The following is a 57671-nucleotide window of genomic DNA, read 5'->3' on the forward strand; positions in this document are numbered from 1 at the left end:
GCGACCTCGACAGGTAAAATATTGAGTAAAAGCTTTTCACTTCTATTTTTTTCTCTCTCTGAAATAATGATTAACTCTTTTAACTTTTCGTTTAACTCTATGTTAGCCGTTCCAATTCCTCTCACAGAATTAAATAGTCCAAACATCATAAAAAAGAAAACGAAAAAGGAAAATAGGTAAGTAAGAATACTTGGATTATTTCCGAAGTCCATTAAATTTACATAAGGGTATAAATGGAAATAAAGTCCGAGTAGTAATAATAAATAGAAAAGAAGGGAAGTTGTTAGTATAAAAATAGACTGAAATGTATCTGCTGAAAACAAAGTGCTAATCACTACCAAGGAAACTAAGATTGCGGAAAAAGTAGAATTACCGTTACCGGTCAAATATATAATCGTAAACGTAGATACTAAATCAGAAGTAGCTGGCAAATAGGGTAGTATTTTGTATTTCTGATAATTAAATACAAAGATAAATTCTGACAATAACCATACAGCGGCAAATACTGAATTTACCCAAAGTATGTTCTTAAAAAAATGCAGATCACTTGGAACAAAATACAATATAATTAAATATGCCGACAAGCGCGCAAGGTTTGGAGCAATTGCTTTCTTTTTATTTGCAACGGCTTGTTCTTTGTTTATTTGATCTTGGATTTCTTGCATATTCTTGTGACTGGTAAATATTTAAAGAATGGGAGATTAAATACAAGAAGAAATTTTTGGGGTGTGATTGAAAAACCTTTGGGAAAGGCGTTATTAATATTAATTGAAAGCGCAGCAGTTGCATAGTGTAGGTGACGCATATATGCGTCACCTAGATAACCATCGACTAATCCCGATTACCCCTTCTAAGGTAAGCTGGAATATCATAGTCTTCATTGTAATTGTAAGGAGCGTTCACGCGGTTTTGTGATTTGATAGAGCGTGTTGGCTCGATGTATTCATGTGGATCCGGCATGTTCACAACTTTTGGGCGAACCATTGGTTGTGGTTGTTGTTGCTGAACTTCTCGTTGGTCTTTCTGCGGCTGTGGTTGTTGTTGCTGATTGTTCACAGGATTTTGTTCACGTTTGAGAGACGTTAGTGTATGAGGAAGTCTTGCTCTAAAGCCAGTTGCAATTACAGTCACGCGAATTTTTTCGTTGAGTCCTTCTTCTTCGTTTAGACCGATGATGATATTTGCGTTCGTGTCTACTTGACCTGTGATGACTTGAGAAACTTCATTCCAATCATTGATTGTTAAATCATTTCCACCGGTTACGTTGATTAATAGAGAACTTGCACCTGCAATAGAAGTTTCTTCGAGTAACACGTTGTTAATCGCATGTTCGACTGCATCGGCTACTCTGTTTTCGCCTACACCTTCTCCCACTCCCATGATTGCATCGCCTGTATCTTTCATGATTGTCTTCACATCTGCAAAGTCAACGTTGATAATTCCAGGGTGATTGATAATGTCGCTTAATCCTTTAACTGCATTCAAGAGGATATCATCGATTACGCGGAAAGCAAAATCAATCGGTGCTTTTTTATCTACTACTTTGAAGATAGAGTCGTTCTTGATTGTGATGAGGGTATCCACGTTTTGGCGTAACAGGTTAAGACCGTTTTTAGCTAGGTCATTTCTACGTCGTCCTTCAAATCCGAATGGAAGAGTAACAACACCTACAACTAAACATTTTAGTTCTTTTGCAATCTCTGCAATTACAGGAGCTGCGCCTGTTCCTGTTCCTCCGCCCATTCCAGCGGTTACGAATACCATATCCGCACCTTTCAGAACTGAGGCTATTCGATCTTTGTCTTCTTGAGCCGCTTTATTTCCAACTTCAGGGTCACCACCTGCGCCCATTCCACGCGTAACTTTATTACCAAGTTGAACGCGGTTTTCAACGCTGGATTTGCTAAGAACCTGTTCATCCGTATTCATTACGATAAATTCAACTCCGCGGAAATTTGCATTCACCATGCGGCTAACAGCGTTCATACCACCGCCGCCAACTCCAACAACTTTAATTACTACGGGACTTGTTCTTTGTTCATCCATATACAGCATATTTTGCTCCATTTTTATTTTATAAATTAGTTTCCATCCAACGCCAAACTCTTTTCAAGGGACTTTCTTTGTCTCCCGTTGATGAGCTGCTCCATTTTTCGTTGGGTGCCTTACTTTCAATATCAATGCTTCTTACAACATATTTTATGAGGCCTACTGCGGTCGAATACTCAGGAGAAGCCACTCGTTCAGAGAGTCCTCCTAGACCTGCTGGTCTTGCGACGATTACGGATAATCCGAATATTTCTTCGGCAAGTAAATCAATTCCGGGAAGTAAACTTGTTCCACCGGTAAGAATTACTCCACCGGATAAGAATGATTTTTTCCCTGACTTATCTAACTCGTGATTGATGTGCTCTAAAATTTCTCGTGTTCTTGCTTCTACAATTCGAACTAAGTCTTGTCTTAAGACTTGTCTAGAAGGTCTTCCACTTACAGCAGGAACTTCAATTTTTTCAGTTGGCTCAACTGCTTCGTGTAGACAATGTCCGAATTTTTTCTTAATTACTTCTGCTGGTTCGAGTGGAGTTTTTAATCCAATGGAAATATCGCTAGTGATATTGTTTCCACCAAATGGAATTACTCCCGAATAGCAAACACCACCGTCTTGGAAGATTACAATGTCTGTTATCCCAGCACCTATATCAATGACCGCTGTGCCTAAATCTTTTTCTCCGCTTGTTAATACTGCTTCGGAGGAAGCAAAACTGGAAAGCACTTTGTCAATTTGACCAAGACCTGCACCTTCAATGCATTTGTCCAAGTTGTGAACTGTTGTTATACCAGCAGTAACCACATGAACTTCTGCTTCGAGTCTAACGCCTGTCATCCCCAAAGGCTCTTTGATATTAGTTTGATCGTCTACAGAAAATTCTTTGGATAATACATGTAATACCATTTGGTCGCTAGGAACTCTTGGTTGCGCTGCTTCAATCACGCGCCTAACGTCATCTTCGGTAACAATTCGTTCTCTGTTAGTGATTGCGACTACCGCTTTCGAATTATCAGCCTTGATTGTTTTACCGGTTATGTTTACGATTACTTGTGAAATTTCTTGTCCGGCCATAAGTTCGGCGAGGCTAATGGCTTCGTTGATTGATTTAGTTGTAGTCTCTATATTTATAATTGCGCCGTTTTTTATTCCTGAACACAGGGCGGTTCCTGTGCCAATGATTTCAATTTCATTTTCACTGATTGCTCTTCCTACTACAACTTTAATAAGAGAAGAACCCAGGTCTATTGCGGCTATACTGTTGTCTAATTCCTGCATATGATTCTAATGATAAACTGCGTCATCTCCCCTTAAATCTAATAATCTAACATTTGAAGCCTGATTCTCAAAGAAAGCTAGGCTTGCATATAACTTTCGTATTTGTATACTTTCGAGTTTATTTCCCATATTCACACGTATGCGTTGCGGATACTGCGTGTATATCGTAATCTCTCCGTCCTCATCCAATCGCACTTCTGCAATTCGATCTTTGAGTTGAGGATATGCCTCAAACAAATTCTCGACAGACTCGCAAAACTCTTTCAGCTTTTTGTTCACTTGTTGATTGTGTCCGAGATTAAATTCTCCACTTAAAACAACTAAGTTCGCATCTCTAATATCATCTATAGAAACAAGTCGATAATCATCGTCTATTTCGTATAGATTGTCATTCGAGTTCACGATAAATCTCGCTCCCCTTTCCACAATCGAAACCAAAAGTTGTTCTTTTGATCTCCGAGTAACGCTAGCCTTTTTAATTCTCGGGTGCTTCTCTAGCTTTTCTTCCAAGACTTTAAGACTGTAGTCCTCAAATGGAACCCCTGCCTGCACACCTAAAATCGCAACAATTTCTTCCTTGCTCAATTTTTGATGTCCAGTAATCACAAGCTTATTTACCGAAGAAGAAAGACCAGACTTACGATTAAACCCAAAATCGTATACAATCACTAGAAGAGAGGCTATGATAATAAATATTGCCCCTAACTTCATACGATTGTTTTTTATCTTCCATTGTCTCTCGTAATGCTCTTCATTCATAAAAAAAGCCTAAAACTACTCAAAAAAGTATATTTGTATACTAAATTATCGGATAGACATAATATTCTAGCACATTTTTATTTATGTCTACATGAATTTCGATGCTATATTACTGATTATTTTGGTGGTTTTCGGGTAATTTAGAGGAGAAATGGGAATATTTGAGATTTTACTTCTTTGCTAATGAGACTTTAATTATGAAAAATCAACTAAGATGATGCCTCAAAGTCGCAACTGATCAATATCCCAACCATCGCTGAATGCTGTCAGGTTAAGAACTAATTGTCGTGCAACGAATAATAGAATCATAGTTCAGACAGCAATTTTCTGTTTGTGTTTAGGCAACTGTTCAACTAGAGAATCGTCCGAATTCATTTGTTCTAGATGGCGATTTTTACGACCCGCAAAATAATCACTCAGTCTTTCTTCTACTTGCTGTGGTTGCCATACGGCAAATCGTTCTAATCCGCTACATTCTTTTTTGGTCGATTGTTTCACTGTGCCATCAGAATAAATAATCTTGAACTTATCAGGAGATAGTAAATCTTGCGTATAGCGGGGAGGTAGAACTTCAAACTCCTTTTCCAATGGAAGCTTACCAATCTTAGCCCAACGTCCATCCGTTACTGCATAATTACTCACAGAAATAATAAATAAAACTGGACTTGAAACAATTTTTGCTAAATCAATTTGCCCCTCTTTAGAACGAATATCATAAAACGCAAACGAAGTCCCTTGTAAGATTCTCCCATAACCGTAGAATCCTTTTTCAAGAGGAACTTTTATAATCGCTCCAATCGTTCTTTGTTGTTTGCTTGTTTTCATAGTCGCCTCTTAACGTTTTACAAGATGCAATAAAAAAAGTAAAATAGAAATTGTCCCAAAAAGCTTAATTGCGGCGGAGATATACAAATTTTTTTTCTTATTTCTAGGACTAATTCCGTTGATCTGATTCCCAGAAGAGCCGCCCTCTGATTTTGCATACCCATAATGCTCAATTAACATCTGCTCTCTTCCTCGAATTGCGTCCTTATCATCCGAAAATTCATCTAAGATAGCAGGTCCGAAATTATCCTCGTTCTTATGATGACTACTATCTCTTCTTTCTAAGACTTTACCCAAACCTTCAGAAGAACCATCCCAATTGCCGCTTGCCATTCCGCTATAAACTTCATCGACCTCATTATTTTTTTTGATATAAGTTAGATATATTTTCTTGAGCATGATATTTATTTCGGAAATTTCAATACTTCTCAAATGCTTACTATTTATCAAGTAGAAAATGTGTGTGCATCAATGTCTGAACTGTGATTTTTGGGATTTATGTGATTATTATGATTTCGATATTGGAAAATTTTTCTGAATACAAATGATAACTTAGACAGCAATCTTCTGTTTATGTTTCGGCAAATGCTCAATGTGAAAATCATCCGATCATTTCGCTAATTTCTTTAAAGTCTTAGAATGCTTATTGTTTATTTTCTTCAAAGACTCTTTCACTCGCTTTGCGGATTTCTCTAAACCAATAGGGGCTATTATTAATTTGCTCCCATCTGTCGTAATTTCTAAAGCTGTCTCAAAGTTTATCTTTAATAATTCCAAGATAGGCTTATCAATAATCAACGCCGCACTATTTCCATGCTGGACTAATTTTTTTGTCATAGTAGATACATTGTATATACGGTGGAATTTTTTGGCAAGTAGGAATCTATTGTCTGGATCAGGATTAACGGATTTTAGGATTAGCAGGATTTCGATATTGGAGAAATTTTTCTGAATGCAAATCATAGTCCATCATGAAAATCATATGAATCATTGTTCAGACAGTGTGATGGGAAGCAGTTCTTGTTTATCTAAAAGTCGGTCACTGAACTTGTCGAATGTGCCGCTTATTCAAAAATATTTTTCTGCTCTATACCCAACAAATAAATAAAGACTCACTTAAATTATTTCAATGCGTTTCCATTATGCTCTTTAGATATTTAGGATTAGTCCGTTCGGATACTCCCATTATACCTGCAACAATCAAATTCAACAAGGTTTCATATTCATGAATCATTTTTTTCTTTTTAGAAAGTAATATCTTTTCTGTGATTTCAGGAGAGACCCAGTCGCATACTAGCTGTAATCCGTCTCTTAAAAATTCATCTGGTATTTTATCGAGATGATCTTCTACATTAATAATGCCTTTTCTCCAAACCATTTCCGAGCACTGATATAGAAACTCGATAAATGCTTTCTTGTCTACAGCTAAACTAGAAAGCTTTTTCGAAGCTTCTATGATTTCTTTGGAATTATCTTTTCTTGCGTTAAATTCTTTTACCATCTTATTAAAAATTCGTTCTCGCTCTTTTTTGTTTTAAGATAAATATCCGGTGTTTTTTCTTTAGCTCATTTAACTTTGGAAGAGAAAGAGTTTTATCCAATTGAATGTCGCCCGCTTTACTGAGTAGATTTAAAATCTTATTTACTCTTGCGATGCTCTCTCTGTAATATTTCTTTCCATAATCAGAGGGGAAATAACGCGTGTTAATTGTTAATTTAGAAAGAAAGGAATTCATTTCCGATTTCGGGATATTTTGTAAAATCCTACTCTTTTCAAACGGATTCCATAATAGAATATGAAATTGTAATGTTTCCTTCTCAATCAACGGCAAACAATCTGTAATCTCTAAATTGCTAAGCGTCCCAGGAAATAAAAGACCGGAATGCGGAATGTCTTTATAAAACTCAAATTTTTCTAACGCATAATTTACAGTTGCCCTTACTGATTCATCTTCATGGTCTATGAATTTCAATATTTCTTTTAGGGGTAATTTCCCTTTCAGTTGAGTTAAGTCACGAATAATTTTTTTGATTTTTTCTGTATCCCCTTTTTCAACTATGCGCAAATCGCGCATTAGCTTCTCTTTTGTCATCTCAACTTGTTTTAGTTTCATTCTTGGATTCCTTTTTTGTGGGATAGGATGATTTATCTTCTCGCAACTTCTTTGAATGTATGGGTTTTCTTTTATTTGTAAAGTAGAAAATGGTCGCTTCGATACACGGCTTATTTGTTTACGAGAGCTTTTGCCGTATACACGCACTCAGCGACCGAACTTTTTAGTAATCTAGTTACAGAAAGATCGGTCACTGAGTGATTGCGAATTCTCGCGAAGATTTCTTTGTTGTCATTTAAAGCCCGCAATCGTATCGAACGTGACACTATAGGCAAAAGCTCTCTTACCTTTTTTCGATAGACTCATTTTGAATGCAAAGCAAAACTAGAACGCCGTACTTTTACTTTCAATGATTTCTTCTGCAATGAAACGAAGTAAAAGGGTTTCCTTTATCAGTCTTGTATTTGAGTAATACGGTACATAAATATCGCCAGGGTCAGGAATTGCATGTGGATTTTCTTCATTGAAATGACTTATTGCACAGCGTGTAAAATAAATTCTTAACGTAAGGGCTTCAAAAATTTTCACAGGATCGGGAAACGAAAAATCTATTCCCACTCCCTTAACTCCTGATTTATCAAATTCTAACTCTTTTAAATAATAATCCTTTAGGTCTATGCGACATTTATCCAATTTATCTTTTAGTCTTTGTATAAAAGATACAGAAATATTAGATAATACTTTAAATAAATATTTTTGTCACCACCAACGGGATTTCCACTACTTATTGGATGGAATAGAAATGCATAATTAGAAGAATTGCGGAAAGTCGTAAAACAATATTCAATAATTTTATAGTAAGACATATAACGTGCGACCTCGTCATCTGAGTCCATCGCATAAAGGTAATAATGTATTAGTTTGGTGGGTTTACAAATTTTAGTAGGAAGCGTAGTATTTTCAAAAGAGATTTTATTTCGGTTTACTCCTAACCATTTTTCCTGAAATCCATCATCAACTAAGAATTCTTCTAAATTTCTATAAATTCTAGTTACATGATTATTTTGAAAATAATATTTAGAATAAAGGAAAGCATTAGCTATAGATTCAAGCTCATCCCTATCTCTATTTTTGGTATTACTCTCAATTCTAATAACACTGAAATCTTTTAACAATTTCCTTAATAGTTTTAAAAAATTCTTTTCACTGTAAAAATCGCTCTTGCTAAAAGTAGCTAAAAGATTTTTTAGTTGGTCTTCATATAATGCAAAGTTTTTTTCAAGTTGACTAATCAGATGAATCATAAATTCATCTGATGGCAATCCTAAAATATAATTTATTTCATTAATAGAATCAGGTATTTTTATAGGATTTGCAGAAATTTTTAGAGATTCAGATTCGTCAGAAATACCCACGATTGCTTCGTAATATTTTCCGTTATATAATTCACACTCTTCTACTGTAATGTATCGATTTCTATTGAACTGATCTAAACTTTGCTGAATTATTTCATTTTTAATTTTACAAAACTCCCTAGTTTCGTTGTCCATAGTAAAGGAAATGATTGCTTCATTCAGGATAGTATTTTCATCAATAGTAAAATTAAATATCTTTTTAAAGAACTATAAAACTCGTTATATGTAGTCATTGACATTCTTCTTCTCCAAACTCATTTTATTACATTCGTCCAATAAGACAAAAATCTTTTTACTTCGCCGATGGCAGATTCAGCCATTTCTTGCGTGAATAAGGTTCCCGGATGACAGCTCTTATTCCTCTTATCAGCGATAACTTCTAATCTTTTTAAAAATGAATCCTCATTGTAAATCAAGCTAGAGTTATAAGTTGAATCTAGGAAATTTTTAAAATCCGTTAAGCTAGGATTACTATTTGCGGCTAATCTTAATTGGTCTTTTATTCTACCTAAAGTTTGAAGCTTATCTGAAAGTGGGGCTTGATTACCAGTGGTGGTTTCATAAAGAGTAAAGAATTTTTCCCTCAATTCATTTTCTATTGCTCTGGAGAATTGGACAAGCGCCGGCGCATAATCATATTTATCTGTTTGCTTATTCAAAGTCTCCAATAAAAATGTTCCGGAGACAAGATAATCATTGCTGATAGAGTGAAGTTTACCAGAATCAAAGAGCCAACTTTTACTTGACCTTCGTAGAATTTCTTATCTGGAACGACTATTTTATCATTAGCCTCACTAATCTTCTGAATCCTCTCGTCGTCTGATAGATTCTTATCAGTTTTAAGATTCAGGATTGTTTTGATTAAAGATTCAAGATCAATAGAAGAAATGCCGGTTATTTTACTTCCAATACTTGCCGAGTCGTTCATTATCAAATTTCCACTAACGTTAACATTTACTCCGCCCTTATTTTTATCTTCCATGCTTTGCACTCCATTCATTAATTTATTTAAGTCTATTACGATTCCACTGCTTTGGCATTGCAAGGAAGATTTTCCATCTTTCTTTAATTTTTCAATCAATCTTTGATTGAAATAATAAGGTTTATCCTCTACCAGATTGAATTTTTTTGAACATTCATCGCAATTACACGCAATTTCATGATAAAAGAAATTCTTTGAATCAGATTTTAAAATTTCCTTAATTATATCCCTAAACTTTTGATTGATAGAATTATAAAAGTTTTCATCGTGCGAACTCATTCTCACATAAATAGTTCCAGACTCCTGCTCTTGTTCGATTAAGACGAAAGTATTATTCTCCTTGATAAGTAAACCGAATCGCCATACGATATCCTTATAAATTTTAGAATGCATTTGAACGATAAATTTATGAATGATTCTAGTAAGAGCAAAATCGAAATTATATCTACAAATAAATTTCGTATCAGGCAAATAGGCCTCCCTCAATTTTTCGTTAGGTAATAGATGTGGTGTAACGTAATTATGCGTATTTTGTATTTTATAGAATAAATCGAAATTGGGATGTTCTACTAGGCTGATAAAATCAATGGTTATAGATTTATCTTTTCCAAGAATTTCAAAGATTTCTTCTCTAGAGATTTTACCCTTATTTTTATTAATCATTTCACTAGAAAATACAAGATTAATTTTTTCTGTAATCCAATTCAAATCTAGTAGAATAACACTGCCTAGCCCATCATCAATATGATATACTATTCCTGATTCATGGAAATAGTTAAGAAGCGAAAGAATAGATTCACTATCAGTAATTCCCGAATCAATGCAAATGGAATCAAACTCTTTCTTATCCATTGTTTTTTCTTTCTTGGAAAGTAGTTTTGATTTTACCTTTTGCCAATGCTTAGGTAAAATCTTTTGCATTCTTTCAAATAAAGTTGAATCTTTTTGCACAATAGAAATTATTCTTTGCTTTAATTCTTCTATATTCGTTCCTTTCAATGCGCTGACATGGATAGATGAATTAATTTGTTTGTATTTTTCTTGGAGTGCCTTGATGGGAATATTTTTAGTATCTACGTCTGATTTATTGACTACAAGCAGTATTGGAGAATTAGGAGCTAAGGAGTTAATCATAGGTAACCAATAATTGACATCGTCAAATCTATCCTGGCTTACCGTGTCTGTCACTAGAAGATATATTGTATTAGGCGTAAAGAAAAGTTGATGGTTGTATACATATTTTTCTTGACCTCCAAAATCCCAGAGATTTATTTTAAGATCATCTTCAAACCTATACACACTTCCTCGATTTAATATTTCTTTTTTCAATATCCAAGAATGTATATCTACTACTGTTCGTTCTGGATGTTCTTCTTTGCCATTCGAAGTTTCTTTATTTAATAGCACATTGGCTAATACTGTTTTACCGACTAATCCATGACCTACTAAAATTAATTTTAATTCATATAGCTTTTGTTCCTTCTCTCGCCTATCGCTATAGTATTTCAAAACAGCGCTTTTAAGTTTAGTCGAATTGCGTTTAGCTTCATGAATCATTTTTTTGAAGACAGAATTGAAAGGGTTGTTACTAATATCAATAAATCTTTTTCTACCACTGACCCTATAAAAATCCAAGTCTAGTTTTGCTAGACTTTCAGGAATGATTTGGAACTTGCAGGATGATAACCGCAACCATGTTAGTTCTTGCAGTTCTGTAATCGAATCAGGTAAGTCGTAAATATTTGTGTCATCAAAATATATCCTAATTAGCTTTGATAATTTCGCTATATTATTGTTTATTCGAGATAGGGAAGTATTAGAAAAATCTAATACTTCCAATTTCCGCAATCTATATATACAATCAGGTAAATCGCCTTCTAAATTCCTATTTCCGCTAAAATCTAACTCTTCTAAATTTTCGAGTTTACTGATAGAATCAGGCAGTATATTAATTTGTGTGTTCCTTACACTGAGCTTTGTTAATTGCTTAAAATTATTAAATGAATTTGGCAATGCAATAAGGTTGCTTCCTGATAATTCTAAAGTATAGAGTTTTTTCAAATTTCCTAATTGTTCTGATAACTTTATTAATTTTTGACAACTGATTGTAAGGTCAGTAATTTTATAAAGATTCCATAAGGAGTCCGGAAAACTTTCTAAGCTGTCAGAAGAAATAGAAAGTTCGGTAAGATTCTTTAGATTTCCAAAACTATCTGGTAGCGTTTTTATTTCATTACTGCTAAACTTGAATTCTTTTAAGTTTTTTTAAGTTTAGCAAAGGAGTCAGGTAATGCCTGTAAACTGCTAACAGAAAGATCAAGTTCCGTAATATCTTTTAAATTCCCAATATTATCTGGTAATTCTTTTATCTCATCACTATTTAGTCTGAATTCCTTTAGACTTTTAAGATTATCAAATGATTTAGGTAACGCTTGTAAACTACTAAGAGAAAGATCAAGTTCCGTAATGCCTTTCAGATTTCCAATGTTATCTGGGAGTTTTTTTATTTTATCACTATCCAATCTGAATTTCTGTAAGTTTTTAAGTTTAACAAATGTTCCGGGTAATGATTGTAAACTGCTAAGAGAAAGATCAAGCTCAGTGATCTCTTTTAAATTTCCAATGCTATTAGGTAGTTCATCCATTTTATCACTATTTAGCTTGAATTTCTTTAGCTTTTTAAGTTCACCAAATGAATCAGGTAATTTGTGTAAACTGTTAAGTGATAGATCAAGCTCAACAAGGTTTTTTTGATTGCCAATACTTTCTGGCAAAACTTTTATTTTATCGCTATTTAGTCTTAAGCTTTGTAATTTATTAAGTTTACCAAAGGTGTCGGGTAATTTCTGTAATCCACTAATATAAAGATCAAGCTCCACAAGGTTCTTTAGATTACCAATACTTTTGGGAATAAATTTTATTACATCAATTGAAATGGATTCTTTAGCAATCCAAAACGAGTCAAGGTTAATTTCAAGCTTTTTAAGATTTTCCAGATTCCCTATTTCGGTCGGAATAAATTTTATTTCCTCTGAACCTTTTACTATTAGAATTTTTAGTTTACTTAATGTAAAGATTGATAAAGGTAAAATTTTAATACTATCAAATGTTAATTCAAGATATTCTAAACTCTTGAAATTATTGAAGCCGTCAGGTATTTCAATAACCTTGTTCATATTTAAACACAATCGCTCTAGATGCTTTAATTTAAAAATTATAGGAGATACAGATTTCTTGAAATTAAGTTTTAACTCAATTACATTTTTAGAGGCATTTAAATAATAGGAAGATATATTTGGGTCAAGCAAATCGTTTGTAAATTGTTTATCCGTTTCGACGACTTTTCCATCCCCAGATTTGTTGAGTTCATTGATTATTTCTAAATCAGTCATATGCTATAAATTGCTTAACACATTAATCATTATGTCTATAGGTTTTGAAGGCTAATCAAAATAAACGAACGTGATCTACTATGGGTAGCTTTCATACAAGGGTTCTTCTTCCGTTAAACAAATTAGAAGTTTGTATATTGTTATATGAGGAGATTTGATATCTTCCGTATTAAATTTAGTAATATCATCTAGGAATTTTTTAATACTTTCACTTGTGTGATATTCTGGCTTTAAATTTCGCACAAAGCAAGTAGAGTCTGGAATTTCATTATTTTTTTTAGGATAGACAACATTTTCTTCTTTGCTTAAATCTTTAAGCTTGTTGTAAAAATATTGATAATCTTTGGGATCAGTTTCTGTAAAAGTAAAAGCAATCACTGCATTCTCTTTAATATTCATAGTAAGTCTGATTTAATAGACAATTAAGAAATTGCAAGTTTTTTTATCTTCGCTCCATTTTTGTTTGAAATAATTCTCAATGAATAGAAATCATTAATAGTATATATGTAACCCCCATTACCCCACAACGAAATTAAAATTCACAAACGTAAATCCATCTGACTTCTTAACAGTTACTCCATTGTCATTTTGATAGAAAGGCGATGCGATTATTTTTTGTTCTAACTCTTCCGGGCTAATATGCGTTATGTCCTCGTCTGCGAAGATGAGACTTTCAGCTGTTACTCCTTCCCAATACCACCCTTCATGTAAGGCATCGATATTTTCGAACTTGGTTACACTTCGAAATTTAATAGTAGTATCTTCCTCTACTGGAACATTCTTAAATTTATCTATCATGGTTACACCTTATTATCCTTCGTGGACTTCGCGCACTTTGTGGTAAGAAAAATTATTTAACGACTTTTTTCTTTGCAGTAGCTCGTTTTTGTTTTCGGAAGTCAGTCGCTTCTTTATGAATCTCTTTTACGGTTTTATCTTTCCAATGATTTTGTTTCCATTCAGTATAATCGAATGGCTCTCTTTGAATAAGAGCAACAAACCGCTCTGCTTCTACTATGCCCAGATTTTTTACCAAGAGTTTCATTCCCTGAGATTTAATTTCTGTATCGGTTATCATATCTTATCCTCCAAAATTCGAATATAATCCACAGGATTCATTACATGAATCTGATTTAAAGTAACTGCCTTTTTTATTAGTTTATAATCCGTTGTAATAAAGTAATCACACTTTGCTGAAATTGCACAAGCAATATGCAAAGCATCGTCAGCTTTTATGCCTTTTTTTTCTAATGCCTCCGCTTGCTTTAAGATAGATTCAGAAGGTTCAACATCAATGAATGCAAGGTCTATCCAACTTTCTATTGTCTCACGTCTCTCTTTATAGGGATTGTCTTCATTTTCGAATTCCAATATATACGACCAAGCCAATTTCAATCGACCTTCTTTTACCTCATGCTGAATAAAAAGCTTTGCCTCTGCTTCCAGTTTAATTTTTATATAAGTTTGGTCATCATAAGGGCGATTAAAAGAACACATATCAAGATATATTTTCATTGGTCTTATTCCTCGCAGCTTATTAAAACTTACTAAACACTACAATTGTAATAAACCTAAAGATAATTAAAAGCTTTTTTACTTAGACAGTCGGTTGCAACCGACTGCGCAGTGCGTAGCTACGCACTGTCTCCCCCAATCCTTCCTACTCAAACTTCATCGTTAGTTGCACTCGCTTTCTCTCTTTATCAATCGAGACAACTTTTACTTTCACTTGCTGATTTAATTGTAAAACGTCAGAAGGACTTTTTATAAATTGATTGGAGATTTGGGAAATATGAAGTAAGCCTGATTCTTTGATTCCGATATTTACGAAGGCGCCGAAGTTTGTGAGATTGTTTACGATTCCTGGAAGAACCAATCCTTCTTTGAGATCGTCGATCGTTTTGATTGAGTCATCGAACGAAAAAGATTTTGCTTTTTGTCTTGGATCGAGTCCTGGCTTTGCTAATTCTTTTACAATGTCTTGCAATGTAGGAAGACCAATTTCATCTGTGAGATATTTTTTTACTTCAATCTTTTTTTGAAGACTCTCATCTTTTAGTAGAGTTGGGATATCTGTCTTCAAATCCTTTGCCATTTTTTCTACGATTGTGTAGGCTTCTGGATGAACGGCACTGTTGTCTAATGGATTTTCTGAATTGGGAATTCGTAAGAAACCAGCGCATTGTTCAAATGCTTTTTCTCCTAGGCGTGGAACTTTAAGTAGTTGTTTACGGGATTTGAATTGTCCATGTTCTTTTCGGAAACTAACAATGCTTTCGGCTAACGCAGGACCCACACCCGAAACGTAGGCTAATAAGTGTTTGCTTGCCGTATTGAGGTTAACACCGACTAGATTCACACAGCTTTCAACTACTTGGTCTAAGCGAGAGTGTAATAGCGATTGGTCTACATCGTGTTGGTATTGCCCGACTCCGATGGATTTTGGTTCGATCTTTACTAGTTCAGCCAGTGGATCAAGAAGTCTTCTTCCAATAGACACTGCTCCTCTTACTGTAACGTCTTGGTCGGGAAATTCGTCTCGAGCTATCTTTGACGCTGAATAAATGGAAGCGCCTGCTTCATTCACCATAAAAATTTCTACAGCCGAAGGAAAGTTAATTCCTTTAAAGAAACTTTCTGTCTCTCTAGAAGCAGTTCCATTTCCGATTGCGATTGCTTCTGTTTTAAATTTCTTTGCTAAATCTAAAATCATTGCGCGTGATTTTTCTATTTCATTTTGTGGTGGATGTGGGTAAATTGTTGAATTGAATAGAAAATTTCCTTCGCTATCTAAACATACTATTTTACATCCCGTTCTAAATCCGGGGTCAACTGCCATTATCCTCTTTTGTCCTAATGGAGATGATAATAGAAGTTGTCTGAGATTGAGCGAAAACACATGAATAGCCTCTAAGTCCGCGTTTTCTTTTGTCATCTGGCGAAATTCTGTTTCTATGGAAGGTTGCAAAAGTCGTTTGTAAGAATCTTTAATTGCTATATCTAATTGCTCTCTCGACTCTCTAGTAGCATTTTTCTTGATAACTGAATTTTCCATTGCCTGAATGGTTGTATCATGGTCAGGTGCGATAGAAAGTTTTAGAATCTCTTCATTCACTCCGCGCATAATAGCTAGAAACCGGTGTGACGGACATTTCTGTAAAGGCTCTTCGTATTCAAAATAATCTTTGTATTTACTTCCCTCTTCGTCTTTGCCTTTAACCACGGAGGATTTTACAATAGCTTGTCTCTGGAACTGGGAACGTATAAGACTTCTTACTTCTTTTGTTTCACTAATCATCTCAGCCACAATATCTCTCGCTCCCTGCAAAGCCTCTTCGATGGAACTAACGTCTTTTTCTTTAGAGACAAAGGATTTCGCAAGCTCTGATAAATTATTTTTTGATTGCTCCATTATATGTAAGGCTAATGGCTCTAAGCCTTTCTCTCTTGCAACTGACGCTTTTGTTTTTCGTTTTGGTTTGTATGGTAAATAGAGGTCTTCTAATTCAATTGGATCATACGTAGATGTAATTTTTTTTCTAAGTTCTGCTGTGAGCTTTCCTTGCTCTTCGATTGTATGTAATACAGTTTCTCTTCTTTTTTCTAACTCGACTAATTGATTGATTCGAGTAGAGATATTTGCAATCTGAACTTCGTCTAGGCTTCCCGTGATTTCTTTTCTATAGCGGCTAATAAAGGGAATCGTCGCTCCCTCTTCTAAAAGTTGAATCGTGCCTGCAATTTGCTTTTCTGAAATTTGAAGTTCTTTGGAAAGAATGGATACATGTGCTTTGTTCATAATATCCATTTTTTAAAATATATTATACTCGTCTTTTCTTTCCCGTTTGATCAACTATAAATTTGATCAAGGGCAGGGGAAAGTCTAAAGCTAGACAAACCCCTTTTAAAAAATAGTCATCCTAAAAAAAGAATTTAATATTCTAAAGACTTCTTTTGAAATTGCACATTCGTTTTTGTTCGATTGTTTGTAGATAAATCATTTAAATCATAAATCTTTCCTAAAAGTCTATCAAATACAACTAAACTCTTTAAATATGATTTTTGTTTAAAAGTGAATCGAATCGGCTCCGGGTCGGTATTATCAAATGTATCTAACCCAAATTTACCAATTCCAATTTTTCCTTCTAGCGGTATATTTTTGTTTGCCGGAAAATCTTGTATTTGCCTGATTACAAATATTTTATCATCGTGACTTGGTTTTCCAAGTGGATCAGTATCAATTATTTCTAAATTAGTTTTTTCTTTTAATGCAAAATTATCCATCAAAATTTTAGTTTTGATCTTTGTTAGCTTAGCTTCTACCGGTTTATCGCTATTCGCAAGCGTATTGGAAGGAATATCGAAGAATAAAATAATCTGTTTACTCTTTGAGCCATGACTATTTTTGATTTCAATATCTATAGCATCAAACTGTTCTACTTTTAAACAGTTTCCTGTCTCAGCTTGATTCGGATTTTCAATGCATTCATCTCCTTTTGTGATTCCCCTCGATACAATTGTTCTGCCCGGTATAGTATCTAACCGCATAAAAAGAATTTTGTAATATCCTTTCAATGCAGTATTAACCTCAGAAATTTTTTGGTCCAGTAGATCTTCTGACTTGAGAATGTTTTCAATAGAAGACCCATCATTCTCAGACTTTTGAACCTTAAGCGGCTCTACCTTTTCCTGAGCAAGAATGCTGAGACTTATAAATAAAAATGGAATTATAGTAAATTTCATAGATTATCCTCTTTGTTTCTTTCTAATGAAAGAAATTTGAACGAAGCGTTCAGAGAACAACATGTCAAGGCATATTAATACAATTTCAGTTTAATTATGATGATATATTTTTCTTACTAACGACTTAAGACTAAATGGTCTCTCACCTCTTTTTGTTCGACTCACAGCCTATATTTGCAATTATGACATACAATCGGGCAATTTGCCCCTACAATTGGAATAGAGGACAATCATGAGCACAAAAACATTGAGCGATAAACTAAAAAACACCCGTAATATCGGGATCTCAGCTCACATCGATTCAGGGAAAACAACACTTACAGAACGTATTCTTTTTTATACGAATAGAATTCACGCTATCCATGACGTTCGCGGTAAAGACGGCGTCGGGGCAAAGATGGACAGTATGGAATTGGAAAGAGAGCGCGGAATCACCATTCAATCTGCTGCTACCTATTGCACTTGGAAAAATACTTCTATAAATATCATTGATACTCCCGGTCACGTTGACTTTACAATTGAAGTTGAGCGCTCTTTGCGAGTTCTTGATGGTGCTATCTTAGTTCTTTGTGGTGTATCGGGTGTTCAATCTCAGTCCATCACTGTGGATAGACAAATGAGACGTTACTCTGTTCCGCGCGTTGCCTTTATTAACAAACTTGATAGAACTGGTGCAAATCCATTCCGCGTGATTGATCAACTAAGAGAAAAGCTAAAGCATAACGCTGTAGCAGTTCAACTTCCTATTGGTCTTGAAGGAAATTTCAATGGAATCATCGACTTAGTATCCATGAAAGCCGTTTATTTTGAAGGTGCAAATGGAATGGACGTTGTAGAAAAAGAAATTCCTGCTGAGCACCAAGAACTTGCTAACAAAAAAAGAGAAGAACTTCTAGATGCAGTTTCTTTATTCAGTGATGAACTAACCGAAGCAATGCTGGAAGGAACTCCTACTGAAGATCAAATCAAACGTGCGATTCGTCAAGGCGTTCTCGAATTAAAACTAACTCCTGTATTTATGGGCTCTGCTTATAAAAACAAAGGAGTTCAAAAACTTCTCGATGGAGTAGCGGATTATCTTGCTAATCCGACAGAAGTCGTAAACAAAGGTCTCGATCTAAATAAAGATGAAGAAGAAATCATTCTCGAATCAGATCCTACTAAACCTCTCGCATGTCTTGCATTCAAATTGGAAGACGGACGTTATGGTCAGTTGACTTATGTTCGTGTATACCAAGGAAAACTTTCTAAGGGTATGACGATTTTCAATTCTTCTAACAATAAAAAACACAGTGTGGGGCGACTCGTTCGTATGCACTCTGACGAGATGGAAGAAATCACATCCGCAGAAGCAGGAGATATCGTTGCGTTATTCGGTATTGATTGTGCGTCAGGCGATACATTTACTGATGGAACTTGGAAAATTACAATGGAGTCTATGTTTGTTCCTGCTCCTGTGATTTCTCTTACAATCGAATGTAAAGAATCTAAACAACTTCCTAACCTTGCTAAAGCGTTAAACCGTTTTACAAAAGAAGATCCAACTTTCAAAACAGAAATTGATAAAGAGTCTGGACAAACTATCATCAAAGGGATGGGTGAATTACACCTTGAAGTTTATGTAGAGCGTATGAGGAGAGAATACGGTGTTGATTTAGTAACCGGCGCTCCTCAAGTTGCTTACCGTGAGACTATCACCAAGAAAGCTGAATTTGATTACACTCATAAAAAGCAAACGGGTGGTCAGGGTCAATTCTCTCGCGTTGCCGGTTACCTTGAGCCTATCGCTCTCGAAGAAGGAAAGAACTACGAGTTCGTTGACAAAGTTGTTGGTGGATCTATTCCTCGTGAGTATATCAGTTCTTGTGATAAAGGATTTAAAAGCTGTCTCGAAAGAGGAGCTCTTATTGGATTCCCAATCGTTGGTGTGCGTGCTGTTATCAATGACGGTGCTTACCATGATGTGGATTCTTCTGATATGGCATTCCAAATTGGTGCTCGTTACGGATTCCGTCAAGGGTTCGCAAAGGCTGCTCCGATTATCCTCGAGCCTATCATGAAAGTAGAAGTTGATGGTCCGGTCGAATTCCAGGGAGCAATCCTCGGCGGTATTAACCAGAGACGTGGTATGATTCTAGCGACAACAGAACAAGATGCTTATTGTAAAATTGAAGCAGAAGTTCCTTTAGCGGATATGTTTGGTTATTCGACAGTCCTACGTTCTTCTACTCAAGGTAAAGCTGAGTTCTCAATGGAATTTTCTCGTTACGCTCCTGTTCCTAGAAACGTCGCGGACGAGTTAACCAAGAAATACAAAGTTAAACAAGACGAAGATTAGACTAATCTTGGGCTGTAGACATTATCGTAAGGACTTGATTAATCAAGTCCTTACGATAAAGGATGTGTCCCTACGATACTGTTATGCTTACAAAAAAAGCCAAGCTGCAAAGCTTGGCTTTTTTATTTTTAGGGGTTATTCTATATTATCTACTTAGAAGAAGTGTCTCTCCTGAAATCTCCACTCAGCTTTGTCGAAGGTTTCCTACCTTCTTGCTTTAATCATACAACCACCAAACAATTTTGAAGTTATCAAGAAGGAGAGTTTCCCGAATGAAAATTTCGAAAATGACGAATGAAAAGTTGACTATAACGCATATGTTAAAACAAGCTATCACAATGAAATCAGCTATCATTACAGGAACTAGTTCAGGAATTGGATTTGCTATTGCAGAAAAAGTATTGGGGCTAGGTTATAAAGTATATGGATTATCTAGAACCAAGCCAGAGAGGCTAATGGACAATGAAAGCTTTCAATTTGTAGAATGTGATTTACGTGATGCAAAAATTATCAGGCGCAAAGTTGATGAAATTCAAAGTAATGATAAAGCCATATATCTATTGATTCATAATGCTGGCTTTGGTTTAATCGGACTTCATGAGGAATTAGATTATAAGAAATTAGAGGAGATAATTCAAGTAAACCTCACTGCTCCGATTTTAATTACAAGATTACTCCTAAGACAAATTAAAGCAAACCAGGGAACTATTATTCATATTTCCTCTGTCACTGCTAAGAAGTCTTCTCCTCTTGCTTCTGCCTACTCTGCGGCTAAGGCTGGTTTAACTCAATTTGGAGAATCTCTTTTTGAGGAAGTCAGAAAGACAGGCGTAAAGATTTGTAATATTCATCCCGATGTCACTAGAACAAATTTTTATAATGAACTAAGTATTAAAGAAAATCCTGATCCTGATTCTTATCTTGATCCAGAAACAATAGCAGATGCAGTCGAAATGATTCTAAACCAAAAAAGTTCTCTAGCGGTTACTGACATTACTCTGCAACCGCAGAAGCATAAGATAGAGAGACGGGCTAAAAATTCACTTACTTAACCGTCACCTAGAACATACTTAGTCGAATGGTTAAGGAACAGCAAGAATAATTTGTGAGAGGTCTATCATTCTTAGAACTAATTGTAATTTGCCAGATAGATTTCTCACGGCGCAAGTTTGGATGAAGCTAGTTCGAAATGACAGTATAATCCTTTTGCGAAAAATATTATAACATTCTACAATTTCTCTAATATCAATTTCTTAATTACCTTTGCATCTGCTTTTGCGAAGTTATCAATTTTGATGTCAGTGTTTCTAGTCTTGGGTTTGATTTTAATTGTAGAAAGCATAATTCCTTCTACGATTTCGACTCCAGACACATCACTATATAACACGAATGTTTCAGTGTTTCCGAAAAAGTTTTTTACGTTAAATGTAATTCCTTTCTTATCAAAAATTACTTCGTCAGGTGTAAGTGGATCTCCAAAGATGCTTGCTTTGAATACTTTTTTAACTGTGATTTCTTTTGGTGGCTCTCCACCTCCACCCATTGCCATACCGGGCTCTGTAAGAGTAGGCTTTGCTACTTCTTCTGCTGTGAAATAATAAGGTATGAAGTTAAATAGAAAGTATCCGCCAACAATTCCCACAAAAAGGTAAAGGTAATCATTCATTACCGTTCCCTTTAGATTTGTTAAGAAATATCCAAGCGATAATCCTGATAAAAAAACAAAAACTTTCCCAAAATTCATTTCACAACCTTTTGGTAAAATGCATCTATGACTTCTAAGAAGCTCGGCGGCAGAACGCTTTTTACCTTATCTACTATATCGGCAGGAATCGCTTTGTAATAAGCCTCGGAAATAACCCCGAAAGATTTTACCACCGATGAACACCGATAAAAAAACGATGGTCTTTGAGTTGATTTTAGATTCGCACTGGCTTTCCATGACTTCAAAAACCTCACTTCCACTTACATATTAATATGCTATCGTATCTTTTCTCGGTGTTAATCGGTGTCCATCGATGGTAATCCGTTTTAATGACTGTGCAATTTAAACCAATCTTATTCTGACATAAAAGCTACATAGAAGCCACATAGAAGCCGAAATTGGCTTCTATGTGGCTTCTATGTCCGTTCTAGGTTGCCTAAATGTAAAACGGATTCCTCATTGGATGCAAAAAGCAACTCCTTTCTTTCGAATCAAAAAACACTTGTATAATTTGACTTTTATTCAATTTATGAATTTATGAGAAAGTCCAGTAGAAGAAAAAAAGGTCAAAGCACTAGCTTTGAACAAGAGCACGTAGAAGAAGAAGTAGCAGCAATTCCGCAAGAACAAGATAGACAAGTTCCGCCAATCCCAACCTCATCTTTTAGTATAAATTGGGATTCTTTGAACACCCGTCGTAAGATAACATCCGATTTACGGGATGAAATTTGTGATTTTTATTATTCCGTTCAAAAAAGTCCAAAGGCACAAATAGCTAAATTAAATGAAATGATCGAAGAATACTCTGATATTCAAATTTTTTATAATTTCTTAGAAATGGCTTACCGCGAAGAAGAGGAATTTGACAAAGCAAATGAAATCGCACGCACCACGGCAAAGAAATTTCCTGATTTCATTTTTGGAAAAGTGAGTCAAATAGAGCTTTACCTCAATTCAAAGGAATTGGATAAAATTCCTGAATTACTAAGAGACAAATATGACTTTCGACTTTTGTATCCAGAGAAAGCAACATTTCATATCCAAGAAGTAATTGCTTTTAATTTTGCGGTTGGAAAATTCTTTGCTTTAAGAGCTGAGTCCGACAAAGCAAATCAATATGTGGAAAATATCAAAGGAATTGACGAAGACCATGTTTATGTAAAACAATTACAAAAGTTTATTAGCAAGAATTCAGGTTTAAAATTCTACCAAAAGGTTTTAAACAAGCTAAAATAGTGCGATTTCAAAGGAGTTTTTCATGCGACAATTTTTAATTCTAGGATTTTTTTTTATTTCCTTTGGTCTTTTGCTAAGTCAATCCAAGCATATTTTGACCGAAGCAGATAAAATCAAATTCCTGCTGAATGAACTCGACAAGCCAGAGGCTAATTTGCGTTTCATCCGAAATGGCGAAGAATTCTCTGGCAAAGAAGCTAGGGTGCATATGCAAAAGAAGCTGGATTATGCAGGATCTAAGATAAAAACCGTAAACGACTTCATTGATCAAATCGCTACAAAATCCTATTTAACAGGAAATACCTACTATGTTAAGCTTCCCAACGGAACCAAGATCGAGTCCGCAAAATGGCTCCGAGAGACACTAAAAAAGCTTAACTAGTTAAGAATTTTTTAGTAAAATTGGCTAATGCCAAAAGAATAGGCAGAATGTACACTGACTTCTCAATGGAAAATAGTTAAAGAGTTTCGCCTTGAAAAGCTATTGCATTTGCGTAAGGTGAAGCGGTTTTGCGTATCGCTATATGGCTAACAAAAAACCAAAGCATGAATTAATATTTTTTTTAAATAAACCGACCTAGTTTAGGCATACTTTTTGCATTCCTTTATACAAAAATATTTAAGATGTATGATTTACACTTTCCAAAAACTCTTTTAGAAATTTGAGTGGAAGTGTATTTCTAAAAGCAATAGGGGGCACTTTGATGTTAAAAATAAGCAAATTCAAATATCTAGTCCTGTTTATCATGGCGATTGTAATACCTTCCCTGTTAAACGGCCAAGATGCAACTACACCGGCACCAGCTCCGGCTGCACCGACACTTGACAAAGCTGATACGGTTTGGTTAATCGTGTCTTCTGCGTTCGTTTTTTTCATGATTCCTGGCTTGGCTTTGTTCTACGGTGGTATCGTTAAGTCCAAGAACGTTCTTTCTACTATGATGCATAGTTTTATAGCTATCATTGTATTGACTCTTCAATGGACGATTTTTGGATATAGCTTTGCATTTTCTGGAGCAAATCCTTTTTACGGGGATTTTAACTTAGCGTTTTTAAATGGGATTGATCTTGATACTTTAGAAGGAACAATTCCTAAATACGTTCATTTCTTGTTTCAAGGAATGTTTGCATTGATTACACCTGCTTTGATTTCTGGTGCAATTGCGGAGAGAATTAAACTTTCTGGTTACGTAACTTTTATCTTACTTTGGGCAACATTGGTCTATGACCCGGTCGCGCATTGGGTTTGGGCTGCTGATGGATGGCTATTTAAAGATGGGGCACTTGACTTTGCTGGTGGAACTGTAGTGCATTTGATTTCTGGTATTGCAGGTCTTGCGGCTGCTCTTGTAATTGGTAAACGCAAAGGGGATGTAGCAAATCTTACTCATCCAAATAATATGACTTATACACTACTTGGATCTGGACTATTATGGTTTGGATGGTTTGGTTTTAACGCAGGTTCTGGCCTCAAAGTAGACGGTCTTGCTGCTCGTGCCTTTGTTGTAACTCTTATTGCCCCAGCAGCAGCGGGTGCAGCTTGGTTAGCAATTGAATGGATTCATACTAAAAAAGCAACTGCTCTAGGTGCTGCCTCTGGTATTGTTGCCGGCTTAGTTGTGATTACACCCGCTGCTGGGTTTGTAAGTCCTGTTAGTGCAATCATTATGGGTCTTTTAGTTTCTCCTGTTTGTTATGGAGCAATTCTACTAAAAGGAAAGCTCGGATATGATGATACATTGGATGCGTTTGGTATTCATGGTGTAGGTGGAGCATTTGGTGCCATCCTTACAGGTGTGTTTGCAATGAGTTTAGCAGAAGGAATTACACGTGGTCATCAAATTCAAGTTCAAGTAATAAGCGTTGTTGCGACTGGTGCTTATTCTTTTATCGTATCTTACATTCTTGCATTCCTAATTGAAAAATCAATTGGATTCAGAATTGAAGAAGATAAAGAGATAAACGGTCTTGACCAAGAGATTCATGGTGAAAATGGATATGGAATATAAGGAGATAATATAAATGAAACTAATTGTAGCAATTATTCAACCGCATAAGCTAGAAGAAGTAAAGGCAGAGCTGACAAAGAATGAAATCTATCGACTCACTGTCAGTGACGTCCAAGGCTACGGTCAACAAAAAGGAAAGACAGAGGTCTTCAGAGGTCACGAATACCAAGTAAACTTATTACGCAAGGTTCGACTCGAAATTGCTGTCAATGACGAATTTGTAAAACCTACAGTAGATGCTATTCTGAAATCGGCAAAGAATGGCGAAGGCAAAATCGGTGATGGAAAAATATTCATTATGCCTATTGAAGAGGTAATTCGAATCAGAAATGGAGAGAGAGGTGCAAGCGCTATCTAAGCAGTGCTTGCAAATTTCTAAGCCCTGCCTTCGGTGGGGCTTTTTTTTTACTTATCAGTTATATTTTTCTTGAAATATGACTGACCTATAACTTACTTATACCAAATGCCTTCCAGTGCAAGGTGAAATGCTTTGTGATTAGGGATAACCCTTTTCGGGTATCATTTTTTGATAATCGAAATGGTTTTTACAGCTAGTAAAAGTAATTGATAAATTTAGTAGTTGCCATAAGATATTGAAAAATGATATTTTAGCATAAGCGGCTCCGAAAGAACAAGAAGTTAGTCTTACTAAAAAAGAATGAGTCACTTTACAAGAGGAAGTTTTAATCGGTAATTCTATGGAAATGATTGAAAGAGAAAATAATTCTATCCAAATAATTGATGTAATCGGCGAAGTCGATTTATACAACACTAAAGAAATAAAAGATATGATAGATGAAAAAATCAAAGCAGGGAAATACCAGATTATCCTTAATCTATTAAAGGTTCCCTTTATGGATTCGTCTGGAATAGGAACTCTCGTCACCGGAATGTATCGCCTCAAAAAATACCAAGGCAGTTTAAAAATCATAAACATTGTAGGTTCAGTTGCAAAAGTTTTTAAGATGACAGGTATGGATACACACTTAGAAATTTTTGATAGTGAAGAAGAAGCGGTAAAATCATTTAAATGATTTTAATAACAAAGAAATGAAACTTTCAAAAAAAATTATCTTATTTATCTTTTTAGGCATATTTAGTATTTCCTGTAACAACACTTCCCAGAGCGACAAAAATAAGAAAGCACTTCAAAATTATTTTCTTCAATATTTCTTTTCCATAAAGGCTACGGATAACGGCGAACTTGCCGCAAAGATTTTTTATATCAATCCTCTTATCAAATCCAGTTCAAACTTAAATTTAGATTATGTAGCGGAAGCGACTTCTACAAACGTAACGCTAGGCAAGAAAAAACTTTTATTAATCCATGGTTGGGATTTTACAGATAGAGACACATTAAGCCTCTCTACCTCACAACAAAAAACTAGAATTATCACCGATAGTTGGGCAGATTTTATTAAGACTTCTACTTTTGATTTAATCGTTGCCTCAAAGACTTACGATATCTACGGATTTGATTACCTTACTTCCAATAGCATTGATACAAACGGTAAAAGACTACGAGCAAAAATGGATGCCTTATTTGGTAAAGAGACTGGAACAGTGGTGATTCTTGGTCACTCTATGGGTGGGCTCATTGCTCGCTTTGCTGTTTATGAAGGAACAAGACCTACTTATCTAAGTAGAGTCATATCAACGGGCGCACCTTATCATGGTTCACCTTGGGCAAGTTCTCAATTCCAAGCAGACAAAGGAACGTTAGGCAACTTAGCAAGCTTTCTTACTAGCACAAATGGCGGAAAAGATTTAGCCTGGGATAACTTTGATAATAAAATATCAGGTGCGGCAAATGCTAAGTTAACCGCTTTAAATCAGAAAGTAGATAGAGATGATTTGTTTTATGCCTATTACGGTTCTGTTTTATCTACTCAGGCTACGGGTGGATCAGGAGCTTCAAGCCCTGGCTTATACTTATCTTGTTCGGTGCTTGGTAGTAGCTTTTCTCCTTCTGATTGCGTTGTTCCTGTATCTAGCGCGAGTCTTAGTGGTAATACATTGGCAAAGACTTTTAGCTTAGGTCAATACGATCATTTTGATATAAAGCTTAGCACTCAGACTATGCGAGATACCTTTTATGCCGATTTGCCTTGAGAAAATTTAGCCATATCTATATTGAAGAGGAAGCACTTCATTATCCGCTAACATCTTTCCTATTAGATAAGAATCCTAACGCAGTTAAAATCGAAGTTAAAAATTATAAGCATATTTTCAATCGTCCAAGTCAAAGCTTTCTAGAACAAAAAGAATCTATGAAGCTGATTCTCGCAGTAAAGAAGGATAATTACTATTATCCCGCCACTAAGGTCGTTAATAATTACGGATATGAAAATTTTTATTACAATACATTGATTTTAAACTGTGTTTATAATTGTGAATACTGTTATTTGCAAGGTATGTTTAATTCGGCAAACATTGTGATCTTTGTTAATATAGAAGATTTTTTTCGTGAAACGGAAAAGCTTTTAGCGGATAATTCCATTTATCTCTGCCTATCGTATGAAACAGATTTACTTGCATTTGAAGACTTAATTCCTTATACGAATCTTTGGATTGAATTTGCAAGAAAGCATCCCAATTTAGTGATTGAAGTTCGAACGAAGAGCAATCAATATAAAAAAATCCAAGAATTAAAACCAATTCCAAATGTAATCCTGGCATGGACAATATCTCCGGATGAAATTATCAAGAAATACGAAAACAAAACTCCGACTTTAAACAGAAGGCTAGAAGATATTACTTCTGCACTTAAGGATGGTTGGAATGTTCGAATCTGTCTTGATCCAATCTTACATGTTAAAAACTGGAAACAGATTTACTCAGAGTTTATTGAGAAAGCTTTTTCAACAATTCCAATTGAGAATATTTGGGACATCAGTATTGGTAGTTTTAGAATCAATGCAGACTATTTAAAAAAAATGAAAAAGATGAAAACAACTTCAGATATTCTTCATTATCCTTTTGATAGATTTGGAAGTCTGAATATGTATCCAGAAAAGAAATCAGCAGAAATTATTTCATTCATAATGGATAAAGTTGCAAAATATATCTCACCGAGTAAGTTATTTCCGAGTCAGTAGGAGATATTCTTGGATAAAAAAAAGTTTACAAAATCTCATCATTTCAAGGTATACTGAACTACATTCCATGATTCATTACAGTAAAGAGGAGATATTTGCTGCCAAGAGGCAAGTAGTTAAAGCGCAGGTTCATCGCTTTAATGTTACTTATCATAATTATTTTGAAAGACCCGAAACAATACAGATGGTAAATTATTTCTTCGACAAGATTTATAATTTAGATGCAAAAGCAGAATGGGTCGATCTAGCTATTAGTTCCTTCGATAAGATTAAAAGTATGATCAAAGAACAAACAAGAGAGAGCATGGAGAGATTGATCGACTTGAATAATCTGACTGATAAACTAGATACACAAATGGCTTATTTGATTTTGGAAAAGAAATGGGAAGAGGGAAACGATTTAACACCTGAATTATATAATCAGTATTTTATCGAACTCGGTCATGCAGAAGAACGTTTCAAACAAGTTGAAATAGTTCTATTAAATCTCAGACAATTCTATGAGTTAGCGCATAGACCAATCAATGCTGTCATAATGAAGCCAGCAAGATTTATGGCTAAGATCCTTGGCATACATCCATTATTCGCTACAATTGAAGAGGGGTATCATGCATGCCTTCCAGTTAATCACGATTTGTTTGAATCATTCTTCAAAGAAGTCGATAGAAAAGAGCATGAATTTCTAAGAGAATGCTTCCCTAACTTTGGAAACTAAAATGATACGCAATGAATCAACAATAAAAGCAAAAAGAAGAAAAGCAAATAAACATCCAGAAGAAAAAGATCTTAGTGATCGCTGGCTACTAACGTATGCAGATATGATTACATTGTTGTTGGGATTGTTTATTGTCATGTATTCAATCTCTACTGTTGATGCAGGAAAATTAAAGGCTGTCTCATCTGTTATTCGCGGTGGCTTTGGTCTTGATGAAGGCGGTGATTCTCTTGTCATGGATGGTTCATCTGGAATCATAAAAGACAAAGACTTAGTTCCTAAATCACAGATTTATCGACTATGGGAAAGATTTCAAAGTAGTGTAAAACGGTTATTAATCTCTGATAAAGTAATTATAGATTTACAGAATAATGAAGAGTTGACTCTTACTCTTCCAGCTTCCTCACTAGGAGAGGGTAATATTAAGTTATCCAAAGAATCCGATGAGTTATTCTTAAAGCTCGCAGAAGTGACGCAAGACTTAAACATCGAAATAGTTCTCCGCGTTCAAATTCCCTATTTGGAAACGATTGAAAACAAAAAAGATTTGAATAACTGGGCGTATAATTCTTATAGAGCATCTGTTATGGCAAAATTTTTAAGTGAGAAATATGGAATTCCTGAATCTAGAATCGCAGTCCAAGGTCTTTCTGGTTTTAGAAAAAATGCAACGGCAGAAACTCCTGAGGAAGCAGCCAACCAAGAACGAATTGAAATCATGATAAGGAAACGTTAGTAGGAATCTAAATGAAAAAAATTTCCCTTTTATTTATCATTTCTCTTTTTGTATTAAGCAATTGCAAGAAAGGAAAGGAGCCAGAGTTCAATGATCCTGAGTGGAGAAAAGAATCTCTAGAAATTTCTTATAATATTTGCCAAAAGCTTGAATCCTGTATGCAAGATGATTTTACAAAGATAAAGAAGAGTTTGCAGAATTACGCAAAATCAGAAGTAAAGCCAGAAAAGTGCAGCGAGAAAAATAAAAAGAGCAGAGTATTTTTACTAAAAGGAAATGATCCTACGTTGATCAAGCAAGTTGTTAGAGAGTGTTACTCCCAGATTCAGAAATTCTCCTGTGAAGAAATCAAATCTGGAAGCATTAAAGCAGATTCGACTTGCGAAAAGATGAGAAAATTTCAGCAAGGCGAATAGCTAAGAGATTATTTAGTTAAAGAAGCCAATTCTTCTCGTAAAAGTTTTTCACTCTTCATCGAGTAGGCAACAATTTTAGTTTTGTTACCCTTTTGATTTTTTATTTCAAAGATTTCTCTTACCATTTTAAATTTTCTTCTGATATGGTTAATAGCTGGTAAAGAAGTTTTGAACTTTTTAGCTAAGTCTCTATCTACAAGTTTCTTATCTAAATCAAAAATTTCTTCAATTTCTTTAATAGACCATGTTTTCTTCGGAGTTGATCCAGGCTTTTTAAAATTAAAATCATTTATACGTTTTAAGTTTCTCTGCTTACTACCAAGAGATTTTTTCTTTCTCCAATATGGATCTCTATTTCTTGCATAAGAAATATCTTCATACGTAAAATTGGTCTTAGCCAACCATTCAGAAGTAATGGTCGCTTTTTTTCCTGGAGGCAATTTACTGTTAATCGAAATAGCGATGTATTGCTCTGGAGTCTTAGCAGAAAGTAACTTAGTTCTTTCAGAACTGATTTTTGCTAGCGAAAGTTTCATTCTTTAATTCACCTTATTTAAAAAAATATATGCTGCTGATACTTTGACCAACTATGTTCTCTATTTCGACAATAAAATTCATCAACTTGAGATTTTTTAGCATATGTAAAAATTTGATTCCATAGTATCACGAAGTGAATAGGTGTGAATCAATATTTTAAAAATAAGTTATTACAGTTCTGTTTTTTCGCACAGCATAGTATTGTAAACCCGTAGAATTTCGGGCACCATCTTCGTGGGCAAACCCTTGTTATTTATTAAACAACCTTCGGAGCGGCAACTCGCGTGTATGATTCCATCTTTGTTTTGAATTTCTTGCCAGTAAGTGATTCTCAGTGGCGTTGTTTTGACTAACCATGTTTTAATAAATAATTCTTCAAAAAGAAAAGAAGGCTTTAAAAATTGAATTTCCGTTTTGTATAACACAAATGTTAGATTTAACTTTTTAAAAAACAATAAATCAGGAAATAGACTTCGTCTAAAATTCCAACGTCCAATTTCAAAGTAGTTTGCATAGACTGCATTATTTACATGTTGAAAAGAATCTAGTTCGTAAGGACGAACTTCTACTTTAATTTGATTTAGCGGATAGCATTCATTAGTCGTAAAATTTTTTTCAGAGTGTAAGGCGGGAATATTTTCATGTAAGCCTTGTCCAAACTTTTTGGCAAACTCCAGAGTTGCGTCTAATGAGGATTTGTCTTTCGCATGGTATGCCCAATAAGCATCTGCTTCAAAACAAAGAGATTCATCTTCTCTATATATTTCTTGTCTTAGAATACCGCGTATTTTCTTCGTTTGAATTTGTTTACTTCTGACGGTCAACTTCTCTGGATAAAGCACCTGTTGTTTATAATGACAGACATATTTATAAAGTATCATTTCTACGTTGGCAGTGTGAACTTCATTTATTGGGAAATTTTGATTTTCCATCATATGGACACGCGCTTCTTCGAGATAGCGCAGATAATTGGCGTTATTCACATGAAGACTAGAATCTAATTCTGAATGGCGTGTGGTAAGTTTATATTCGTAGATTTGCATTTTACATATTTCTTCGGTATTGTCCACCTACTTCATATAAGGCACGGGTCATTTGTCCTAATGAGAGATACCTACTAACGTCCATAAGAGTAGAGAATAGATTTTCATTTTTGATAGCAGAAAGTTTTAGATGTTTAATTTTTTCTTCTGATATACTGGAATGAATTTTGTGAAGGTTTTGAATATTACTAATTTGCAAATCCTTTTCTTCGCGAGTAGATCGGATAATTTCTTCTGGGATAATAGTAGGAGAGCCTTTGCTATTTAAAAAAGTATTTACTCCAATGATTGGAAACTCTCCAGAGTGTTTTAGATGCTCGTAATAGAGAGACTCATCTTGGATTTTGTTTCGTTGATACATTGTTTCCATTGCACCTAAAACTCCACCGCGCTCCGAAATACGAACAAATTCTTGCATGACTCTTTCTTCCACTAAATCAGTCAGCTCTTCAATGATAAAACTTCCCTGCAATGGATTTTCATTTTTTGCTAAACCCATTTCTCTATTGATGATGAGTTGAATTGCCATTGCCCGTCGAACAGATTCTTCTGTTGGAGTAGTGATTGCTTCGTCGAATGCATTTGTATGAAGTGAATTACAATTATCATAAAGTGCGGTTAATGCTTGTAAGGTCGTGCGAATATCATTGAATTCAATTTCTTGTGCGTGTAAAGATCTGCCTGATGTTTGAATATGATATTTTAATAACTGACTTCTTACTTGCCCTTTGTATTTATTCTTAATTGCTTTCGCCCAAATTCTTCTAGCAACTCTACCTAATACACTATACTCAGGATCCATTCCATTGGAAAAAAAGAAAGATAAGTTCGGAGCAAAATCATCTATCTTCATTCCGCGAGAAAGATAATATTCTACATAAGTAAAACCATTTGAGAGTGTGAGTGCAAGTTGCGTAATAGGATTAGCTCCTGCTTCCGCAATATGATAACCCGAAATCGAAACAGAATAAAAATTTCTAACCTTATTCTGGATAAAGTATTCTTGAATGTCTCCCATCAGTTTGAGAGCAAATTCAGTGGAGAAAATACAAGTGTTTTGTGCTTGATCTTCCTTCAGTATATCAGCTTGAACAGTTCCTCTGATTTTAGAAATTGCATCCGCTTTAATTTTTTCGTATACTTCTTGCGGCAAAACCATATCACCCGTAACACCGAGTAAAAGTAAGCCTAATCCATTATGATGACTTGGTAAATCACCCGCATATTTTGGTTTAACCGCAGAACTTCCCTCATAAATCTTTGCGATCTTTGATTCTACTTCTGACTTTATGCCCTGTTCGCGAATATATATTTCACATTGTTGGTCAATGACTGCATTTAGAAAAAAAGCAAGAAGCATTGGAGCAGGTCCATTGATAGTCATTGAGACTGACGCAGTTGGCTTGCACAAATCAAAACCAGAATACAGTTTTTTAATATCATCAAGCGAAGCTATGGAAACACCTGAATTTCCAATCTTACCATAAATATCCATGCGCTTATCTGGATTTTCTCCATATAGAGTCACGGAATCAAATGCCGTAGAGAGGCGAATAATATTTTGCCCCTTTGTTATGTAATGAAAGCGTTTGTTGGTTCTTTCCGGTCCACCTTCTCCTGCAAACATTCTAGTAGGATCTTCTTCTGCCCGTTTAAACGGATAGACACCAGCGGTAAATGGAAATTCACCGGGAACGTTTTCTTGCAAGCTCCAATGAAGTATATCACCCCAATCTTTAAATCTTGGAAGTGAAATTTTTGGAATGTCTAATTCGGAAAGTGATTTTGTATAATTGGAAACTCTAATTTCTTTGTCTCTGACTTTGTAGATAAAGTTTTCAGATTTATAATTTGAAATTTTGCCTTCCCATGATTCCAAAATTGCTTTGCATTCAGGATGAAGTTGTGATTCTAGAGATTGATAGTATTTTAATAATTCTGTAACACCGAAAGAGGTAAATTGATTTGCGTTTAAAGAAAGATGTTTATGAAAAGACAAATCTACTGGAGAAGTTTTGGATTTTATATCTGGATCAAGAATCTCAATTGCACCTTTGAGTTGATACATCTTGCTTGCAATCTCAGACTGCTCATGGGTAAACTTCTTGTAATCCTCATTTCCATTTGCAATTTCTGAAAGATAACGTGTTCTATTTTGTGGAACAATACTGAGTGAAAAATTTTTAGTATCTGATTTTGACTTAAGATCAATAAACGTTTTGGATTGTAATGGTATTTGTGTCTTTTGTTCTATTATTTCGAGTAATGCGCAGAAAAATCGATTCATCCCTGCATCATTGAACTGAGAAGCGATAGTTCCATAGATAGGCATCGATTCAATTTTTGTTTCAAAGAGTTGATGATTTCTTTGATATTGCTTGGCAACAGAGCGAAGTGCGTCTTCAGCACCAAAGCGATCAAATTTATTTATCACAACTAAATCAGCAAAATCAAGCATATCAATTTTTTCTAATTGAGTAGCAGCACCAAATTCAGGAGTCATCGCATAAATACTAATATCCGCTATCTCAGTAATCATAGAGTCAGACTGTCCAATCCCCGCTGTCTCTATAAAGATAATGTCAAAGTAAGCTGCTCTAAATAGTTTTACAATTTCAGAAATATGTTTATTTACGGAAAGATTTGCTTCTCTAGTAGCTAGGGAGCGCATGAATACATTTGGATGATCGATCGAATTCATGCGAATTCTATCACCTAGAAGCGCTCCGCCTGTTTTCTTTTTACTGGGGTCAATGGAGATAATTCCTATTTGCCTGTCAGGGAAATCCGTCAAGAAGCGACGAATTAATTCATCGGTGATTGATGATTTTCCAGCTCCACCTGTTCCTGTTAAACCAATGATTGGTGTATTGGAATTTTCTTTTAGTTGGAGATTATTTTTCAACTCGGAAGGAATTTCTTCTGAGTTATCTAGAATGGAAATTGCTTTTGCTAAAAGTATTTCCCTGTGTTGTGAATAATCTTCGTTAGTCGTATATCGTCCATTGGGAAAATCAGATTTTATAAGTAAATCATTGATCATTCCTTGTAGACCCATTGCTCTACCATCATCAGGAGAATAAATCCTGCAAATCCCGTAGTCATGCAATTCTTTCATTTCGGAAGGAAGAATGGTTCCTCCTCCTCCTCCAAAAATACGAATATGAGTTGAATTTCTTTCTTTTAATAAATCAAATATGTATTTAAAAAATTCAATATGCCCACCTTGGTAGGAGGTAATAGCGATTGCCTGCACATCTTCTTGGATAGCGCAATCTACTATTTCTTTTGCTGATCTATTATGACCTAAGTGAATGACTTCTACTCCACTGGATTGTAGAATACGACGCATAACATTGATACTGGCATCGTGCCCGTCAAACAAGGATGTAGAAGTTACAATTCGTATTTTATGTTTTGTTTGATAAGGCGAAGTAGAATCCATTAGCTTTTGAAAAGATCTTTGACAGCGTCTTTTGCTGTAGCGTGCACATAGTCTTCTTTTTCGATCAAAGTAAGATTCAGATTCATTTCTTGGATTCTTCCGAGAATTTTTTTAACGTCATCCATACCCTTCAGGTTGGTGGTGACATATTTGAAGACGGTTTTACATCCTGGACATTCTTTATCTTTTAGATAATTTAAGCCAAGTTGCTTACAATTGGCACAGGAACCGTATAAATCATCGATTAATAATAGATGCTTCTTTACATCGATCGGATCAAAGGCTGTCCAAACACGAACAAATGTTTTCTTGTCTGCCATAAATCTTAGAATGAAAAAATATTTTACCAGTGTCAATATAAAATACTATTATTTGAATTATTTTTTGAAGAAGGAATTCTTCGTATTAAAAAAGACTTCTTATAATCAGCAATAAACATACTAATTCAATTCTCCCAGATTTCAGAAGAGCCCAAATCATTAATATATACAAGAAAACATCTAACAATTAATTGGAAAAAATCTAGAGAGGATTGTAGGAATCTTTAATTAAATTTTTTTATTTTTCCAAAAAAAAATTAAAGATTCAATTTAGTAAAATCATTCGTTTTTTGTTACATTAGAATATTCTAATGTACTAATGTATTTACAAACCATATTAATAAAGAATAATTTTACTTTTCTAAACTGTACCATTAAAAAAAAAAAATAAAAATTTTTCATTAGAAACCTATGGTCATCATTCGTCCTATTTTTATTTTCCGAGTACACTTTTTTCTTAAAAATTAGATTTTACTGTTTATGAATTTCGATACATTGAATATGTTGTTTTTCAGTCATGCGTGTTTTAACAGGAGGGAATTTGGAATCAATCTGGCCTAAGATTTTAGATGAAGTTTCAAAACAAATTCCTGCTATGTATTTTGAACCTTTCATCTCTCCGCTATCATTTGTAGAGTTCAAAGATGATAGTTTGATAATCAAAGCACCTTCTTCCCTAATAAAAAATCATGTAGAAAAGAAATATCAAACTGTAATTGCCGATGCTGCCGAGAAAGTTGGTGGATCAAAATTTAAAATACAAATTCATGTTGACTCTAATGATACTCCAATTGCAAGCTTCATTGATACAAAGTTTAAAGAAGATTCATTTCCTTTCAATCCAGATTATATTCTAGAAAAATTTATACTGAGTGACTCCAATCGCATGGCCTATATGGCTTGCAAAGATGCAATTGAGAATCCTGGAAAACAAAATCCTATCTATATTCATGGAAAAGTGAGTGTGGGTAAGACATATTTGCTTCACGCAATAGGAAATTCTTTAACACAGAATCATCCTGATAAGCCAATCAAATACATTTCCATTTCTGATTTCCTTTCTGAATTTGTATTTAATGTTCAGAACAGACAAGCTATGGATGCATTCAAATTAAAGTATCAATCTTATCACACTTTAATCATTGATGATATTCAAAACCTCAATAGCACTGCTGAAAAGACACAAGAAGAATTCTTTGCCATATTTAATTACCTGTTTGATCGCAAAAGACAGATTATCCTCGCAGCGGATAGACCAATTTCTGAGTTGCCAATCAGCGAAAGACTTCGTTCTAGATTTATTACCGGTTGTCAGGTGGAAATTCAAGCACCTGATGAAACAGTTCGAATTGGTATTTTAAAACAAAAGTCAAAGGAAGCGAATCTGCAATTAAGCGATACAGCTATTCAATTTATTTCTGATAATTTCCAGACAGACACAAGAGCCTTGCTTGGATGTTTAAATGATTTACAGCTATATAAGAAAACCTTTTCTTTGTTGTTTGTGAGTGATGAGAAGGTAAAAGAATTACTTGAAAATCGCCTTCATAAGAGCAAAGATTTGGATATAAATCATGAAAAGATTATTGATTTGGTATGTGAACGTTACACGCAATCAAAGAAAGACATTTTAAGTAAAAGTAGAAAGGCGGAATATATAATTCCTCGCCATATTTGTATGTATTTGCTTTTTGAAGTATGTAATATGAACAAGACTTTAATCGGACGAGTATTTAATACCAAGCATACAACAGTAATCAGTGCAATCAATCGAATCAAAGAAATGATGAAGGATGATTTAAGTTTTAGAAAGACAGTGAACTCCTTTAAATCCCAATTCGAATACAAATAGTTTTCAATCTCAATGCAATTTTAAACTTCATCTCATAATTCCTCTACCGCAAAAAAAATAGTTGGCTTTGTAAAATTACAAAGAAGGTGAATCCTTTTTTGAGTCAAAACTATTGTGAGTAGGTTGAAAATGAAATTTGGAATAGTCATTGTTTCTTTATTATTGATTTTTCTTTCATGCAAGTCGGACCAAAAAAAGAATACTGAAATTAAAAAAATAATTAGAGTTTCTGTGATTCCATTCCAGAATAAATCAAACCTGCAGGAGAAGGATTTCTCTCCCATTTTAACCTCTGCTATCATTTCTTCTATTAGTTTCTCTGATAAATGCCGTTATGTCGATGAAGAATTTGAAAAATACTATATTTATAACTCTATGCAAATTGCGCAGAGTATTGGAGATCAAGAATTTGAAAATTTTTTGAAAGATATAATTGTAATTCATGGAAAGGAAAATCCTGAAATTGATACATATATCACCGGATATTACATCGAAAAAGGAAGTAAGGTAACTATACATGTAAAAATAATTGAGGTTAATGGCAAACAAACTGAATTTCAAATTGATGCAGATAAAGACTCTATTGATTCGATGAAAAATCTTTCTGAGAAAATTCTAACTTCTTTAGAGCCTGAAAACTTGCAAGGCGTAGAGAATTTAAACTTAGGATTTACTTTAACAAAAAACTATGCAGCATATAAATTCTATTTGGAAGGAAGAGAAGAAAAGCGAAAGAAAACAATTTATGGGTATATGAACGCTATCCGCAAATTCCAAGCTTCTCTAGGAGAAGATGGACTTTACTTGCTTGCTCTAAATGAAATTATTCATACTTTGAGTCAGATATCTACTGATTTGATTGAATTAATTAAACAAGAGTCAATCATTAACAATTCTAAAATCATCGCAGATACAAATGCACAATTAAAGAGAAACGGGGAAATTTTACAGAATGCTATCAGAATTTATAATTTAGCCAAAAGAGATAGGCCTGAAGAATATGAACAATTAATCGCTACCTTTGAAAAGTCTCCCTTCAAGAAACAGTATGAAGTAAAGGCAAGTCTATTTAAAAATCAAATGGAGTTATTGCTTCTTCGATGGGAGGAAGAAAAATTCGGAAGGGAGAGCATTGTAAAAGGACAGATAAAAAGAATCAATAGCGGCTATGCGCCATTACTCGTTACAGACTTTTTTCAAACTCTAACCAATTCTAGAATCAATGTAAATGATATTCTAAGAGCACTTCTAACGTATGCAAAAGAACACCCAGAAAATCGCTATTATATTCATTATTTTAAGAATTTCTCGAGGCTGATGAAAACTTTAAATGAATTCGATTATATGCAACTCAATCCAGAAACAAATTTTTCTTATCACCAGCTTCATCAGGAGTATATTTTTTATATCCGGGAGTATTTAAACGTTATGCGAGATGGATTAAAGTAGCATTAGGAGTATATTGTAATTTAAACAATTCACAATCAATGCTTTAATAATTTCTTTGCCTGTTCTTTATAACGCGCATTTTCTTCCGCGAATTTTCTTGTGGGGTTAGCTTCTATTATCCACTCAAGATGGTGTCGATATTTTGCCATATTTCCAAGTGACTTATGCACAAACGCAATGTAAAGATGGTTCAGATAAAATTCAGGTCCATACACAAGTGCCTTTTCTAAGTAGGAGAGTGCTTTCTTGTTATCACCTTTCGAGATAGGCCAGCTTGGTATTTTGTGAAAGAAGAATCCAAGAGAACGCAGAGGTGCTCCATAGAAATAAGATTCGTCCAACTTTAAAGCATGATTAAAGCAAGTTTCAATTGGGTCGAGTAAAAAGAAGCTACTCATGATTCCGCGCTCTTCCCCTAAAAATCCATAACATACACCCAGCCAGAAAGTGGATTCGATATTGTCCTTATCGAGTGCGGTGCCTTTTTTCCCAAAATCAATTCCTTTTTCATAGATAGAAATTTTATCATCTTTGGAAGCAACTTCGCCTCTCCAATATTGGATTTCGGCTAATAAGCCGTATGCGCGGGAGGTAGGGCTTGACTGTATTGATTCTAAAAGAATTTGTTCAGCTTGGTTTAAATTTCCAGGAACCAATTCTCTTTCTTTGATTAATGTGTGAGCTAATTCTAAAGACATATTGAGGTCAGAGTAAAATAGGAAGAGGAATTGTAAAATACAAAAAAGGCCGGATTCATAAGAGAGACCTAGGGGGATGCTGTTTCGCAATAGCGAGTTGTCTTCTTAAGAATCCGGCTGACCTAAAACCTATTTGGGGACGCTGCTAACGCCTAGAAAGCTGGATTAACTTTCCGTATACTACACAAGAAAATAGTATATTAATAGGTATATTTATTCTTTCTTTTTTGTCAAATGGAAAATTAAAAAAATTGGCAATGTGTTTATATTTTTTAATTTAATTTAGGACTTGGATTTAACCTACTGTCCCGAAATACTCAATCTCTCGCTCAAGTAAAACGCCAGAAATTGTATGAACTTTCTCTTGAATGGTTTTTACGAGATAATGCACATCTGCCGCCGTAGCACCGCCGATGTTTACTATAAAATTACAATGCTCTGGTGAAATCTGTGCTCCTCCTTGGATAATGCCTCTTAGCCCCGCTTCGTCAATTAGCTTCCAGCTTTTTACTGGATTGCCATGTTCGTCTTTTAAATTTGGATTCTTAAAAACAGAGCCAGCACTCTTTTTGTTTTCAGGTTGAGAGGAATTTCTTTTGTCCCGTTTCTCCTTGAGAGATGCTTCAATCTCTTCCAAATTACCCGGCTCAACTTTTATTTGAATTCCTGTGATGATAGAATCTTTGTTGCGGAGAAACTCTGTAAACCGGTAGCCATGTTCAATTTCATTTGTGGGTTTGATATGAAGCTTTCCTTCTTTTATAAATTCTACAAATTCTATTTTGTTAAATAATTCACCGCCATAACAACCAGCATTTTGAATGACTGCTCCTCCAACCCAACCTGGAATTGTGCTCAAAAACTCAACTCCTGTATATCCCATTTGTGAAATTTTCTTGAAGGTAGGAGTTGTGTTAGCCGCAGCTCCGATGTAAAATGTTCCCTCTTCTACTTGATTGAATTCTTTGAACTCTCCGGAAAGACGAAGAGTGATAAAATCATCGGGAGTATCTGAGATTAATAAATTAGATCCTCCGCCTAACACTCGGTATGTTGTATCGAATCGATTTAAACACTCGAGAGCTTGCACTAAACTTTCTCTGGTCTCTGGTTCAATAACAAGTGGACTTATTCCTCCTATCTTAAATGAGGATAATACTGACAAGCCCACATCGGTTCTGTATCCGATTTTTTTCTTTTTGAGTTCGTCGATAATTTCGAGTGTTTGCGTTTTAGAAAGAGTTTTCATTTCTTCGATATTGAATTTTAAAATGAATACAGGTCAATTCTTTTTGAAATTCAATCCAAGAACTATTTACCAAAGTAAAAAACTAACGCTGATAAGATTCAAACGCTGCATCTACATTAGGGTAGATTTCAAAAACTTTATTAAGCATTGTTAGATCAAAGAGTTCTAGCAAGTCATCGTCTGTAATTACGAGACGAATATCTCCTGACAATGCCTTCAATTTATTTTTGAGAAATACAATCTGTCCAAGAACTGAGGATGAGATATGATTGGCATCGGTTAGATCAATAACCACATTCTTAGAGTCAGATGAAAAAATCTGGCTGAAGTATCGGTCAAGTCGCCCGCTATCGGATTGAAGGACAGAGCCTTCCATTTTGATCAACTGAATTCCTTCTATTAATTTGTATTCCATATTTCTCCGCTTTCTGATTAAGTTAAATTCTAGGAATGAAATTAGCAAGAATAATTTTTGAAAAATGAATTCCAAGATTTAGAGGAAGGGTATTTTTAGGTAATAATGGCTGTCTTGCGAATCCTATATTATTCATTTTTAAATTTACTCTCTTTTTTAAACTCAATTAAGTGGAAAATCTTCCGTGCAGTGGGTTTTGTTATTAGTATTTCTGTCTTTATTCTAGGTTTGAGTGCTTATGTCGTTTGGATCAAAGAAAAGCCAAATGTGAAAGCCAATCTAGACAAATATCGCTCAGAGGTATCCAACTATTACGATTCTGTTAAGACAAAGCCGATTCGGATTTATGATAAAAATTCCAAACTCATTGGTGAATTTAATCGACGCAATTTCAAGCCAATTCGAACGGATAATCTAAAAGAGCATGGAAATATAGTCTGGGCTCTTCTTTCATCCGAAGATCGCGATTTTTTTAAGCATGGTGGAATTAATTATGCCGCTATTGGTCGTGCGATAGTTGTGAACCTAACAAAGTTTAGACTCTTGCAAGGTGGTAGCACAATCACCCAGCAGCTATCCAAGCTTACCCTCAACTTAGGGGAGCGAAATATTTACAATAAAATCACGGAAGCCTTCTGCACATATTATATTGAAAACCAATATGATAAAGAAACGATTCTCGCGATGTATATGAATCAGATTTTTTTGGGAGAAGGAAATACGGGACTAGAAGAAGCAAGTCGTTATTATTTTAATAAGACTGCAACAAAATTAACTCCAGCGGAGTCAGCGCTTCTTGTTGGTATTATCCCCGCTCCCTCTGTCTATAATCCTATTCGCAATTTAACCATCGCACTCGATCGCCAAAAAAGAATTCTAAATGATATGGCAAAGAATCCACAACTGCATTCAGATGAAAAACTAATTGAAAAGAATTTTGGGAAGAAGATTGATGAAAATATTCGTCAGTTTAAAAATTCATATAAGATTGTTGAATTGAAAGTAGCGGATAAAGTCAAATATACAAGTGAAATCGGTAAATTTGGATTTGACCGTGATTTTAAAGTGAATCTTGCGCCTGACTTTAATGAGAGTATTCGTCGTTATATTCTAGAAAAATTCTCCAATGATGAATTGGAAAAAACTTCTCTCAATATTTATACTACCCTTGATTATGAAAAGCAAAGTGTAATAGAGACATCTTTGCGCGAAGGTATTGAAGATGTTCGCAAAGCTTTAGATAAAGAAAAACAAGCTTATATCAAAAAGGGAAACGAGGAAGAAGCAAAGAGAGAAGCAGAAATTATCGAAAGCATGAATGGCAGTGCAGTCTCACTCAATCCATACAATGGAAATGTGGAAGCTCTCGTAGGTGCTTATAAAATTTCATCAGTATATAGGCTGAATCGTGCGGAGGAATCTAAAAGGCAACCGGGCTCTTCCATCAAAGGAATTGTTTTTGCTCTTGCGTTGGAGAAACGTATCATTAACCCCTCGTCTATTGTAAAGGATGAAAAGATAGACATTAGTGGCTATACTCCTAAAAATTGGTATGGCTCTTACAAGGGTTTTATTACAGCGAGACAGGCATTGGCTCAATCGGTAAATACAATCGCCGTAAAGCTTTTACAAGAAGTAGGTGTTCGTTACTTTCTGGAGAAAATGTCTCTTATCCTCTCAATCCCAGTTCCCGAACTCAAAGAGAGATTTGGGAATAATCTATCTTTGGCGCTAGGATCAGGTGAACTCAGTCCAATGGAATTGGCGATAGTATATAGCACAATCGCAAACGGCGGAATGAAAGTTCGACCTAGGAAGATTTTAAAAATCACTGACGATGATGATATAGACAGAACTCCTCCCGAACTCTATACAGAAGAAGCCGGTGAACAAATCCTTGATCCTATTGCTTGTGCAATGACAATGAATCTTTTAGAATCTGTGCTTAGCGGCGAAGGCACGTTACCCATTCGTGTTAAAGAAAAGGATAAAATTCCTGTCGCAGGTAAAACAGGAACAGTTCAAACTCCAAAGAAAGCAGCGGCAAAATGGGGTAACCGCAAAGGAATTCGCGATTCATGGTTTGCTGGAATTTTTCCAAGCAATGTTACTACCGTATGGGTTGGTAATGATCAAAGTGCTCCGTTTCCAGGATCAGGTGCGGGAATCAGTGGACAGGTGTGGTTGCGGTATATGAACTTTATGCGTTCTAGAATTAGTTCGGATGAAAAATTAATCAAACCATTTGAGGGAGATTTTGTGCAGGTAGATATTTGTGGAGAGTTAGGCATTCTCTTACAAGACGCTCCTGATTGTAAATTTCCCATTTACTCTCAGTATTATTTTAAAGGATCCGAGCCGGGGGCTAATACGCCTCCTCCAGCAGAAGTAAAAATCGAAACTCAAAAAATTAACCCTGCAATAGAGGAAGGAACTAGTTTTGATGATGAGCCCGATGATAATTCCGATCAGTCATCAGAAATTGTTCCAGAGCCTGAAACACCAAGAGAAAAGCTTCCTGAAATAGAGCCAAGTGTTCCGGAGAATATGCCTACTCCTGAATTGAAAAAGCCACAAGGGGAATAGAAAATTTGGTTATTTTAAAAGCTATTTTTCAAAACACAGGAAGGGCATTTCGCTTTTCTCTTTTTCTCTATTTGCTTTGTTTGTTTTTAAATACTTCCTTTCGCGTAATGGGCTTTGATTTAAGTAGTGAAATTCATTCAATCCTGAATGGAGATTTTGTTTATCTAATTTTATTAGTGAATTTGAAAATCTTTTTGATTTACTATTTATTCTATGGAGTCTTACAAATCACAATTGATTTTTTGTTCGATGCGATATTTCCAGAAAGTAAATTAACACCTAAGTCAAAAAAGAGACGTTATACAACATATACAATATTTCTTCTGTTTACGTTAGCCCTTTTCTTTCATTCCGTTATCCATTATCCACAAATGTATGGAGAATTCTTTTATATTCGACATACTTATTTGCAATGGTTATTGTATTTTCTCACCGATCATGTTAATCCAAAGTATTTTGAATTTTTCTTTCTTGGATACATCGCCTCCTATCTTTCCTTTTTATTAGCAGGATTTTTATACAAAGCAAATGTTCGCTATCTTCTGTTGTTTTCCTTTTTAGTATTGATTTTATTTTTTCATATCATTAGTTTTATCTATGGGATAATCCCAATTTTCCTCGCGTATCAAATTATTCGTCAAATGGACTCTAAGGTAAATCGTTTTACTCTGCTTCCTGTTTTGTTTTCTTTATTTGGTATTGTTGGATTTTTTTATTTTTACAAATTCTTTTTCCATATTCCAACGACTGAGCATTCTAAAGACTATAATTTACTCATAGTATCAGCTGATAGCTTGCGAGCAGATAGAATCGGAGCCAAAGTAAATGGGGAAAGCATTACTCCTAATATTGACAAGTTCAAAGAGGAAGCTTTTGTTTTTGAAGATCATCATGTAACTGTTCCTAGAACCTTTCCTAGTTGGGCTGATTTACTTTCTGGTGAATATAGTATGTCACACAAAATTCGGGATATGTTTCCAGCTCCAGAAGAAAAGAAAAATCTAGGTAGTGCAGAGTTTCCGACTATTGGGCATTATCTGCAAAAGAAAAAATACAAGACGGCGGTATATTCTAATTTTGCGGGAGATATATTTACTCGCGCTGATTTTGGATTTGAAGAAGTGCATACTCCCAATTTTAATGCAAAGATCCTAGTGACCCAAAAGAGTTTGGAATTTCAAGTTTTCATACTTCCCATTCTTACTGGTTCTTTTTTGCGAGGCGGTGAATACTTTGAAGAAGTAAATGGATTTTCAAATCTAGGTGACGGCGACAGGCTATTACCCGACATTTACTCTTTTATTCGAAAAGAGAAATCAAATCCTTTTTTTCTAAATGTATTTCTATCAGTAACGCATTTTCCTTATTCCCCTCCGTATCCTGAATATAAAAAATTTACCGATCCAAACTATTATGGAAAATACAAATACTTTAAATTCGTTGATCCAACTTCTGATTCAAAGCCAGATGAAAAAGACATTGAGCAAATCAAAGCTGTATTTGATTCATCTATTTATTCATTCGATGAGAGCTTTGGGAAAATCGTGCGTTACCTCAAGAAGAATTCACTATATGAAAAAACTTTAATCATTATCACTGGTGATCATGGGGAATCTCTTTATGAAGACATCCACGGTCATGGACATGGAGAGCATTTGCGAGGACCATTCATTACACAGGTTCCGCTCATCATTAAGTTCCCGCATACTTTTTTCAAAGAGCGAGAAAGTCATGTATTTAAAGGGGTTACTAGCTCTATAGATATTGTTCCAACTCTTTTAGAATTTTACCAAATTGAGGCTAATAAGAATTTTCCCGGCAAATCTTTAATTCCAATTTTAGGAAAGGAAAACTGGGTTGATGAGAGATCGGTTTATTCGGAAACAGGAATTTGGTTTTCTGATATCGGAGAGCATTTTTTTCAATCCCAACGTATCATGTATCCGAGTATTTTAAAGATGCATCAAATCGTTCCAGAAGAAGATTATCAGATAATGATTACCGATCCTCATTATAGGGAGACTATCGCATTTGCCAAGCACAGGTCAATGGTGAATAGCCGCTACAAATTTATCTACATTCCTACTCGGGATGGCGTTCTGTATGAACTCTACGATAGAATTTCCGATCCACTCAATAAAGTCAATATCGCTGATTCAAATCCCTATATTGTTGAGCAAATGAAAGCAGAGCTTTATAAACTAGCCGAAGAGAAAGAAGGTGCAAACATTATCGGTGATTATATTATTCCTCCGGCGGTTAATAAGGAGTAATTACATAAAAAAGAGTAACGGAAATTCACTTTACTTTATTATTGAAACTTTTGATCAGGTAGTTATTTCCTTTCATTCACTTTCTTAGAAATATATTCAAAAATATCAGAAGCTTTTTGAATATACTCTGTCATGACATTTTCCAATTCTTTTTTTAATTTAATAATATCTGCGCGGTATTCCTTTTCTTGAAAACAGGGTTTGTAAAAAATATCGTGTTCAATTTCTGACCATGCATGATATAGTGCAGAAGTTAATTGAATCTCGCATTTTAATCCTTTGAATTTTTTATATTCTCCAAGAATTAGCCTTTTTTGCCCAAGCGCGGCAATTACATGTGTTGAGCGATAACCTTTTTCTATATGACGCTCTTTTAATTTCAATTTTTTAGGAGTAAGCTCCCTATATAAATCAGATACAAATTTATTTTTATCACTTTCTAAGTAGAATACAATCCTAACTCCTGCCAAATCATTAATATCCTCAAGTTGGTTTATCTCTATTCCTTCTTTGCTTTTCTTTCGAATTTTCTTTTCCAGACTATCTATTGATTTTACTCGATGAGAAATCTGGTATTTGTATCCGTTATTATTTAAAAGATGAACCAATAAATTCTTCATTGCATTGCAGTATTCTTCATATACTCCTTGCTTCTCTTTGTAAAAAGTAATAATTCGATTCAAGATTTGTTCTTCCATATATACATATCACAGGATGTCTGATGGACTTCAAAACATTATTTATTTTCTATTTGCGGCAAAAATCCTTTTTTGTTTTTATAATTTTATTTATTGACAGAACAAAAAAATAAAATTATATTAGGTCGAAATAAAGAGTCATAAAAAATGTGAATAAAAATAATATGAAGAGTCGATTAAAAATTCCTTATAAATGGGCAATATTTATATGTTTACTCATTATTCCATATTATATTCATGCTGCTAGAATAGATAGAATTCTAAATAATTATACACAAAAATCGAATGCTATATTTATAATTTTACAAGAACAAGTTTCAAAAAAATTAAATACTTTAGAGAAATATGAATTATTTCTGGACCCAATATTAAATATTTGTCACACAGATAATATTCTATACATTATAACTTTCGAAGTTTTCATTATCTTTAGCCAAATTAAAAAACTATTTATATATTCAGACCTTCCTCCTCCCTCCATCTGCTAATTTGCAATGGAATTATAATCTAAAACTCAATCTCATTTTATGACATATATAATTGAAAAATCATATTCAATTATTGCACTGGAGAATTACAATGAATACTTATTATACAAGAATATACTTATTTTTTATCCAAAAAAAAATACAAATTAAAACATTCACAAATTTGAATCTAATGACATTTTGCTTCAAATTAAGATTAACAATGATTTACCGTAAGGTGATCATTATCTTATTTTTAGGACTTCTCCAATTTTGCGGAACTACTAAGCAAATTGATATTTACAATCCATTTCCAAATAAAGAAGTCATCATAGAACAAAAAGATGTATCTTGTGCGGATACTTATGAAATTAAACTTTGGTATGGGTTTTATGGATCCTATCCAATAAACAATGTGAATGTTCGAGAATTATTTCCATCACCGGATTACACGTATTCGATAGAGCAAAATGCTACCGTTGGGGATAAAATTTTGTCTTTTTTTACAGGTCTTTTTTTTTCCATAAGTCGAAAAACTTTATTAATAAAAACCTGCCGACCAATTGCAAGAGAAACTGAATCTCCAGATTCTAGATTTTCTGAAGAAAAATCAGACTTAATGGATACAGAATTTAGTTCAAAAATTGAAGAACTTGAAAAAGAAATTTCTTTTTTAAAAGGTAAAATTTCTGGAATTGAGACTACGGTTGGTTGGATGAATCCACCATCTCAAGATATTGCACAAAGAGGCGAGAGTAAAATTCCTTCTTTTGAGGCTAATATCGGTAATTCAATTCTGAAAAATTCTGAGCAAACTTCAACGGAAGTGACGCATCATTTTCTTTTATTTAAAACTGGATCTGCTTTAGTTACTAAAAATGAACTGGGTAAACTTCAAAAATTAAAAACAGTATTTAACAAACCTTGGTCAAAAATTCTAATAATCGGATCTGCTGATACCTCAGGAAATTTTAAATCAAATCTAAACCTATCATGGAAACGTGCGCTTGAAGTTAAAAATTTATTAGTAGCAGAGGGAATTAGCCCTCAAAGAATTCTAATCTCAGGAGCAGGAGAAAGAAAACAAACAGAAGAATCCAAAGTAGTAGAAGTAACTAGACGCGTTGATATCTACTTTGTGAATGGAGGAGTAAAATGAAATTACAATCAATTATCCTTTTCTTGTCTTTTAGCTTATCCTTGATTCATTGTGGCAGTATAGCTGGTCTTACAGGAACTAGTACCGACAATAATGAAAAAACTAGCCAGGCATTATTGCTAAGTTTGCTGGCAGCGAATTCCATAACGAACCAAGATACATATACTTCGGTGTCTCAGCCTGATTTAGATTTTAGAATTGAATTTAATACGCCTTCGAATTCACAATCGAGTGTTAGCACCGATCCGAAAATCTATGTAAAATTTTCATCGGAAGTAGATACTATTACCGTAAACACCTCATCCGTTAGTCTATTTGAGTCAACAAATCAAATAAGCTTCAAAATTGAATTTGATTCAGCAAATTCATTTTCTATAAAGCCAAATGAACCTTTAAAAACAAAGACAGCTTATACAGTAAAAATAAATAAATCTGTTACCGGAAAAAATGGAACATCACTTTCTGATGATTTTAGTTGGAGTTTCACTACATTAGAATCGGAATTAGTTTTTAAAATTGAATCTAATACGCCTTCGAATTCACAATCAAATATTAGCACTGATCCAAGAATCTATGTAAAATTTTCATCAGAAGTAGATACTGCTACTGTAAGCAGTTCCTCTGTTAGCCTATATGAGTCAACAAATCAATTAACCTTCAAGATTGAATATGATTCAGTGGATTCCTTTTTTATAATACCTTATGGGCTTTTAAAAATAAATAAAACCTATACTGTAAAAATTAGTAAATCTGTTACAGGAAAAAATGGAAAATCACTTTCTGATGATTATAGTTGGAGTTTCACTACATTCAATTCGGAGCCAGATTCAGGGAGTGTAATAACGCTTGCAGGCAGTGGTTCATCGGGTAATACGGATGCTACTGGAGCTAGTGCAAGTTTTAGTAGCCCTCAACATTTAGTAATGAATGTTGCCGAAACTTTTTTATATATTACGGATACAGGGAATCATCGGATAAGAACCGTTAGTCTCTCATCTGGGACAGTTTCAACTGCGGCAGGATCAACGTTAGGTTACACAGCTGCTACTGGAGTTGCGGCCAGATTTAATTCTCCAAAGGGAATCTTTAGAATCGCAGGAGATACTTTTTTTATTTCTGATAGCGGCAACAATAGTATAAGAAGAATGACTGTTGGCAATGCTGTTACTAATAATTTTGGAACTAATACCAATGCTGCTGGTTTTGTTATTTCAACAAGCACAACAGCACAGAGATATAGAAATCCAGAAGGCTTTGCAGTAGATTTTCTTTCTGGAAATCAATATGTCGTAGATACGGGTAATCATTGTATCCGAAGATCGACTAACGCTTCCACTGGAAGTTCTAATTCTGTTCCGAATACATCCTGCTTTGCTGGCGCATCACCCTCAGGAGGATTGGGAACTTCTGGATTTGTCAATGGATTAACTACTGCAGCTAGATTTAACAATCCAAAGGGAATTGCTATTGATTATGTTGGAAATATTTTTGTTGCAGATTCTGGAAATCATAGCATTAGAATGATTACATCTGCTGGAGTAGTTACTACCATCGCAGGCAGTGGTTCGGCAGGCTATACAAATGGAAAAGGTTCAGAGGCAACTTTCAATAATCCGTCAGATATTGCTATTGATGGGTTGAATGCAATTTATGTAGCGGATACAGGTAACTGTTCAATTCGAAAACTAGTATTAGATAGCTCAAAAACGAGTGCCTATGTTACAACATTTTCGGGAGCTACTACTGATGTTACTTCTGGCAATTGTGGATTTGTAAATGGCACAAGATTGTCGGCAAGGTTTAATAGCCCACGAGGTTTATGGGTTGCGACTAATGGAAAAGTTTATGTAACTGATACGGGAAATCATTCCATTCGAATAATTTCAGAGTGATATGCAAAAAGGGGATTAATAAAAAAGAATTAACATTTAACCGGCTAATGTCGGTTAAATGTTAAGTTTGATTTATACCAAACGCCAAAAAGAAAAGTCTCATTTCAAAATTAAGAAGGTGTGTTTGGTCTATACCAAATGCTACTCAAATAAAATCCTTGTAGGAAATTATTTTTGTCATTTGGTATATTTGAATAACCAAAAGTAATATCCAGTTATTGATAGGTTGACCGCCTTTGGTTGTCGAAATTTTTCCTTGGGTGGATAATAGTAGTATTAATAATGGTTTGGTAAATAGGAAGTTAACTTATGAAAATTTTATTATTATTCTTTCTAAATCTCGGAATATACTTTACACTATACTCGCAGCAAAATATAAAAATGAATGATATGGATGCACAGAGGAGTGGGTATCAAGGTTTCATGAATTGGCGTGAAGCCAAAGAAAAATGTAATTGCATTCGAATGAGATTGCGCAAAGAATTGAAATAATAGCTGCGCATAATGCTAGTTTAACCAGAGTATGGGAAAAAGAAGGAGTCGTCTATTGGCTTGGCGAAAACTATACTGAGTTTATCGCTTATGAATTTCTTATTAGTAATGGAACGATCTCGAATAATATGAAAAATAAATATTGAAGAGTGCGTTGCATTAAATAATATCCATATTTAACTACTTTGATTCTTAAATTTCTTCATATTCAATTCCATTTTTTCCGTTCATCTTTGCCCTATACATGAGCGCATCTCCTTTTTTTATTAAGTCTTCTAAGTTACTTTCTTTGTCTGTGTTTAATATTCCAATGCTTAAGGTAGTTGGCCATTTAGCCTCAATGCAAGAATCATGAAATCTTCTTATGATTCGCTCAGATATTATTTGGGTTCCATTCTTATCAACATTTGACAATAAGATGCAAAATTCGTCGCCGCCAAATCTGGCAGCTATATCACCCTTACGAAGGATATTTCGAAAAACGTTACCCACTTCTTTAAGAACTTTATCTCCTTCTCCATGTCCCATTGTATCATTGATTTTTTTGAAATTATCGATGTCTATGAATAGAAGTGAAATAGATTCCTTTCTTCGTTTTATACTATTTAATTCATAATCTGCAAAAATATTAAAACCCCTTCGGTTTCTGAGTCCTGTTAATTCATCTACAAAAGAGAGGGACTCTACTTCTTGATATTTTTTTTTGAGGAAGACTATTAGAATGTATTGAAGAAAGATGAAAATGGATTTTATAATTGCGTTGAAATAAAGAATGTAAGATAAATTTTTAAGAAAATTTGAGGAAGATGCTATCCAGAAAAAAATAGCAATCCAAGCAAAAATAAATCCTGTTTTATTTCCTACATAAAATGTGACTACAGAAACTAATAGTACGTAAGGTAAAAGTAAGGTTATTTCATTTGGTAAAAATTTAATATCAATATAAAAAATTCCAAGCATAACAAATAAGCATAGCATAAAGAGTAATATTTTTAAAAAAGAAGGAATACCTCTATTCGAATATTTCATTTAAAGAATTTGCCATCTATATTTAGATTCATTCGAATTCAGGTTTTGTAATAGCCTTATAACGTCGGCAGGACTTTGAAGATTCATTTTGGCATGAGTTAAGCCATATCCAACTTTGAACGAAAAAGCGTCAGGCGGTAGAGAGTTAAACATATCTTCATCAGTAATATCATCTCCGATAGAAATAATAAAATCAAAATCATTGGATGAGATCATCCTTTTGCAAGCGCTACCTTTATCACACCCATTTTGTTTAATTTCAATAACCTTTTTACCATCCAGAACATGTATATTCATTTCAGGGGTAATTCTATTTTTCAAGGAGTCTAATAATTCACGCATAACGGCAAATCCATAATCTAAGTCTACGTTTCGATAATGCCAGGCAAGAGAAGAAACTTTTTCTTCTAAAAAAGATCCGTTTGCTTTTTCTACATAGACTTCTAATATCGGTTGAATTTCTTTTTTCCAAGTTTGGTCATCATTGAAGAAGGACATCCATTCTTTTGATTTGGGCTCCTTAAAAAAAGATCCATGTTCTGCATAAATAGAGACGTCCATATCGCCAAACCATCTTGAAATATACTCCTGCTCCCGTCCAGTTATAATGACAATAGTATTGTTCTTATCCTCCGCTAATTTTTTGATTATATTTAATGCTTCAATACTCGGAATAACTTTTGACGGATTATCTTGAATATCCACTAATGTGCCATCATAGTCTAAGAGTATGAGTCTTTTTTTTGCATTATTATATTTTTCAAGAATATTTGCTAAGTGTTTTTTTGTTAACATATTAGTATTCACTTTTTTCTGTATTTCCTTAACTTCCCTTAATTGATCTAAAAATTCGTCTGCCCATCGAAAAACATTGTATGTTTTAACTCTATATTGCATTAATTTCATTCGGTCATATTGTTCTGACACTGGCATTTCAATCGCCTGAAGAATTGCTTTTGCAGTTGCCACTTTATCGAACGCATTAATAAGCAAGGCTCCATTTAGTTCTGTAGCTGCTCCAGCTTTTTCGCTTAATATTAAGACGCCCTTATTATCTTTTCTGCTAGCTACAAATTCCTTTGCCACTAAATTCATTCCATCGCGAATTGGAGTAATCAATGCAATATCCGCTGCCGTATAACATGCTATTAGCTCCGTGAAGCTTAGGGAACGATATAAATAAATTATCGGGCGCCAGTTAAAGTCTCCGTATTTTCCATTTATCCGACCAATGGTTTCTTCCAATTCATGTTTTAAAGCTTGGTATTGAAGAATAGAATCTCTAGAAGGAACAACTACCATGTAAAAAATGATTTTTCCTTCCCATTCAGGATGATCGAGTAGAAATTGTTCGAACCCATTTAGTCGATGCACTAATCCTTTCGAATAATCAAGTCTATCCACAGAAAATAGAATTTTCTTGCCATTAGATTCATTTAATAAAGTAGTTCTTTTTTGCATTACGGAAGAATTATCATACATATCGTGAAACCTATCATAATCAATTCCAATCGGAAAGTTTTCTGCCTTCACTAGTCTATTTCCTGCAAATATCTGTAAGTTTTTAGTTTTATATCCTAACTCACGTTCGACACATTGAAGAAAATAATTCGTATAATCACTTGTATGAAACCCAATCAAATCAGCTCCCAAGAGTCCATTGAGAATTTCATTTTTCCAATCTTTAGGAAGGATTCGAAATACCTCATATGTAGGAAAAGGTATATGTAGAAAAAAACCAATAGAAATATCGGGAAAATCATTGCGGATAAGAGTGGGTAACTTCATAAGCTGATAATCATGTACCCAGACTAAGTCCCCTGGTTGAATCACTTTTTTTAATTGCTCATAGAATAATTCATTCGCCTGTAAATAAGCCTCGTAGTAATGATTTTCGAATTTTGTAAGGTAAGGGTAATAGTGAAATAAAGGCCAGATCGTACTATTACAAAACCCGCCATAATAGGGATCATTTATATCGGGATTAATTTGTACAGGATATACTTCAAAGGAATCGTCAGATAAATTCTCTGAGCTATTATCCTCAAAAAAAGTATCCGAGTAACCAAACCAAAGTATTTTATTATCCTTCTTCATTATCCCTGTTTCTTTCATTTTGCTTGAAAGAGAAAGGATCGCGGATACAAGTCCGCCAGAATTTTGTATTAACCTCGTCTCTCCATTCGTAGTTTCTATCTTAAATGGAATGCGATAGGCGGCAATGATTAGTCTTTTATAGCTTTCACTCATTACAATTTCCTTTTATAATATTTGTATTTATTATTCATATAATTCTCTACTTTTAGAGTAATTGAATACGATTCTCTTTATTTTTTTCAAATTTAATACGTTTCCTCTTCTCTCTTTCTTCTGCTTTGTTGAGAAGATACTCCATGGTAATTGGAAGCAGTATAGATGATAGAATAGTTGCCACCATTACTCCTCCAATGACGACTGTTGCAAGAGGTCTCTGAACTTCAGCTCCAGCCATATTTGAAATCGCCATTGGAATAAACCCAATTGCAGCAATTAATTCGGTTGTTAATATCGGTCGAAGGGATTCTAAAGCAGCAATGCGTACCGCTTTCGACAATTCAATTCCTTCTTTTAATTTACTTTGCAAAGTTGAAGCATAGACCACACCGTTTAATACTGATATGCCGCTAACTGCAATGAATCCAACTCCTGCAGGTATACTAAATGGGAGACCTCGCATTATTAAACTTAAAATTCCACCGGATGCAGCGAGGGGCACTACCATAAAAACACCTACTGCATAAAAAATATTTCCAAAAGCTAAAATTAGCATTCCAAAAATAATGGCAAGTGCTATGGGGACAACGAGTATTAACCGATTCTTTGCTCTTGTAAAATTTTCAAACTGACCTCCCCATTTTACTTCATAGCCTGCTGGCAAATTTTTTATTAGATTCTTTGTCTTATCTTGAGCTTCTTTAATATATCCAACGAGATCGCGTCCTCGAATATTTACTTCGACAAACAATCGTCTTTTTAATCCTTCCCTTTGAATGGATGCTGCGGACTCTATCATCTCAATATCCGCAACCTGACCGAGTGGTATTGTTTTTCCAGATGCTGTCATGATAGGAATATTATTTATTTCGCGAATATCATTTACTACTGCCAAATCCAAACGAAGAACAAGATCAAATCGTTTCATTCCTTCAAAAATTTTTCCTGCATTCGTGCCGACCCGAAGCATTTCAACAGTTCGTAAAATTTCTGAAGCAGAGACTCCATATCTTGCCATCAAATCATAATTCGCATTGATTCGAAGAACAGGAAGTCCTAAAATTCTTTGAACTCGAATATCCCCAGTTCCTGGGACATCTTTCATAATGTCTGAAATTTCATCTCCAATCTTTTTTAACTTATGGAGATCATCTCCATATACTTTAACTACAATATCTGCTTTGGAACCGGCTAATAAGGCGTTAACTCTATTTTCTATTGGCTGAGACATACTAATATAACTAGAAGGAATAGTGGATAAAACTTTTTCTTTGATGATAGTCATTAAATCCTCGCGATTATCCGCAGTTTTCCATTTACTCTTATCGTGTAATTTTATCATCACACTAGTCTCATCTGTTCCGAGAGGATCTGCCGCACTTTCACCACGTCCAACACGTGAGACAACGCTTTTAATTTCGGGAAATTCTGAGAGTATTTTTTCTATTTCAAAATTTAAATCTCTCGAATAATTGATTGATGTTGAAGGTAGTCTTTTCACATCCATATCAAACTCTCCTTCATCGATGCGAGGAATAAATTCAGAACCTAACGTTGTGGAAATGAGTAGGGAAAACATTACAAGTGAAATAGAAAATAATATAATTTTTTTCTTCTGCGCAAATCCCCAATTTAAAATAATTTTATATTTATCTTCTATAAATACCCAATGTTTACTCTTATGAAAAATAGGTTGTTGAAATGCAACAGCAAGGCTTGCGGGGAAAATTGTAATAGAAAATAAGAGGGCTGCTCCGAGCGCCAAAGCAACTGTAATCGCCATTGGACGAATCATACGTCCTTCGACTCCTTCTAATGCCATTAAAGGTAGATAGACAAGCATAATAATTGCTACTGAAAATGCTGCTGCCCGACCAACTCTACTACAATTTTCTAAAATAATATTTTCTGTTAATTCGGCAATTTCATATTTATTCATCGGCTTTTCGAATAAATACTTTTTTGTTACAAATCCTGCCATTACAGATTCTAACATAACAACGGAGCCATCGACTAGTAATCCAAAATCTAAGGCACCTAGACTCATTAAATTTCCTACCACATCTAACTGTTTCATAAATATTACAGCGATTAACATAGAGACAGGTATTGCCATGGCAACTATCGCTCCGCCTTTGAATGTTCCTAGAGTAATAATTAAGGTTATTAATACAAGAAGTGCTCCTTCGGTAAGGTTTGTAAAAATTGTAGATAAAGCTCGGTTAATAAATTCCGATCTATCATAAAAAGGTTCTATTTTCATACCCGGTGGGAGCGTCATTTCGATTTCCGAAATTTTAATTTTGACTCGATCTACTACTTCTCTCGAATTTTCGCCTAGTAGCATAATAATAGTTGCCCCTACCACTTCTTTCTGATTTTTACTAGCAATCCCAAAACGTAATGCTGCACCTATTTTTACTTTCGCAATTTGTCCAAGAAGTAATGGGGTTCCATCCTCAGCGGTTCGAACTGCTACACGGGAAATTTCATCTATTCCTTCAAACTGACCTTCACCTCGAATAACAAATTGTTCCTTTCCCTTTATAATATAACCGCCGCCTGTATTTGTATTGGCACTTTTTATTTTTTCATAAATTTTAGATAAAGTTAAATTATGCGTAACCAAATTTCGTGGATCTATTATTATCTGAAACTCTTTTGCTTCGCCACCTATCGTATTTACTTCAATTACACCCGGAACAGATTTTATTTTTTTTGATAATTCCCAATCAATAAAAGTTCTAAGTTCCATAGGAGAATGTCTATCGGAAGTTAATACAAATTCATAAATGTCCCCCAGTGCCGTTGCAACAGGGGCTAACTCTGGTAAACCGTATTCTGATGGTATTTCTTTTTCAGCAACTTTTAGTCTTTCGTTTACCAACTGTCTGGCAAACCAAATATTGACACTGTCTTCGAATATCACAGTCACACTGCTAACGCCTGTTCTAGATATGGAACGAATCTCTGTAGCTCCGGGAATTCCCATTAACGCTAGCTCAATTGGATTTGTAATCAATTGCTCTACAAGTAAAGGAGAAAGTCCGGGTGAGACTGTCACAGCGGATACTTGAACGTTAGTTACATCGGGAACTGCATCCACGGATAGTTTTGATGATGCGTAAACTCCAAGAATTGATATTAGAAATCCTAGAGTTAGAATTAGAAATTTTTTCTTAATCGAAAATTCAATAAGTTTCTCAATCATAAGAACTCCCTCAGAAAAAAATAGGTATATCTAATTTTCTTGCAATACGATAGGCAGCGTTTATGAGACCCACATGACTATAAGTCTGCGGAAAATTTCCCCATTGACTTCCATCTTCTTCAATATCTTCGCTTAATAAATTTACATGGTTCGGAGCTTTTTTTAGAAGTCTTTCAAAAATAACTTGAGCTTCTTCCAATCGCCCGATGCAAGCAAGAGCCTCCACATACCAGAAAGAACAAATTAGAAATGTAGATTGCGGCTTACCGAAATCATCCTCATGTATATAACGATATACTAAGCCATCTTTTGTGACAAGTTTTTCTTCAATTGCTTTCACATGCAGTCTTGCTTTTTCTGATTTTGGATCTAGATAATTCATTGTGATAAGCTGTAAACAACTTGCATCTAAGTGGTCATTTCCAATAGCCTGTGTGTATGCTTTTATATTCGGGTTGTAGCAAGCTTCAATTTTTGCAGCAGCTTTTTCTTCTAATTGCTTGGCTAATTGTAATAAGTCTGGGTCTTTAAAATGAATTGCAATTTTGCTTGCCGCCTTTGCTCCAACCCATTGGAAAAGAAAAGTATAACAGTGCATCTGGCTTTTATTTCTAAATTCCCAAAGACCTGCATCTGGCTCGTCAATCGTTTTGGATATTAAATGAACTAGTTTATAAATTAAATCCAAATTGATATCATTTAGATGTGATAAGCGTTTATCAATATAAAGGGGAAGCATACTTGCTAAAACTTGTCCATATACATCATTTTGAATATGGGTATAAGCATCATTACCCACGCGAACCGGTTTGTTAATTCCTAAGTATCCTTCTAGAGGTAATTCTATTTCTAAAA

Annotated in this window: 52 protein-coding genes (2 of these 52 only partly in view); 19 read left to right on the plus strand and 33 right to left on the minus strand. The window is 34.6% G+C overall.

Annotation, left to right across the window (positions count from 1 at the left end; all coding sequences use genetic code 11):
- The 20 genes from IPH52_04155 to IPH52_04250 form a co-directional block, all read right to left on the minus strand.
- Window positions 1–665 carry the 5' portion of an adenylate/guanylate cyclase domain-containing protein gene (locus IPH52_04155; protein ID MBK7054235.1) on the minus strand. 661 nt of this gene lie to the left of the window's left edge, so only the first 665 of its 1326 coding nucleotides appear in the window; it begins with the start codon at window positions 663–665; its stop codon lies off the left edge, out of view.
- A gap of 166 nt (window positions 666–831) precedes the next feature.
- Window positions 832–2055 carry a cell division protein FtsZ gene (gene ftsZ / locus IPH52_04160; protein ID MBK7054236.1) on the minus strand — a complete coding sequence of 408 codons (1224 nt, stop codon included), beginning with the start codon at window positions 2053–2055 and terminating at the stop codon, window positions 832–834.
- A 19-nt stretch (window positions 2056–2074) separates the two neighbouring features.
- A complete protein-coding gene (gene ftsA, locus IPH52_04165; protein ID MBK7054237.1) occupies window positions 2075–3325 on the minus strand; it encodes a cell division protein FtsA in 1251 nt (416 codons plus the stop codon).
- Between the two features lie 6 nt (window positions 3326–3331).
- Window positions 3332–4084: an FtsQ-type POTRA domain-containing protein gene (locus IPH52_04170; protein MBK7054238.1), complete on the minus strand. Its 753-nt coding sequence runs from the start codon at window positions 4082–4084 to the stop codon at window positions 3332–3334.
- 312 nt (window positions 4085–4396) lie between these two features.
- Window positions 4397–4909 (minus strand): immunity 26/phosphotriesterase HocA family protein, encoded by a 513-nt coding sequence (locus IPH52_04175; protein MBK7054239.1) that lies wholly within the window; start codon window positions 4907–4909, stop codon window positions 4397–4399.
- 9 nt (window positions 4910–4918) lie between these two features.
- A complete protein-coding gene (locus tag IPH52_04180; GenBank protein ID MBK7054240.1) occupies window positions 4919–5308 on the minus strand; it encodes a hypothetical protein in 390 nt (129 codons plus the stop codon).
- A 210-nt stretch (window positions 5309–5518) separates the two neighbouring features.
- Window positions 5519–5746, minus strand: coding sequence for an AbrB/MazE/SpoVT family DNA-binding domain-containing protein (locus tag IPH52_04185; protein ID MBK7054241.1), 228 nt, complete (start codon window positions 5744–5746; stop codon window positions 5519–5521).
- A 289-nt stretch (window positions 5747–6035) separates the two neighbouring features.
- On the minus strand, window positions 6036–6410 hold the full coding sequence (locus IPH52_04190) for a hypothetical protein (protein MBK7054242.1): 375 nt from the start codon (window positions 6408–6410) through the stop codon (window positions 6036–6038).
- 4 nt (window positions 6411–6414) lie between these two features.
- On the minus strand, window positions 6415–7023 hold the full coding sequence (locus tag IPH52_04195) for a hypothetical protein (protein ID MBK7054243.1): 609 nt from the start codon (window positions 7021–7023) through the stop codon (window positions 6415–6417).
- A gap of 324 nt (window positions 7024–7347) precedes the next feature.
- Complete coding sequence (locus tag IPH52_04200) at window positions 7348–7581, minus strand: hypothetical protein (protein MBK7054244.1); 234 nt, start codon at window positions 7579–7581, stop codon at window positions 7348–7350.
- A gap of 83 nt (window positions 7582–7664) precedes the next feature.
- A complete protein-coding gene (locus IPH52_04205; GenBank protein ID MBK7054245.1) occupies window positions 7665–8513 on the minus strand; it encodes a hypothetical protein in 849 nt (282 codons plus the stop codon).
- Window positions 8514–8632: 119 nt separating this feature from the next.
- A complete protein-coding gene (locus IPH52_04210) occupies window positions 8633–9037 on the minus strand; it encodes a hypothetical protein (protein MBK7054246.1) in 405 nt (134 codons plus the stop codon).
- Entirely contained in the window at window positions 9034–11421 is a 2388-nt protein-coding gene (locus IPH52_04215; GenBank protein ID MBK7054247.1) for a GTP-binding protein, read from the minus strand. The genes IPH52_04210 and IPH52_04215 overlap by 4 nt, the downstream gene beginning before the upstream one ends.
- Window positions 11422–11615: 194 nt before the next feature.
- A complete protein-coding gene (locus IPH52_04220; protein ID MBK7054248.1) occupies window positions 11616–12752 on the minus strand; it encodes a hypothetical protein in 1137 nt (378 codons plus the stop codon).
- Window positions 12753–12830: 78 nt separating this feature from the next.
- A complete protein-coding gene (locus IPH52_04225; GenBank protein MBK7054249.1) occupies window positions 12831–13151 on the minus strand; it encodes a hypothetical protein in 321 nt (106 codons plus the stop codon).
- A 117-nt stretch (window positions 13152–13268) separates the two neighbouring features.
- Window positions 13269–13547 carry a hypothetical protein gene (locus IPH52_04230; protein ID MBK7054250.1) on the minus strand — a complete coding sequence of 93 codons (279 nt, stop codon included), beginning with the start codon at window positions 13545–13547 and terminating at the stop codon, window positions 13269–13271.
- Window positions 13548–13602: 55 nt separating this feature from the next.
- Complete coding sequence (locus tag IPH52_04235; protein MBK7054251.1) at window positions 13603–13830, minus strand: hypothetical protein; 228 nt, start codon at window positions 13828–13830, stop codon at window positions 13603–13605.
- A complete protein-coding gene (locus tag IPH52_04240) occupies window positions 13827–14267 on the minus strand; it encodes a PIN domain-containing protein (GenBank protein ID MBK7054252.1) in 441 nt (146 codons plus the stop codon). Before IPH52_04240 ends, IPH52_04235 begins: the two co-directional genes overlap by 4 nt.
- 145 nt (window positions 14268–14412) lie before the next feature.
- On the minus strand, window positions 14413–16560 hold the full coding sequence (locus IPH52_04245; GenBank protein ID MBK7054253.1) for an RNA-binding transcriptional accessory protein: 2148 nt from the start codon (window positions 16558–16560) through the stop codon (window positions 14413–14415).
- 125 nt (window positions 16561–16685) lie between these two features.
- Window positions 16686–17495: a hypothetical protein gene (locus tag IPH52_04250; GenBank protein MBK7054254.1), complete on the minus strand. Its 810-nt coding sequence runs from the start codon at window positions 17493–17495 to the stop codon at window positions 16686–16688.
- A gap of 232 nt (window positions 17496–17727) precedes the next feature.
- On the opposite strand from IPH52_04250, the gene IPH52_04255 reads away from it, so the two are divergent.
- Both IPH52_04255 and IPH52_04260 read left to right on the plus strand, forming a co-directional pair.
- Window positions 17728–19833, plus strand: a complete 2106-nt coding sequence (locus IPH52_04255; GenBank protein ID MBK7054255.1) for an elongation factor G — start codon at window positions 17728–17730, stop codon at window positions 19831–19833.
- Between the two features lie 338 nt (window positions 19834–20171).
- Window positions 20172–20885: an SDR family oxidoreductase gene (locus IPH52_04260; GenBank protein ID MBK7054256.1), complete on the plus strand. Its 714-nt coding sequence runs from the start codon at window positions 20172–20174 to the stop codon at window positions 20883–20885.
- Window positions 20886–21061: 176 nt separating this feature from the next.
- On the opposite strand, the gene IPH52_04265 is transcribed toward IPH52_04260, so the two are convergent.
- Window positions 21062–21316 (minus strand): hypothetical protein, encoded by a 255-nt coding sequence (locus IPH52_04265; protein MBK7054257.1) that lies wholly within the window; start codon window positions 21314–21316, stop codon window positions 21062–21064.
- A 759-nt stretch (window positions 21317–22075) separates the two neighbouring features.
- On the opposite strand from IPH52_04265, the gene IPH52_04270 reads away from it, so the two are divergent.
- The 10 genes from IPH52_04270 (at window position 22076) to IPH52_04315 (ending at window position 29748) form a co-directional block, all read left to right on the plus strand.
- Window positions 22076–22774, plus strand: coding sequence for a hypothetical protein (locus IPH52_04270; GenBank protein MBK7054258.1), 699 nt, complete (start codon window positions 22076–22078; stop codon window positions 22772–22774).
- 22 nt (window positions 22775–22796) lie between these two features.
- Window positions 22797–23156 (plus strand): DUF5329 family protein, encoded by a 360-nt coding sequence (locus IPH52_04275; protein ID MBK7054259.1) that lies wholly within the window; start codon window positions 22797–22799, stop codon window positions 23154–23156.
- A gap of 322 nt (window positions 23157–23478) precedes the next feature.
- Complete coding sequence (locus IPH52_04280; protein MBK7054260.1) at window positions 23479–24783, plus strand: ammonium transporter; 1305 nt, start codon at window positions 23479–23481, stop codon at window positions 24781–24783.
- A gap of 13 nt (window positions 24784–24796) precedes the next feature.
- Window positions 24797–25141, plus strand: a complete 345-nt coding sequence (locus IPH52_04285) for a P-II family nitrogen regulator (GenBank protein ID MBK7054261.1) — start codon at window positions 24797–24799, stop codon at window positions 25139–25141.
- 340 nt (window positions 25142–25481) lie between these two features.
- Window positions 25482–25817: an STAS domain-containing protein gene (locus IPH52_04290; protein MBK7054262.1), complete on the plus strand. Its 336-nt coding sequence runs from the start codon at window positions 25482–25484 to the stop codon at window positions 25815–25817.
- Between the two features lie 16 nt (window positions 25818–25833).
- A complete protein-coding gene (locus IPH52_04295) occupies window positions 25834–26895 on the plus strand; it encodes a hypothetical protein (protein MBK7054263.1) in 1062 nt (353 codons plus the stop codon).
- Between the two features lie 20 nt (window positions 26896–26915).
- Window positions 26916–27881 carry a radical SAM protein gene (locus IPH52_04300; GenBank protein ID MBK7054264.1) on the plus strand — a complete coding sequence of 322 codons (966 nt, stop codon included), beginning with the start codon at window positions 26916–26918 and terminating at the stop codon, window positions 27879–27881.
- A 67-nt stretch (window positions 27882–27948) separates the two neighbouring features.
- A complete protein-coding gene (locus tag IPH52_04305; GenBank protein ID MBK7054265.1) occupies window positions 27949–28596 on the plus strand; it encodes a hypothetical protein in 648 nt (215 codons plus the stop codon).
- 1 nt (window position 28597) lies between these two features.
- Window positions 28598–29332 carry an endoflagellar motor protein gene (locus tag IPH52_04310; GenBank protein ID MBK7054266.1) on the plus strand — a complete coding sequence of 245 codons (735 nt, stop codon included), beginning with the start codon at window positions 28598–28600 and terminating at the stop codon, window positions 29330–29332.
- Window positions 29333–29343: 11 nt separating this feature from the next.
- Complete coding sequence (locus IPH52_04315; protein ID MBK7054267.1) at window positions 29344–29748, plus strand: hypothetical protein; 405 nt, start codon at window positions 29344–29346, stop codon at window positions 29746–29748.
- Between the two features lie 8 nt (window positions 29749–29756).
- Here the strand turns inward: IPH52_04315 and IPH52_04320 are convergent, their stop codons facing one another.
- From IPH52_04320 to IPH52_04335, 4 genes are all read right to left on the minus strand, one after another.
- Window positions 29757–30284 carry a hypothetical protein gene (locus IPH52_04320; GenBank protein ID MBK7054268.1) on the minus strand — a complete coding sequence of 176 codons (528 nt, stop codon included), beginning with the start codon at window positions 30282–30284 and terminating at the stop codon, window positions 29757–29759.
- Between the two features lie 171 nt (window positions 30285–30455).
- Window positions 30456–31328, minus strand: coding sequence for an acyl-CoA thioesterase (locus IPH52_04325; GenBank protein MBK7054269.1), 873 nt, complete (start codon window positions 31326–31328; stop codon window positions 30456–30458).
- A 1-nt stretch (window position 31329) separates the two neighbouring features.
- Window positions 31330–34773, minus strand: coding sequence for a methylmalonyl-CoA mutase family protein (locus IPH52_04330; protein MBK7054270.1), 3444 nt, complete (start codon window positions 34771–34773; stop codon window positions 31330–31332).
- Window positions 34773–35093, minus strand: coding sequence for a hypothetical protein (locus IPH52_04335; protein MBK7054271.1), 321 nt, complete (start codon window positions 35091–35093; stop codon window positions 34773–34775). Before IPH52_04335 ends, IPH52_04330 begins: the two co-directional genes overlap by 1 nt.
- Before the next feature lie 541 nt (window positions 35094–35634).
- Here IPH52_04335 and dnaA point away from each other — a divergent pair.
- Together dnaA and IPH52_04345 are read left to right on the plus strand one after the other, a co-directional pair.
- Complete coding sequence (gene dnaA, locus IPH52_04340) at window positions 35635–36945, plus strand: chromosomal replication initiator protein DnaA (GenBank protein MBK7054272.1); 1311 nt, start codon at window positions 35635–35637, stop codon at window positions 36943–36945.
- Window positions 36946–37074: 129 nt separating this feature from the next.
- Window positions 37075–38394, plus strand: a complete 1320-nt coding sequence (locus tag IPH52_04345; GenBank protein ID MBK7054273.1) for a hypothetical protein — start codon at window positions 37075–37077, stop codon at window positions 38392–38394.
- Window positions 38395–38429: 35 nt separating this feature from the next.
- Here the strand turns inward: IPH52_04345 and IPH52_04350 are convergent, their stop codons facing one another.
- The 3 genes from IPH52_04350 to IPH52_04360 all read right to left on the minus strand — a co-directional run bounded on the left by IPH52_04350 (window position 38430) and on the right by IPH52_04360 (window position 40756).
- On the minus strand, window positions 38430–39092 hold the full coding sequence (locus IPH52_04350) for a hypothetical protein (GenBank protein ID MBK7054274.1): 663 nt from the start codon (window positions 39090–39092) through the stop codon (window positions 38430–38432).
- 295 nt (window positions 39093–39387) lie between these two features.
- Window positions 39388–40341: a UDP-N-acetylmuramate dehydrogenase gene (gene murB / locus IPH52_04355; protein MBK7054275.1), complete on the minus strand. Its 954-nt coding sequence runs from the start codon at window positions 40339–40341 to the stop codon at window positions 39388–39390.
- Window positions 40342–40423: 82 nt separating this feature from the next.
- Window positions 40424–40756, minus strand: coding sequence for an STAS domain-containing protein (locus IPH52_04360; protein ID MBK7054276.1), 333 nt, complete (start codon window positions 40754–40756; stop codon window positions 40424–40426).
- A 105-nt stretch (window positions 40757–40861) separates the two neighbouring features.
- Here IPH52_04360 and IPH52_04365 point away from each other — a divergent pair, with 105 nt between their 5' ends.
- The gene (locus IPH52_04365; protein ID MBK7054277.1) at window positions 40862–43342 is read left to right on the plus strand and encodes a transglycosylase domain-containing protein; all 2481 of its coding nucleotides are present in this window, start codon (window positions 40862–40864) and stop codon (window positions 43340–43342) included.
- A gap of 107 nt (window positions 43343–43449) precedes the next feature.
- Complete coding sequence (locus IPH52_04370; GenBank protein ID MBK7054278.1) at window positions 43450–45615, plus strand: sulfatase; 2166 nt, start codon at window positions 43450–43452, stop codon at window positions 45613–45615.
- A gap of 62 nt (window positions 45616–45677) precedes the next feature.
- Here the strand turns inward: IPH52_04370 and IPH52_04375 are convergent, their stop codons facing one another.
- Entirely contained in the window at window positions 45678–46313 is a 636-nt protein-coding gene (locus IPH52_04375; GenBank protein ID MBK7054279.1) for a RelA/SpoT domain-containing protein, read from the minus strand.
- 690 nt (window positions 46314–47003) lie between these two features.
- Between IPH52_04375 and IPH52_04380 the strand changes: the two genes are divergently transcribed.
- The 3 genes from IPH52_04380 (at window position 47004) to IPH52_04390 (ending at window position 50469) form a co-directional block, all read left to right on the plus strand.
- Complete coding sequence (locus tag IPH52_04380; protein MBK7054280.1) at window positions 47004–47939, plus strand: OmpA family protein; 936 nt, start codon at window positions 47004–47006, stop codon at window positions 47937–47939.
- Complete coding sequence (locus IPH52_04385) at window positions 47936–49831, plus strand: Ig-like domain-containing protein (GenBank protein MBK7054281.1); 1896 nt, start codon at window positions 47936–47938, stop codon at window positions 49829–49831. Before IPH52_04380 ends, IPH52_04385 begins: the two co-directional genes overlap by 4 nt.
- Before the next feature lie 455 nt (window positions 49832–50286).
- Window positions 50287–50469: a hypothetical protein gene (locus IPH52_04390; protein ID MBK7054282.1), complete on the plus strand. Its 183-nt coding sequence runs from the start codon at window positions 50287–50289 to the stop codon at window positions 50467–50469.
- A gap of 46 nt (window positions 50470–50515) precedes the next feature.
- Here IPH52_04390 and IPH52_04395 read toward each other — a convergent pair whose 3' ends face one another.
- The 4 genes in view from IPH52_04395 to IPH52_04410 are tightly spaced (at most 52 nt apart) and all read right to left on the minus strand, a layout consistent with a single transcriptional unit that may run on beyond the window.
- The gene (locus IPH52_04395) at window positions 50516–51352 is read right to left on the minus strand and encodes a diguanylate cyclase (GenBank protein MBK7054283.1); all 837 of its coding nucleotides are present in this window, start codon (window positions 51350–51352) and stop codon (window positions 50516–50518) included.
- Window positions 51353–53602 (minus strand): bifunctional alpha,alpha-trehalose-phosphate synthase (UDP-forming)/trehalose-phosphatase, encoded by a 2250-nt coding sequence (locus tag IPH52_04400; GenBank protein MBK7054284.1) that lies wholly within the window; start codon window positions 53600–53602, stop codon window positions 51353–51355. It lies immediately after the preceding gene.
- Between the two features lie 52 nt (window positions 53603–53654).
- On the minus strand, window positions 53655–56816 hold the full coding sequence (locus IPH52_04405; protein MBK7054285.1) for an efflux RND transporter permease subunit: 3162 nt from the start codon (window positions 56814–56816) through the stop codon (window positions 53655–53657).
- 10 nt (window positions 56817–56826) lie between these two features.
- Window positions 56827–57671, minus strand: partial view of a glycoside hydrolase family 15 protein gene (locus IPH52_04410; protein MBK7054286.1) — the end only. The gene runs 934 nt beyond the window's last position; the window shows 845 of its 1779 coding nt (coding positions 935–1779); the start codon falls outside the window, past its right edge — the gene reads right to left on this strand; the stop codon is at window positions 56827–56829.

It is taken from the genome of Leptospiraceae bacterium, from assembly GCA_016708435.1.
Taxonomy (GTDB): domain Bacteria; phylum Spirochaetota; class Leptospiria; order Leptospirales; family Leptospiraceae; genus UBA2033.

Coding starts and splice junctions, on each gene's coding strand:
- ftsZ (MBK7054236.1), bottom strand. CDS start 2,055: ATGCTGTATATGGATGAACAAAGAACAAGTCCCGTAGTAATTAAAGTT.
- ftsA (MBK7054237.1), bottom strand. CDS start 3,325: ATGCAGGAATTAGACAACAGTATAGCCGCAATAGACCTGGGTTCTTCT.
- IPH52_04170 (MBK7054238.1), bottom strand. CDS start 4,084: ATGAATGAAGAGCATTACGAGAGACAATGGAAGATAAAAAACAATCGT.
- IPH52_04175 (MBK7054239.1), bottom strand. CDS start 4,909: ATGAAAACAAGCAAACAACAAAGAACGATTGGAGCGATTATAAAAGTT.
- IPH52_04180 (MBK7054240.1), bottom strand. CDS start 5,308: ATGCTCAAGAAAATATATCTAACTTATATCAAAAAAAATAATGAGGTC.
- IPH52_04185 (MBK7054241.1), bottom strand. CDS start 5,746: ATGACAAAAAAATTAGTCCAGCATGGAAATAGTGCGGCGTTGATTATT.
- IPH52_04190 (MBK7054242.1), bottom strand. CDS start 6,410: ATGGTAAAAGAATTTAACGCAAGAAAAGATAATTCCAAAGAAATCATA.
- IPH52_04195 (MBK7054243.1), bottom strand. CDS start 7,023: ATGAAACTAAAACAAGTTGAGATGACAAAAGAGAAGCTAATGCGCGAT.
- IPH52_04205 (MBK7054245.1), bottom strand. CDS start 8,513: ATGGACAACGAAACTAGGGAGTTTTGTAAAATTAAAAATGAAATAATT.
- IPH52_04220 (MBK7054248.1), bottom strand. CDS start 12,752: ATGACTGATTTAGAAATAATCAATGAACTCAACAAATCTGGGGATGGA.
- IPH52_04225 (MBK7054249.1), bottom strand. CDS start 13,151: ATGAATATTAAAGAGAATGCAGTGATTGCTTTTACTTTTACAGAAACT.
- IPH52_04235 (MBK7054251.1), bottom strand. CDS start 13,830: ATGATAACCGATACAGAAATTAAATCTCAGGGAATGAAACTCTTGGTA.
- IPH52_04240 (MBK7054252.1), bottom strand. CDS start 14,267: ATGAAAATATATCTTGATATGTGTTCTTTTAATCGCCCTTATGATGAC.
- IPH52_04245 (MBK7054253.1), bottom strand. CDS start 16,560: ATGGATATTATGAACAAAGCACATGTATCCATTCTTTCCAAAGAACTT.
- IPH52_04250 (MBK7054254.1), bottom strand. CDS start 17,495: ATGAAATTTACTATAATTCCATTTTTATTTATAAGTCTCAGCATTCTT.
- IPH52_04255 (MBK7054255.1), top strand. CDS start 17,728: ATGAGCACAAAAACATTGAGCGATAAACTAAAAAACACCCGTAATATC.
- IPH52_04260 (MBK7054256.1), top strand. CDS start 20,172: ATGAAATCAGCTATCATTACAGGAACTAGTTCAGGAATTGGATTTGCT.
- IPH52_04270 (MBK7054258.1), top strand. CDS start 22,076: ATGAGAAAGTCCAGTAGAAGAAAAAAAGGTCAAAGCACTAGCTTTGAA.
- IPH52_04275 (MBK7054259.1), top strand. CDS start 22,797: ATGCGACAATTTTTAATTCTAGGATTTTTTTTTATTTCCTTTGGTCTT.
- IPH52_04280 (MBK7054260.1), top strand. CDS start 23,479: ATGTTAAAAATAAGCAAATTCAAATATCTAGTCCTGTTTATCATGGCG.
- IPH52_04285 (MBK7054261.1), top strand. CDS start 24,797: ATGAAACTAATTGTAGCAATTATTCAACCGCATAAGCTAGAAGAAGTA.
- IPH52_04290 (MBK7054262.1), top strand. CDS start 25,482: ATGGAAATGATTGAAAGAGAAAATAATTCTATCCAAATAATTGATGTA.
- IPH52_04295 (MBK7054263.1), top strand. CDS start 25,834: ATGAAACTTTCAAAAAAAATTATCTTATTTATCTTTTTAGGCATATTT.
- IPH52_04305 (MBK7054265.1), top strand. CDS start 27,949: ATGATTCATTACAGTAAAGAGGAGATATTTGCTGCCAAGAGGCAAGTA.
- IPH52_04310 (MBK7054266.1), top strand. CDS start 28,598: ATGATACGCAATGAATCAACAATAAAAGCAAAAAGAAGAAAAGCAAAT.
- IPH52_04315 (MBK7054267.1), top strand. CDS start 29,344: ATGAAAAAAATTTCCCTTTTATTTATCATTTCTCTTTTTGTATTAAGC.
- IPH52_04320 (MBK7054268.1), bottom strand. CDS start 30,284: ATGAAACTTTCGCTAGCAAAAATCAGTTCTGAAAGAACTAAGTTACTT.
- IPH52_04325 (MBK7054269.1), bottom strand. CDS start 31,328: ATGCAAATCTACGAATATAAACTTACCACACGCCATTCAGAATTAGAT.
- IPH52_04330 (MBK7054270.1), bottom strand. CDS start 34,773: ATGGATTCTACTTCGCCTTATCAAACAAAACATAAAATACGAATTGTA.
- IPH52_04335 (MBK7054271.1), bottom strand. CDS start 35,093: ATGGCAGACAAGAAAACATTTGTTCGTGTTTGGACAGCCTTTGATCCG.
- IPH52_04345 (MBK7054273.1), top strand. CDS start 37,075: ATGAAATTTGGAATAGTCATTGTTTCTTTATTATTGATTTTTCTTTCA.
- IPH52_04350 (MBK7054274.1), bottom strand. CDS start 39,092: ATGTCTTTAGAATTAGCTCACACATTAATCAAAGAAAGAGAATTGGTT.
- murB (MBK7054275.1), bottom strand. CDS start 40,341: ATGAAAACTCTTTCTAAAACGCAAACACTCGAAATTATCGACGAACTC.
- IPH52_04360 (MBK7054276.1), bottom strand. CDS start 40,756: ATGGAATACAAATTAATAGAAGGAATTCAGTTGATCAAAATGGAAGGC.
- IPH52_04365 (MBK7054277.1), top strand. CDS start 40,862: ATGGCTGTCTTGCGAATCCTATATTATTCATTTTTAAATTTACTCTCT.
- IPH52_04370 (MBK7054278.1), top strand. CDS start 43,450: ATGGGCTTTGATTTAAGTAGTGAAATTCATTCAATCCTGAATGGAGAT.
- IPH52_04375 (MBK7054279.1), bottom strand. CDS start 46,313: ATGGAAGAACAAATCTTGAATCGAATTATTACTTTTTACAAAGAGAAG.
- IPH52_04380 (MBK7054280.1), top strand. CDS start 47,004: ATGATTTACCGTAAGGTGATCATTATCTTATTTTTAGGACTTCTCCAA.
- IPH52_04385 (MBK7054281.1), top strand. CDS start 47,936: ATGAAATTACAATCAATTATCCTTTTCTTGTCTTTTAGCTTATCCTTG.
- IPH52_04395 (MBK7054283.1), bottom strand. CDS start 51,352: ATGAAATATTCGAATAGAGGTATTCCTTCTTTTTTAAAAATATTACTC.
- IPH52_04400 (MBK7054284.1), bottom strand. CDS start 53,602: ATGAGTGAAAGCTATAAAAGACTAATCATTGCCGCCTATCGCATTCCA.
- IPH52_04405 (MBK7054285.1), bottom strand. CDS start 56,816: ATGATTGAGAAACTTATTGAATTTTCGATTAAGAAAAAATTTCTAATT.